General features: G+C 64.4%; 54 protein-coding genes and 1 tRNA gene (1 of these 55 running past the window's edge). 30 read left to right on the top strand and 25 right to left on the bottom strand.

Annotated elements, in window-relative coordinates:
- Positions 1–897, bottom strand: the 5' portion of a protein-coding gene (locus P9217_RS25060; RefSeq protein WP_278088002.1) for an iron ABC transporter permease. The gene continues 675 nt to the left of window position 1, outside the view; the window shows 897 of its 1,572 coding nt (coding positions 1–897); it begins with the start codon at positions 895–897; the stop codon falls past the left edge of the window.
- 161 nt (positions 898–1,058) lie between these two features.
- Complete coding sequence (locus P9217_RS25055; RefSeq protein ID WP_095799910.1) at positions 1,059–2,066, bottom strand: iron ABC transporter substrate-binding protein; 1,008 nt, start codon at positions 2,064–2,066, stop codon at positions 1,059–1,061.
- Between the two features lie 204 nt (positions 2,067–2,270).
- Between P9217_RS25055 and P9217_RS25050 the strand changes: the two genes are divergently transcribed.
- The 3 genes from P9217_RS25050 (at position 2,271) to P9217_RS25040 (ending at position 5,541) form a co-directional block, all read left to right on the top strand.
- Positions 2,271–2,807 (top strand): sigma-70 family RNA polymerase sigma factor, encoded by a 537-nt coding sequence (locus P9217_RS25050; protein ID WP_066990192.1) that lies wholly within the window; start codon positions 2,271–2,273, stop codon positions 2,805–2,807.
- Position 2,808: 1 nt separating this feature from the next.
- Positions 2,809–3,447, top strand: coding sequence for an NrsF family protein (locus P9217_RS25045; RefSeq protein WP_278088003.1), 639 nt, complete (start codon positions 2,809–2,811; stop codon positions 3,445–3,447).
- Between the two features lie 132 nt (positions 3,448–3,579).
- A complete protein-coding gene (locus tag P9217_RS25040) occupies positions 3,580–5,541 on the top strand; it encodes a PAS domain S-box protein (protein WP_245460483.1) in 1,962 nt (653 codons plus the stop codon).
- Between the two features lie 31 nt (positions 5,542–5,572).
- Here P9217_RS25040 and P9217_RS25035 read toward each other — a convergent pair whose 3' ends face one another.
- The 7 genes from P9217_RS25035 to P9217_RS25005 form a co-directional block, all read right to left on the bottom strand.
- Positions 5,573–6,451 (bottom strand): 3-hydroxybutyryl-CoA dehydrogenase, encoded by an 879-nt coding sequence (locus P9217_RS25035; RefSeq protein ID WP_066990182.1) that lies wholly within the window; start codon positions 6,449–6,451, stop codon positions 5,573–5,575.
- 271 nt (positions 6,452–6,722) lie between these two features.
- Positions 6,723–7,652: an electron transfer flavoprotein subunit alpha/FixB family protein gene (locus P9217_RS25030; protein WP_095799913.1), complete on the bottom strand. Its 930-nt coding sequence runs from the start codon at positions 7,650–7,652 to the stop codon at positions 6,723–6,725.
- A 23-nt stretch (positions 7,653–7,675) separates the two neighbouring features.
- Positions 7,676–8,425: an electron transfer flavoprotein subunit beta/FixA family protein gene (locus tag P9217_RS25025; protein ID WP_127216820.1), complete on the bottom strand. Its 750-nt coding sequence runs from the start codon at positions 8,423–8,425 to the stop codon at positions 7,676–7,678.
- A gap of 248 nt (positions 8,426–8,673) precedes the next feature.
- Complete coding sequence (locus P9217_RS25020; protein WP_127240568.1) at positions 8,674–9,483, bottom strand: rhomboid family intramembrane serine protease; 810 nt, start codon at positions 9,481–9,483, stop codon at positions 8,674–8,676.
- A 25-nt stretch (positions 9,484–9,508) separates the two neighbouring features.
- Positions 9,509–10,090, bottom strand: coding sequence for a cob(I)yrinic acid a,c-diamide adenosyltransferase (locus P9217_RS25015; RefSeq protein ID WP_278088004.1), 582 nt, complete (start codon positions 10,088–10,090; stop codon positions 9,509–9,511).
- Positions 10,091–10,108: 18 nt separating this feature from the next.
- Positions 10,109–10,300, bottom strand: coding sequence for a twin transmembrane helix small protein (locus P9217_RS25010; RefSeq protein ID WP_066990167.1), 192 nt, complete (start codon positions 10,298–10,300; stop codon positions 10,109–10,111).
- A 25-nt stretch (positions 10,301–10,325) separates the two neighbouring features.
- On the bottom strand, positions 10,326–11,192 hold the full coding sequence (locus P9217_RS25005) for an SDR family oxidoreductase (protein WP_095779364.1): 867 nt from the start codon (positions 11,190–11,192) through the stop codon (positions 10,326–10,328).
- Positions 11,193–11,250: 58 nt separating this feature from the next.
- On the opposite strand from P9217_RS25005, the gene P9217_RS25000 reads away from it, so the two are divergent.
- Positions 11,251–12,102, top strand: coding sequence for a YihY/virulence factor BrkB family protein (locus P9217_RS25000; RefSeq protein ID WP_127240564.1), 852 nt, complete (start codon positions 11,251–11,253; stop codon positions 12,100–12,102).
- On the opposite strand, the gene P9217_RS24995 is transcribed toward P9217_RS25000, so the two are convergent.
- Entirely contained in the window at positions 12,072–12,974 is a 903-nt protein-coding gene (locus P9217_RS24995) for a DMT family transporter (protein WP_278088005.1), read from the bottom strand. The two genes, P9217_RS25000 and P9217_RS24995, sit on opposite strands and share 31 nt — an antisense overlap.
- Positions 12,975–13,134: 160 nt before the next feature.
- Here P9217_RS24995 and P9217_RS24990 point away from each other — a divergent pair, with 160 nt between their 5' ends.
- Positions 13,135–13,422, top strand: a complete 288-nt coding sequence (locus P9217_RS24990) for a hypothetical protein (protein WP_066990158.1) — start codon at positions 13,135–13,137, stop codon at positions 13,420–13,422.
- Here P9217_RS24990 and gluQRS read toward each other — a convergent pair whose 3' ends face one another.
- Entirely contained in the window at positions 13,423–14,298 is an 876-nt protein-coding gene (gluQRS, locus tag P9217_RS24985) for a tRNA glutamyl-Q(34) synthetase GluQRS (protein WP_278088006.1), read from the bottom strand.
- A 91-nt stretch (positions 14,299–14,389) separates the two neighbouring features.
- Here gluQRS and P9217_RS24980 point away from each other — a divergent pair, with 91 nt between their 5' ends.
- Both P9217_RS24980 and P9217_RS24975 read left to right on the top strand, forming a co-directional pair.
- Positions 14,390–15,049: a DNA-3-methyladenine glycosylase gene (locus tag P9217_RS24980; protein WP_095779366.1), complete on the top strand. Its 660-nt coding sequence runs from the start codon at positions 14,390–14,392 to the stop codon at positions 15,047–15,049.
- 110 nt (positions 15,050–15,159) lie between these two features.
- On the top strand, positions 15,160–15,717 hold the full coding sequence (locus P9217_RS24975) for an HNH endonuclease (protein ID WP_066990153.1): 558 nt from the start codon (positions 15,160–15,162) through the stop codon (positions 15,715–15,717).
- A gap of 199 nt (positions 15,718–15,916) precedes the next feature.
- Here the strand turns inward: P9217_RS24975 and P9217_RS24970 are convergent, their stop codons facing one another.
- Together P9217_RS24970 and P9217_RS24965 are read right to left on the bottom strand one after the other, a co-directional pair.
- Positions 15,917–16,435, bottom strand: a complete 519-nt coding sequence (locus P9217_RS24970; protein WP_278088007.1) for a disulfide bond formation protein B — start codon at positions 16,433–16,435, stop codon at positions 15,917–15,919.
- 127 nt (positions 16,436–16,562) lie between these two features.
- A complete protein-coding gene (locus P9217_RS24965; RefSeq protein ID WP_127216534.1) occupies positions 16,563–17,153 on the bottom strand; it encodes a YqaA family protein in 591 nt (196 codons plus the stop codon).
- Positions 17,154–17,416: 263 nt separating this feature from the next.
- On the opposite strand from P9217_RS24965, the gene P9217_RS24960 reads away from it, so the two are divergent.
- Positions 17,417–17,501 (top strand) — tRNA-Leu (locus P9217_RS24960).
- A gap of 96 nt (positions 17,502–17,597) precedes the next feature.
- Here P9217_RS24960 and P9217_RS24955 read toward each other — a convergent pair.
- The 7 genes from P9217_RS24955 to secA all read right to left on the bottom strand — a co-directional run bounded on the left by P9217_RS24955 (position 17,598) and on the right by secA (position 27,510).
- Positions 17,598–18,797 carry an MFS transporter gene (locus P9217_RS24955; protein ID WP_278088008.1) on the bottom strand — a complete coding sequence of 400 codons (1,200 nt, stop codon included), beginning with the start codon at positions 18,795–18,797 and terminating at the stop codon, positions 17,598–17,600.
- 14 nt (positions 18,798–18,811) lie between these two features.
- A complete protein-coding gene (locus tag P9217_RS24950; protein ID WP_278088029.1) occupies positions 18,812–20,200 on the bottom strand; it encodes an NAD(P)-binding protein in 1,389 nt (462 codons plus the stop codon).
- A 51-nt stretch (positions 20,201–20,251) separates the two neighbouring features.
- Positions 20,252–20,572, bottom strand: coding sequence for a metalloregulator ArsR/SmtB family transcription factor (locus tag P9217_RS24945; protein WP_066990141.1), 321 nt, complete (start codon positions 20,570–20,572; stop codon positions 20,252–20,254).
- A 174-nt stretch (positions 20,573–20,746) separates the two neighbouring features.
- Positions 20,747–21,901 (bottom strand): YncE family protein, encoded by a 1,155-nt coding sequence (locus tag P9217_RS24940; protein ID WP_278088009.1) that lies wholly within the window; start codon positions 21,899–21,901, stop codon positions 20,747–20,749.
- A gap of 70 nt (positions 21,902–21,971) precedes the next feature.
- Positions 21,972–23,252 (bottom strand): GNAT family N-acetyltransferase, encoded by a 1,281-nt coding sequence (locus P9217_RS24935; RefSeq protein WP_278088010.1) that lies wholly within the window; start codon positions 23,250–23,252, stop codon positions 21,972–21,974.
- The gene (locus tag P9217_RS24930) at positions 23,252–24,655 is read right to left on the bottom strand and encodes a lipopolysaccharide biosynthesis protein (RefSeq protein WP_278088011.1); all 1,404 of its coding nucleotides are present in this window, start codon (positions 24,653–24,655) and stop codon (positions 23,252–23,254) included. The genes P9217_RS24935 and P9217_RS24930 overlap by 1 nt, the downstream gene beginning before the upstream one ends.
- A gap of 122 nt (positions 24,656–24,777) precedes the next feature.
- Positions 24,778–27,510 (bottom strand): preprotein translocase subunit SecA, encoded by a 2,733-nt coding sequence (gene secA, locus P9217_RS24925; RefSeq protein ID WP_066990130.1) that lies wholly within the window; start codon positions 27,508–27,510, stop codon positions 24,778–24,780.
- 263 nt (positions 27,511–27,773) lie between these two features.
- On the opposite strand from secA, the gene P9217_RS24920 reads away from it, so the two are divergent.
- From P9217_RS24920 to P9217_RS24895, 6 genes are all read left to right on the top strand, one after another.
- Positions 27,774–28,691: a peptidylprolyl isomerase gene (locus P9217_RS24920; protein WP_127325554.1), complete on the top strand. Its 918-nt coding sequence runs from the start codon at positions 27,774–27,776 to the stop codon at positions 28,689–28,691.
- Positions 28,692–28,868: 177 nt separating this feature from the next.
- The gene (argJ, locus tag P9217_RS24915) at positions 28,869–30,110 is read left to right on the top strand and encodes a bifunctional glutamate N-acetyltransferase/amino-acid acetyltransferase ArgJ (RefSeq protein ID WP_067319074.1); all 1,242 of its coding nucleotides are present in this window, start codon (positions 28,869–28,871) and stop codon (positions 30,108–30,110) included.
- A complete protein-coding gene (locus tag P9217_RS24910) occupies positions 30,110–30,889 on the top strand; it encodes a GNAT family N-acetyltransferase (RefSeq protein ID WP_197507428.1) in 780 nt (259 codons plus the stop codon). Before argJ ends, P9217_RS24910 begins: the two co-directional genes overlap by 1 nt.
- Positions 30,886–31,308: a (deoxy)nucleoside triphosphate pyrophosphohydrolase gene (locus P9217_RS24905; RefSeq protein WP_066990121.1), complete on the top strand. Its 423-nt coding sequence runs from the start codon at positions 30,886–30,888 to the stop codon at positions 31,306–31,308. The genes P9217_RS24910 and P9217_RS24905 overlap by 4 nt, the downstream gene beginning before the upstream one ends.
- A gap of 182 nt (positions 31,309–31,490) precedes the next feature.
- The gene (locus P9217_RS24900; RefSeq protein ID WP_067319072.1) at positions 31,491–31,808 is read left to right on the top strand and encodes a hypothetical protein; all 318 of its coding nucleotides are present in this window, start codon (positions 31,491–31,493) and stop codon (positions 31,806–31,808) included.
- A gap of 105 nt (positions 31,809–31,913) precedes the next feature.
- On the top strand, positions 31,914–32,102 hold the full coding sequence (locus P9217_RS24895) for a Flp family type IVb pilin (RefSeq protein ID WP_095828468.1): 189 nt from the start codon (positions 31,914–31,916) through the stop codon (positions 32,100–32,102).
- Between the two features lie 30 nt (positions 32,103–32,132).
- Here P9217_RS24895 and P9217_RS24890 read toward each other — a convergent pair whose 3' ends face one another.
- A complete protein-coding gene (locus P9217_RS24890; RefSeq protein WP_278088012.1) occupies positions 32,133–33,005 on the bottom strand; it encodes a methyltransferase domain-containing protein in 873 nt (290 codons plus the stop codon).
- A gap of 64 nt (positions 33,006–33,069) precedes the next feature.
- Between P9217_RS24890 and P9217_RS24885 the strand changes: the two genes are divergently transcribed.
- The 4 genes from P9217_RS24885 (at position 33,070) to P9217_RS24870 (ending at position 35,501) form a co-directional block, all read left to right on the top strand.
- A complete protein-coding gene (locus tag P9217_RS24885) occupies positions 33,070–33,870 on the top strand; it encodes a ComF family protein (protein WP_278088030.1) in 801 nt (266 codons plus the stop codon).
- Positions 33,871–33,946: 76 nt separating this feature from the next.
- The gene (gene grxC / locus P9217_RS24880; RefSeq protein WP_066990112.1) at positions 33,947–34,216 is read left to right on the top strand and encodes a glutaredoxin 3; all 270 of its coding nucleotides are present in this window, start codon (positions 33,947–33,949) and stop codon (positions 34,214–34,216) included.
- A gap of 2 nt (positions 34,217–34,218) precedes the next feature.
- Positions 34,219–35,079 (top strand): carbon-nitrogen hydrolase family protein, encoded by an 861-nt coding sequence (locus P9217_RS24875; protein ID WP_278088013.1) that lies wholly within the window; start codon positions 34,219–34,221, stop codon positions 35,077–35,079.
- Complete coding sequence (locus tag P9217_RS24870; protein WP_067319064.1) at positions 35,076–35,501, top strand: DUF1178 family protein; 426 nt, start codon at positions 35,076–35,078, stop codon at positions 35,499–35,501. Before P9217_RS24875 ends, P9217_RS24870 begins: the two co-directional genes overlap by 4 nt.
- Here the strand turns inward: P9217_RS24870 and P9217_RS24865 are convergent.
- Entirely contained in the window at positions 35,464–35,979 is a 516-nt protein-coding gene (locus P9217_RS24865) for a MarR family transcriptional regulator (protein WP_278088014.1), read from the bottom strand. The genes P9217_RS24870 and P9217_RS24865 overlap by 38 nt on opposite strands.
- Positions 35,980–36,081: 102 nt before the next feature.
- Between P9217_RS24865 and P9217_RS24860 the strand changes: the two genes are divergently transcribed.
- A complete protein-coding gene (locus P9217_RS24860) occupies positions 36,082–36,996 on the top strand; it encodes a DMT family transporter (protein ID WP_278088015.1) in 915 nt (304 codons plus the stop codon).
- 17 nt (positions 36,997–37,013) lie between these two features.
- On the opposite strand, the gene ubiG is transcribed toward P9217_RS24860, so the two are convergent.
- On the bottom strand, positions 37,014–37,763 hold the full coding sequence (gene ubiG, locus P9217_RS24855; protein WP_095824176.1) for a bifunctional 2-polyprenyl-6-hydroxyphenol methylase/3-demethylubiquinol 3-O-methyltransferase UbiG: 750 nt from the start codon (positions 37,761–37,763) through the stop codon (positions 37,014–37,016).
- Positions 37,764–37,890: 127 nt separating this feature from the next.
- Positions 37,891–38,187 carry an antibiotic biosynthesis monooxygenase gene (locus P9217_RS24850; RefSeq protein WP_278088016.1) on the bottom strand — a complete coding sequence of 99 codons (297 nt, stop codon included), beginning with the start codon at positions 38,185–38,187 and terminating at the stop codon, positions 37,891–37,893.
- Positions 38,188–38,404: 217 nt separating this feature from the next.
- On the opposite strand from P9217_RS24850, the gene P9217_RS24845 reads away from it, so the two are divergent.
- The 11 genes from P9217_RS24845 (at position 38,405) to P9217_RS24795 (ending at position 53,272) form a co-directional block, all read left to right on the top strand.
- The gene (locus P9217_RS24845; protein ID WP_278088017.1) at positions 38,405–39,658 is read left to right on the top strand and encodes an aspartate kinase; all 1,254 of its coding nucleotides are present in this window, start codon (positions 38,405–38,407) and stop codon (positions 39,656–39,658) included.
- Between the two features lie 83 nt (positions 39,659–39,741).
- A complete protein-coding gene (gene ptsP / locus P9217_RS24840; RefSeq protein ID WP_095823951.1) occupies positions 39,742–42,012 on the top strand; it encodes a phosphoenolpyruvate--protein phosphotransferase in 2,271 nt (756 codons plus the stop codon).
- Between the two features lie 139 nt (positions 42,013–42,151).
- Positions 42,152–43,231, top strand: coding sequence for a peptide chain release factor 1 (gene prfA / locus P9217_RS24835; protein WP_127325524.1), 1,080 nt, complete (start codon positions 42,152–42,154; stop codon positions 43,229–43,231).
- Positions 43,224–44,093: a peptide chain release factor N(5)-glutamine methyltransferase gene (prmC, locus tag P9217_RS24830; RefSeq protein ID WP_278088018.1), complete on the top strand. Its 870-nt coding sequence runs from the start codon at positions 43,224–43,226 to the stop codon at positions 44,091–44,093. The genes prfA and prmC overlap by 8 nt, the downstream gene beginning before the upstream one ends.
- 337 nt (positions 44,094–44,430) lie before the next feature.
- Positions 44,431–45,396: a DUF4167 domain-containing protein gene (locus P9217_RS24825; protein WP_082953662.1), complete on the top strand. Its 966-nt coding sequence runs from the start codon at positions 44,431–44,433 to the stop codon at positions 45,394–45,396.
- A 153-nt stretch (positions 45,397–45,549) separates the two neighbouring features.
- A complete protein-coding gene (locus P9217_RS24820) occupies positions 45,550–45,915 on the top strand; it encodes a metalloregulator ArsR/SmtB family transcription factor (RefSeq protein WP_278088019.1) in 366 nt (121 codons plus the stop codon).
- Positions 45,893–46,414 (top strand): SRPBCC family protein, encoded by a 522-nt coding sequence (locus P9217_RS24815; protein WP_245307350.1) that lies wholly within the window; start codon positions 45,893–45,895, stop codon positions 46,412–46,414. The genes P9217_RS24820 and P9217_RS24815 overlap by 23 nt, the downstream gene beginning before the upstream one ends.
- A gap of 255 nt (positions 46,415–46,669) precedes the next feature.
- Positions 46,670–49,276, top strand: coding sequence for an ATP-dependent chaperone ClpB (gene clpB / locus P9217_RS24810; protein ID WP_278088020.1), 2,607 nt, complete (start codon positions 46,670–46,672; stop codon positions 49,274–49,276).
- Between the two features lie 181 nt (positions 49,277–49,457).
- A complete protein-coding gene (locus P9217_RS24805) occupies positions 49,458–49,817 on the top strand; it encodes an MmcQ/YjbR family DNA-binding protein (protein WP_066990072.1) in 360 nt (119 codons plus the stop codon).
- A 141-nt stretch (positions 49,818–49,958) separates the two neighbouring features.
- Entirely contained in the window at positions 49,959–51,473 is a 1,515-nt protein-coding gene (locus P9217_RS24800; RefSeq protein ID WP_067319043.1) for a L,D-transpeptidase family protein, read from the top strand.
- A 242-nt stretch (positions 51,474–51,715) separates the two neighbouring features.
- On the top strand, positions 51,716–53,272 hold the full coding sequence (locus tag P9217_RS24795) for an MFS transporter (RefSeq protein WP_278088021.1): 1,557 nt from the start codon (positions 51,716–51,718) through the stop codon (positions 53,270–53,272).
- On the opposite strand, the gene P9217_RS24790 is transcribed toward P9217_RS24795, so the two are convergent.
- A complete protein-coding gene (locus P9217_RS24790) occupies positions 53,269–55,248 on the bottom strand; it encodes a M23 family metallopeptidase (RefSeq protein ID WP_067319637.1) in 1,980 nt (659 codons plus the stop codon). The genes P9217_RS24795 and P9217_RS24790 overlap by 4 nt on opposite strands.
- Positions 55,249–55,679 lie beyond the last annotated feature (431 nt).

Here is a 55,679-nt window from a genome sequence, read left to right as displayed (position 1 = left end):
AAAGGGCACGCCGAGCGTGAGCAGCGCAGTCCCGGCGGGCAGCAGCAAGCAAGGCAGCGTGGCGCGGCCGAGGGCGACACGCTGCTGCTGGCGCGCCGCCCCGGAGCCGACGCGGGCATAACGCTCCTCACCACGCACGATCACCTCCACGCCAAGCAGCACGAAGCAGCAGGCGACCAGCACGGCGGCGAGCATGTTCGCCGCCGCGCCGTTGAAGGTCGACTGGAACTGGTCGACGATCGCGGTGGTGAAGGTATCGAAGCGGATGAAGACATAAAGCCCGTATTCGGCAAGCAGGTGCAGGCCAACCAGCAGCGAACCGCCGCAGATGGCCAGCCTCAACTGCGGCAGCACGACACGCGCGAAGACGCGCCAGGGTCCGAGGCCCAGCGCTGCGGCGGCATCTTCCAGCGCAGGGTCAAGCCGGCGCAGCGCCGCTGCGATCGGCAGATAGAGGAACGGGAAATAGGCGATGACGGAGACGAGCACGCCGGCCCAGAGCCCGTGCAGGTCGGGGATCAGGCTGATCCAGGCGTAACTGTGGACGAAGGCGGGAATTGCCAAGGGCGCCACCGACAGCCACGACCACCAACGGTTTCCGGGAAGGTCGCTGCGCTCGGTCAGCCAGGCAAGCGCCACCGACAGCGCGATGGCGATCGGGACGGCCAGGACGACAAGCAGGATGGTGTTGACCAGGAGCGCGCCGACGCGAGGCCGAAAGATCAGCGCCACCACCGTGTCCCATCCCGTCTGGATGCCCACCCAGACGATGAAGGCAAGCGGCAGGAGAGCGATCAGCGAGACGATGGCGGCCGCAAGCGTAATCCACGACGTGGACCGCCGGCTCTGCCTTGCGGCAGCCGGCGGCCCCGAATGCGTGAGGTCGATCGCGGACATCAGCCGGAATGCACCGCCTGGAGACGATCTGATGAACCGCGAACGCGGTCGGAAACGCAGATGATCGTCATCGACGAGGCCATCTCCAAAACAAAAGCGCTCCCGCGGAAAGCGAATTCCGGCGGGAGCACGGTCGGTTGTCCTTTTAGGACGAACGCGGACTAAAGCAAGCCGGCTTGCGTCATCAGGTCGATGACCTTCTTCGAGTTCAGGTGCGTCGGATCGATCTTGGGCGCCTGCAGATCGGCCAGCGGCACGAGCTTCGGGTTCGACATGGCATTCTTGCCGACCGCGTATTCATAAGAGGTCCCGGTTTTCAAAACCTCCTGGCCGGCCTTGCCGGTGACCCACTTCAAGAAAGCCTGGGCTTCCTTCGGATGCTTGCTCGAGGCCAGCACGCCGCCGCCAGAGATCGACACGAACGCGCCCGGGTCCTGGTTCTTGAAATAATGCAGGCCGACATTCTTGCTGTTCTCGCCGGTCTTCGCCTGGTCGCCGAAATAGTAGTAGTGGTAGATCACGCCGCCATCGATCTCCCCGGCATTGACCGCCTTCATCACCGTATTGTTGCCCTTGTAGGCGGTGAAGTTCTGCTTCATGGCCTTCAGCCAGTCGGAAGTCGCGGCTTCACCTTTGAGCTCGAGCATCGCGCTGACGATGGCCTGGAAATCGGCGCCGGACGGCGAGGCGGCCCACCGGCCCTTCCAGCTCGGATCGGCAAGGTCGAGCAGCGACTTGGGCAGCTGGCCTTCCTTGAGCTTGTCCTTGTTGTAGGCAAAGACGGTGCTGCGCGCGGCGACGCCCACCCATTTGCCGCTCGAAGGCTGGTATTCCTGCGGAACCTGAGCGAGGGTGTCGGCATCCACCGGCGCGAACATGCCGGCCGCCTCGACCAGCGCCATTGCAGGCGAATTCTCTGTCAGGAACACGTCGGCCGGCGAGGCAGCACCCTCGGCGACGATCTGGTTGGAGAAATCGCTGTCGCCGCCGTTGCGCAGCGTGACCTTGATGCCGGTTTCCTTGGTGAAGCCCTTCGCCCATTCCTTGGCCAGGCTTTCATGCTGGGCGTTGTAGACGATGATGCCTGCATCCTCCGCCATGGCCGGTCCGGCGATCAGGCCGAGCGCCAGCGCGGCGGCGCCGGCAAGAGTGGAAAAGGCAGTTTTCATGGGCATCGTCCTCAAATCTGGAGACAGGGGTTCGGGCTCAGGCGCACCTATAAATACCTGATTACAATAGTCAACATTCCGGCCTGCTTCAATCGGTCGCCGTGCCGCAAACTTTCGTGATTTTCCGGTACTTTGGCTTGGACATTATTTCGCCGGACACGTAACAAACCAGGGCCGAGACGCGAACATCGGGGGTAAACTCTTGTGACCGGCAAGGACGAGGCCGAGCTTTCCCGGCTGCTCAGGGCCGCGATCGCGGGAGACGAAAGGGCTTACGCCGACTTTCTTCACCGGATAGCCGCTCTCGTTCGCGGCTTCGTCCGGCGCAAGATCGTCCAGGGCGGGGTCGACCCCGAGGATGTCGTGCAGGAAACCTTGCTGGCCATTCACGTCAAACGGCACACGTGGCGAGAAGACGCGCCGGTGCTGCCATGGGTCTATGCGATCGCCCGCTTCAAGCTGATCGATGCATTCCGCAGGCGCGGCCGTCGCATCGAGGTCGAGATCGACGAGATCGCAGAGACGTTCGCCGAGCCGGAAGCGGAGACGGTGAGCGAGCGCGACATAAACCGGGCCCTGGACGGCTTGCCGCCCTCGCAGCGTTCCGTGGTTTCCTCGATCTCGGTCGACGGCCATTCGATCGGCGAAACGGCGGTCAAGCTCGGCATCAGCGAGACGGCGGTGCGCGTGTCGCTGCATCGCGGCCTTGCCGCGATCGCCAAAAGGTTCGGACGACGGTGACATGAGAACCGAGGACCTCATAAAGGCGCTCGACGCCGATGCCCGCAACAAGGCGATGCCGCTTGGCCTCGCCTGGTGGCTGGCCGTCGGCGTGGCGGTTGTGGTCGCGGCGGTGGTCTTTTTCATGACCATCGGTCCGCGCCCGGACATCATGCCGGCCATGCATACGATGCGCTTCATATCGAAGTTCGTCTTCACCTTGGCGCTCACGACCAGCGCATTCGCTCTGATCCGAGCGCTGTCGGCGCCCGGTGCGGCGAGCAGGCGAGCGAAACTATGGATGCTCGCCGCGCCCGCGCTCGTCGTGATCGCGGTCATCCTGGAGCTTTTCGTCGTGCCCGAGGCGGACTGGGGCAGGCGGCTCGTGGGTACCAACATGATGATCTGCATGAGCTTCATCCCGTTGATCGGCATCGGTCCCCTGGCGATCTTCCTCGGCATGCTGCGCTATGGCGCGCCGACGCGGCCGGTGCTGGCCGGCGCGGTCGCGGGCCTGCTCGCGGGGGGCGTGGCGGCGACCTTCTATGCCGCACATTGCTTCGACGATTCGCCGCTGTTCGTCGCCACCTGGTACACGATCGCGATCGCTTTCCTCACCGCACTCGGCGCGCTTGGCGGACGGTTTTTCGTCCGCTGGTAGGATTACACACCGATCCTTAATCATGCCGGCAATTGCTTTGCCGGTTAGCGGCGTGGCCGCCGCAGCTTACAACCATTCCTTAAAATCGATCCGCCAGGGTTGTGGCAGTTGCGCATGGGGTGGGATCGCATTGTGGCGTGGTTGAGTTGGAAAGGTCCGCGGGCCGGCAAGCGCGCTGTGCTCGCCTTGATGGCGGCAGGGCTTATCACCCTGATGGCGTCGGTCCTGTTGCCGGCGCTGGAGCTCGGTGCGGACGCGCTGAAGTTCTGCCTGCAGATATCGGTCGCCGTCACCGCCGTGACGCTCTTTGTCTCGGCGCTGTTCATCCGCAGGATCATCGACGACCGCCGGCAGATTGCCGAGAGCGAGCAGCGCTTTCGCCGCGCGATGGAAGATTCGGCGATCGGCGTCGCCATCGTCGGCCTCGACGGCCGCATCCTTCAGACCAATCCCGCCTTCGCGGCGATGCTCGGCTACAGCCGGGCGGAAATCGAGGCGCTGACCTTCTTCCAGATCACGCATCCCGACGATCTGCAGATCGGCCGTGAGACGATGATCGCGCTGAAAGAGGGAAAGATCGATTCCTTTCATTTCGAGAAGCGCTACCTCAAGAAGGACGGCACTCCGGTCTGGGCGCAGCTCGCGGGCTCGGTCATTCGCGAAGACGAGACCGGCAAGCCGCTCTATCTTGTGTCGCAGATCGAGGACATCGATGCGCGCAAGCAGGCCGAAGCGCGCATCGCCGAAGCCGAGACGCGTTGGAATTTCGCGCTGACCAGCGCCGGACAAGGCGTCTGGAGCCTCGACATGCGCAAGGGCGGCACGACTTACTCCGAAACCTGGGTCAGAATGCTGGGCTATGACGATGGCGAGCTGGACGGCGACCCCGACCGCTGGCTGACGATGATCCACCCGGACGACCGCCAAATCGTCGCCGAGGCGGACCGGGCGCATCTTGACGGCGAGACGGCCTTCTTCGAGGCCGAGTTCCGGATGCGCCACAAGGACGGCCATTGGGTCTGGATCCTCGACCGCGGCAAGGCGATCGAACGCGACCGCGAGGGCCGGCTGATCCGGGCGATCGGCAGCTTGACCGATATCACGGAGCGCAAGGAGGCCGAAGAACGGCGCAAGGTCTCGGCGGCGATGCTCGCCGACGAAAAGGAGCGGCTCAGGGTGACGCTGCAGTCGATCGGCGACGCGGTGATCTGCACCGATGCCGCGAACCGCGTCACCTTCATGAATCCGGTCGCCGAAAAGCTCACCGGCATTGCCAGCGGCGAGGCGCTCGGCAAGGTGCTCGGCGATGTCTACTGGGCGGTCGACGAGGAAACCGGGCAGAGGATCGGCCTGACACGATCTTCGGCCGCCGACCGCCATCATTGCGATCAGAACGCCCGCGCCGTGCTCATCAGGCGCGACGACACGCGCTGCAGCATCCGCCAAATGGTGTCGCCGATCATGAACGACCGCGACGAGTTCTGCGGGCTCGTCATCGTCTTCCAGGATTTCACCGACGCGCGCGCCCTGCAGCGCCAGCTCGCTTATGCCGCGGCGCATGACGCGCTGACCGGGCTCGCCAACCGCCCAAGCTTCATCCGCACGATGGAGGAGTTGGTCGATCGGTGCCGGTTGAATGGCGGCGAGCATCAGTTCATGTTCGTCGACCTCGACCACTTCAAGGCGGTCAACGACACTGGCGGCCACGCGGCGGGCGATGCGCTGCTGAAGCGCGTCGCCGACGCCATCCGCAACGTGCTCGGGCCGGAAGATATCGTCGCCCGCCTGGGCGGCGACGAGTTCGCGGTCATACTGAAATCGGGCGCGCCGGCGCGAGCGACGGTCGCGGCGCGTTGCATCATCGAAGCCATCCGCAACCTGGGCTTCAGCTGGGACGGTCGTCCGCATTCGATCGCCGCCAGCATCGGGCTTGCGCCGATCCGCGCCGGCTGCGGCGAGGTGGACGAGATCATCGCCCGCGCCGATGCCGCCTGCTATGCCGCCAAGGCGGCCGGCCGCGGCTGCGTTTCGGCAGCACCCGATGAAGTTTCGAAGGACGAGGCGGCGCCCCTGCCGCTTGCCGCGGCATCCTGAACGCCGCGCAGTGAGCGTTCAGTCGCGGGGCTCAGCGCGTCGGCACCGGATGGTCACCGCGATAGTCGTAGAAGCCGCGGCCGGTCTTGCGGCCGAGCCAGCCGGCCTCGACATATTTCACCAGCAGCGGGCAGGGGCGATACTTGGAGTCCGACAGGCCCTCATGCAGCACCTGCATGATCGACAGGCAGGTGTCGAGACCGATGAAGTCGGCCAGTTGTAGCGGCCCCATCGGATGGTTGGCGCCGAGCCGCATGGCGGTGTCGATGGCGTCCACCGTGCCGACGCCCTCATAGAGCGTGTAGATCGCCTCGTTGATCATGGGCAACAGGATGCGGTTGACGATGAAGGCCGGGAAATCCTCCGAAACGGTGATCGTCTTGTCGAGCCTGTTCACGAAGGTCTTGGCGGCCTCGAACGTCTGGTCCTCGGTGGCGATGCCGCGCACCAGCTCGACCAGCTTCATCACCGGCACCGGGTTCATGAAATGTATGCCGATGAAGCGCTCAGGCCGGTCGGTCTGCGCGGCGAGCCGGGTGATCGAGATCGAGGAGGTGTTGGTCGCGAGAATCGCCTCCGGATTGAGCTGCGGGCAGAGTTGGGCGTAGATCTTGCGCTTGACCGTCTCATCCTCGGTCGCCGCCTCGATGACGAGGTCGGCGGCGGCAAGATCGGCCATGGCGGACGCCGATGAGATGCGGGCCATCGCCTCGTTGCGCGCCTTCTCCTCGAGCTTTCCCGAACCGACCTGACGGGCCATGTTGCCGCTGATCGTGGCGATGCCCTTCTCGACCCGGTCGGGCGAGATGTCGTGGATCAGGACCTTGTAGCCGGCCAGCGCCGAGACGTGGGCGATACCGCCCCCCATTTGACCTGCGCCGACAATGCCGATCGTCTCGATCTTGCTCATTACCCCAATCCCGTCTGGAGCATTTCCGCTTCTGCGAGGCACGGAAGCGCTCCCTTCTCTTTGTTTCCCGCAATTCCGGACGCAAAGTGGCTCGGCACTTTCCTGGAATTGCCTTTTTTGTTTATCGCAATTCCGGAGGGAAAACCGTACGGACTTTTCCTGGAATTGCGCAAGCCTTTACCGGCCTGCTTTTTGTGCAGTGCAAACTAAAAGGGCGGGGCGACTTCGTCTACCCCACCCTTCCGATTTTAATATGCCAGAGCAGAAAGCGTCAAAGCGCCTTTTGCAGCTCCGGCAGGATGACGAAGAGATCGCCGACGAGACCGTAGTCGGCAACCTGGAAGATCGGCGCTTCCTCGTCCTTGTTGATGGCGACGATGACCTTGGAATCCTTCATGCCGGCAAGATGCTGGATGGCGCCCGAGATGCCGACGGCAATGTAGAGATCGGGGGCGACCACCTTGCCGGTCTGGCCGACCTGCCAGTCATTGGGGGCATAGCCCGCATCGACCGCTGCGCGAGAGGCACCGACAGCGGCGCCGAGCTTGTCGGCGACCGGCAGGATGACTTCCTGGAACTTCTCCGACGAGCCGAGAGCACGGCCACCCGAAATGATGATCTTGGCCGAGGTCAACTCGGGACGGTCGTTTTCGGAGAGCTTGTTCTCGACGAAGGAGGAGAGGCCGGGATTGGCGGCGGCGTTCACCGTCTCGACCGGGGCCGAGCCGCCCTCGGGCGCCCCTTGGAAGGAGGCGGTGCGCACCGTGATCACCTTCTTGGCGTCGGTCGACTGCACGGTCTGGATGGCGTTGCCGGCATAGATCGGCCGCTTGAAGGTGTCGGGCGTGACCACCTCGATGATCTCGGAGACCTGCGCGACGTCGAGCAGGGCCGCCACGCGCGGCGCGACGTTCTTGCCCGCTGAGGTCGCGGGGGCGACGATCGCGTCATAGGAGCCGGCGAGCGAGACGACGAGTGCGGCCAGCGGCTCCGCCAGGCGTTCGGAGAGCTCGTCGGCCTCGGCCAGCAGGACTTTGCGAACACCCTTCAGCTTGGCGGCCGCGTCGCTTGCCGCCTTGGCGCCTTTGCCGGCGACCAGCACATCGACATCCGAGCCGATCTGCAGGGCCGCCGCGAGCGCCTTGGCGGTCTGGTCGGAAAGGCTTGCGTTGTCGTGTTCGGCGATGAGGAGAATTGCCATTTTCTGTTCCTTTCCTGACCGCTTTAGAGCACGCCGGCTTCGTTCTTGAGCTTCTCGACCAGCTCGGCGACGCTGTTGACCTTGACGCCCGCCTTGCGGCCGCCGGGCTCCTCGGTCTTGATCACCTTCAGGCGCGGCTTGACGTCGGCGCCGTAGTCGGCCGGGCTCTTCTCGTCGAGCGGCTTCTTCTTGGCCTTCATGATGTTGGGGAGCGATGCATAGCGCGGCTGGTTCAAGCGAAGGTCGGCGGTCACGATCGCCGGCATTTTCAGCTCAACCGTCTGCAGGCCGCCGTCGACCTCACGCGTTACCTTGGCATGATCGCCGGCGAGCTCGATCCTGGAGGCGAAGGTGCCTTGCGCCCAGCCAAGCAGCGCCGCCAGCATCTGGCCGGTCTGGTTGCTGTCGTCGTCGATCGCCTGCTTGCCGAGGATGACGAGGCCGGGCTTCTCGGCCTCGACGACGCCCTTCAACACCTTGGCGACACCCAGCGGCTCGGTCTGCTCGTCGGTCTTGACCAGGATGGCGCGATCGGCGCCCATGGCGAGCGCGGTGCGCAGCGTCTCCTGCGCCTGCTGCGGGCCGATCGAGACGACGATGATCTCCTCGGCCTTGCCGGCTTCCTTGATCCGGATCGCTTCCTCGACCGCGATCTCGTCGAACGGGTTCATCGCCATCTTGACGTTGGCAAGCTCGACGCCCAGTCCGTCGGCCTTAACGCGGACCTTGACGTTCGCGTCCACAACCCGCTTCACGGGCACAAGGATCTTCATTTTCCTGTCACCTCTCCTGAGATAGTCGGGCGCGCTATAGCAGTGTGCGCCTTGTCAGAGTTGTCGAAAGCCGACATTCCGGGCGGAATTCTGGTCTCCAACGGCCAAGAAGCAGTTCCACCCCGATGTTTCGGTTGAGCATGATCATTCCGAAAAGCGGTTCCCACTTTTCGGGATCATGCTCTGCGGTGGCGTTCCGTAGTGGCGGCAGTCCGGCGCGTCAATATGCACGTCGCACTCAAATCGGTTCAGTCTGGCGGCGACGCCGCGCCGCGGCCCCATCGAGGCGCCGTCTGTGCCGGTGCCTCGGGCGTTGGTCCGGGCTCGATCGGGAGAGGGACCTCCTGGACCTTCGGCGTCGGGTCCGGCTCGCCGTCTGCGCCGGCAAGCAGCGGCACGCCGCGACTGCGCAACACCAGGACGAGAACGGCGCCGGCAATGATGCCGCCGATGTGGCAGGCCCAGGAAATCTGATCCTCTCCGCCGGCGGCAAACATCACGAGCTGGAACAGGATCCAAAGGACGAGCGGGATGAAGGCGGGGATGCGCAGGGGAATGCGCGCAAAGGCCAATACCCACACCTTAACTCTTGGATAGAGGATCAGATAGGCCGCAACCACGCCGGCGATGGCGCCGGAGGCGCCGATCAGCGGCACCTGGGAATCCCAGCCGACCAAACCTTGAAAGAAAGCGCCCGCCGCCGCGCAGGCGAGGTAGAAGATCAGGTAGCGGATATGGCCGAGCGCGTCCTCGACATTGTCGCCGAACACCCACAGGAACAGCATATTGCCGCCGAGATGAAAGATGTCGGCATGCAGGAAGGAATAGGTGAGATAGCTGAGGCTTTCGGGAATGACGACGAATTCGGGCGACAGCTCCACCTTGTCATGGACGACAGAGGGGATGAAGCCGAGGCCAAGCACTGCGGCATTGGTGAAGCTCTCGCCGCCAAGCGTGGTCGCGAGATAGACCAAGGCATTCGCGGCGATCAGGCCGATCGTCACATATTGCAGGCGGATGTGGCGGAGCCTGTTGGTGTCATAGAGCGGGATGAACATCGGACCCTCCCGCCATACCCGATTGTCAGCGGTTCTTGCCGGGAACCCATAGCACGTCGCCATTTCCGTTGTCATTGACCGCCCGCGCGGCGACGAACAGGAAGTCGGAGACGCGATTGATGTATTTCAGTGCTTCGCGGTTGACGTGCTCGGCCGGGTCCTGCGCCAGCGCCACCATGAGGCGTTCGGCGCGCCGTGTTACGGTGCGCGCAAGATGCAGGGCTGCCGCGGCAGGCGTGCCGCCGTTCAGCACGAAGGATTTCAGCGGCTGCAGCTCGTTGTTGAGAGCATCGATGTCCTTTTCGACGCGCCCGGTCTGCGCGGCGACGATGCGCAGCGGCTCGTAGTCGAGCGGTTTGCCGTCGTCCGGGACCGCAAGGTCGGCGCCGAGGTCGAAAAGATCGTTCTGGATGCGGGAGAGCATGGCGTCGAGCGCCGGATGATCGGTTGCGGTGTGGACGCGCGCCATGCCGACGCAGGCATTTGCTTCGTCCACCGTGCCGTAGGCTTCGACGCGCAGATCTGACTTCAGGCGCCGCTCGCCGCTGCCCAGACCGGTAGTGCCGTCGTCGCCGGTACGGGTATAGATCTTGTTGAGCTTGACCACCTTCTCCTCCCCGGCCCGTTACTTGCGGGTGAAGTAGACGGTCAGCATGATCAGCACCAGAGCTATGAACTGCAGCAGTACGCGGGCCTGCATCAGCTTGTTGGAGGTGAAGCCTGAGCCGCCGCGCATCATGTTGACGAGGCCGCGGATCAGCACGACCACGACGGCAGCCATGACGACAATGGCGAGGATGTTGAAGACGGTTGCCATGGTGCTGGCTCCAGTTGGGTTTCGGTCAGGCCCGCCTGGCGAGCACGCGGTAGAGCATCGAGGCCGGCAGGATGCGCTTGAGCGCCACGCCGATTCTGGCCGGCACCGTTACCACATAATGCGGGTGCGGGCGCTGTGACAGAAGCGCGTGGCGCAAGGCGGCATGGACCACCTCAGGTCCGGGCTTCAGACGCGAGACGCTGCCGCCGGCCTTGAGCCGCGCGAGCTGCGCCTGGTAGTCGGCGCGGTGAACGGAGTTCTCGACGTCGATGTTCTTCAAGAACCATACCAGGCCGTTGCTGGCGATCTTCGAGGTCACCGGCCCCGGCTCGATCAACGAGACATGAATGCCGCTGCCTTCGAGCTCCTGGCGCAGGCAAAGCATAAGGCCTTCGACGGCATGTTTCGACGCCGAATAGGCGCCGCGAAAACGGACCGGGGCGAGCCCCAGGATCGAGGAGCAGTGGACGAGGCGACCGTGCCCCTGGCGGCGCATGACCGGCACGACGCGGCGGGTCAGGTCGTGCCAGCCGAAGAAATTGGCTTCGAACTGCTCGCGCAGCGCTTCGACCGGCAGGTCCTCGACGGCACCGGGTTGCGCGTAGGCGCCATTGTTGAACAGCGCGTCGAGCGTGCCGCCCGTGCGCTCCAGCACGGCCTCGGCCAGGGCGGCGATGGACTCGGGCTCGCGATAGTCGAGATAGAAGGCTTCGATGCCCTCCGCCTCGAGCGCGGCGATGTCGGCCGGTGCGCGAGCCGTGGCGAACACGCGCCAGCCTTCCGCCTTCAATGCCCGCGCGCAATAGGCGCCTATGCCGGAGGAGGTGCCGGTGACGATGATGCTGCGCAACTGTTCAGCGGTGGGCAACGTTGTGGGACCTGGGGTTGCCATTTGCCGCAATCCCTTCCCATATTCGCGGCGTCGACACAATCGAGCGGAGCGCGGGTCCTTGCTCAGGAATATCGTCGCGGTCAAGCGCGTGCTCTACGATGCGATCGGCCATTTCACCACCGACGACGGCTGGGCAATGGCCAGCCATCTGGCGATCACCTCGCTGATGGCGCTGTTTCCGTTCCTGATCTTCGCAACGACGCTGGCCAGCTTTCTCGGCGCGCGCGCCTTCGCCGACACGGCCGTGCATCTGGTCTTCGACACCTGGCCGGAGCAGATTGCCAAGCCGATCGCGCGCGAGGTGCAGAATGTGCTTACCGTGCGGCGCAGCGACCTCCTGACCTACGGCGTGCTCTTAGCCGCCTACTTCGCCTCGAACGGCATCGAGGCGCTGCGCACCTCGCTCAACCGCGCCTATCGCGTTACCGAGACGCGCGGCATCATCCATCGGAGGGTGCAGAGCATCGTCTTCGTGCTGATCGCAACGGCCTGTTTTCTCGCCGTCAGCGTGCTTCTGGTGTTCGCGCCCCTGCTCGCGCGGCTGGCCGAGGCGCATCTGGAATGGATCAAGCCCTATATGGGCACGATCACCATATGGCGTTACGTGATCGCCTCGACGGTCATCGTCATCGGCCTGTTCGCGGTGCATATCTGGCTGCCGGCCGGCAAGCGCCGCTTCGTTTCCATCGTTCCGGGCATCGTCTTCACGCTGGTCGCGTGGCTGGCCGGCTCGACCATCTTCGCCACCTATCTCGACCATTTCTCGTCTTATGTGACGACCTATGCGGGGTTGGCCTCGATCATGATCGCGGTGGTGTTCCTCTACATCATCTCGGCCATTTTCATCCTTGGCGGCGAGCTCAATGCCGCGATCAGCCGCTATCTCGAGGCGCGCGCCCGCGTGGGTTGAGCTCTGTCCTGACGGGCGGTCGCGAGCCCGACGCCCAAAGTGGCGATCGCCATGCCGGCGATCTGCAGCAGAGTGAGCTCTTCGCCGAACAGAGCCCACGCGATGACGGCGGTTACGGCGGGCACAAGATAGAACAGCGATGCGACCTTCGACATCTCGCCGTCCCTGATCATCACCATCAACAGGAAGATGGCGCCGAGAGACAGCACCAGGACCAGCCATGCCATGGCAAAGATGAGCTCGCCGTTGACGGTGATGGTGCGCGTCTCGAAGGCGAGCGACCCCAGGATCGTGACGACCGAGCCGCCGACATACTGCCACATGGTCGCCGAGACGAGGTCGCCGCCGGAGGCGAAGCGCTTTTGCCAGATCGTACCAGCGGCCATGCCGAGCACCGAGACCAGCGAGGCCGTCAGCGTTGCCGCGGTAACGCCGCCGCCAATCATGCCGAGCTTCGGCCACAGCACGATGACGACGCCCAGAAGCCCGACGGCAAGGCCCGCCCAATGGCGCGGCAGGATCGTCTCGCCGAGAAATTTGCCGGCGAGCACCGCCGTGATTAGCGGCTGCAGGCCGACGATCAGCGCCGAAAGCCCGGCCGGCATGCCTCTGTGGATCGCCCAGAAGACGCCGCCCAGATAGACGCCGTGCATTAGGACGCCGGCCACCGTCGCATGAAGCGCCTCCTCGCGGGTGGCCCGTCGCGAGCCGATAAGGACGGTCAGTCCCGCAAACAGGATCGCCGCCAGCACGAAGCGGATGGCAAGGAAGGTGAACGGCTCCGCCCATGGCATTGCATAGCGCGCGCCGATGAAGCCGGTCGCCCACAGAACGACGAAAGAGGCGGGGATGAACCGCTTGATGCTGTGCATTGGAAGGAGGGCTCTGGCTGCGCGTGAAAAGTTGATGTCGGCAATTGCTCTAATGCCGATCAATTCGGCAAGCAAAACGAAACGGTTGATCCATAAGCTCATCCGAATTCAACAAACGGTGCCAAGAGGGGCATGGCGTTAAGGCACGCCATGAGCAGGCATGCTTTTGCATCTCGGGACGACATGGCTGCTGTTCGCGGTCGCCACCGTCGCGGTCTTCGGATTCTTCTTCGGCACCGCGCTCGATGCCATCATGAAGGATGACGGCTTCGGCTCGACCGGCAACACGCTGCTCTTCACGCTGGGCTTTTTCGTTGCGGTGATGATCGCCAACGAGCACGGCATCACCTTCCGGGATATCAAGCTAGCTGTGGCATGGGGATTGAGCGGCGCCTTCGTCTTCATCAGCGTGATGGCGCTGATCAAGGCCGGACTGGCTCGCTTGTAGTCAAAGCCCAACCAGCCGCATGACATCCTGCGGCGACACGCCTGCCTGCCTGAGTGCGGCAAGGCCGGTGTCCTTGAAACTCTTGGACAGCTTGCGGCCGTCTGAGCCGAGGATCAGCCGATGGTGGAAGTAGCGCGGTGCGGGCAGACCGAGCAGGTCCTGCAACAGGCGCTGCACGCTGGTCGCCGCGTAAAGGTCCTGACCACGCACGACATGGCTGACGCCCTGCAGCGCGTCGTCGACGACGACTGCGAGATGGTAGCTGGTCGGGATATCGCGGCGCGCCACGATGACGTCGCCCCAGGCCTGCGGCGTTGCGTCGACCGTGTGCGTCGCGGCCATAGCCTCGTCAGTGAACTCGACCCATGACAAGGCGCCCGGCACGCGTGCCATTGCTGCCTCGATGTCGAGCCGCCAGGCAAAAGGCGTGTTCTCGGCAATGCGCCGCCTGCGCTCCTTAGACGGAAGTGCCTTGTCGAGCGGCGGGTAAAGCGGCACGCCGTCGGGGTCGCGCGGCCAGTCGCGGCCGCGTTTCTCGGTCTCGGCAATGAAGGCGCCGATCTCGCCGCGGCTCATGAAGGCGGGATAGACGAGTTCCTCGGCGATCAGCCGGTCGAGCACGGCCCTGTATTCGGAAAAATGTTCGGACTGGCGCCGCACGGGCTCTTCCCATTCGAACCCCAGCCATTCCAGGTCGCGGAATATGCCGGCCTCGAATTCCGGCGTGCAGCGGATGACATCGATGTCCTCGATGCGCAGCAACAGCCGTCCTCCCGCCCGCGCCGCCATTTGCCGGTTCAGCAGGGCCGAATAGGCATGGCCGAGATGCAGCTCGCCATTGGGGCTCGGCGCGAAGCGGAATGTCAGGAGCGTCATGTCTCGGACGGCATTCGGGTTGAAAGGCGCTTCCGCCGGTTGATAGTTAGCATCAATTGCCACTTCATGAGCGCCCTGGGAACAAGCAAACGTGCAACGCATCGCCTCGCTCGACGACATTGCGGCAGGACTCGACGCGCTCTGCCTGCTCGATCCACGGCTGGAGAAGGTACGCGGCATGGCCGGCGAGGTGCCGCTGAGGCTCTCCGAGCCGGGATTCGGCAGCCTCGCGTCGATCATCGTCTCGCAGCAAGTGTCCCGCGCCAGCGCCGATGCCATTTTCGGCCGGCTGATCAGGCTGGTCGATCCGCTGACGCCGGAAGGCATCCTTTGCGCCGGCGAGGATATTTTCCGCGAGGCCGGCCTGTCGCGGCCGAAGCAGCGCGGGCTGATCGCCATCGCACGAGCCGTGGCCGGCGGGCTTGACCTCCACCATCTCTGCTCGCTCGACGCCGACGAGGCGATCGCGGCGATGACGGCGGTGCCGGGCATCGGACCGTGGACGGCGGAGTGCTACCTGCTGTTCGCCGCCGGCCACCCCGATGTGTTTCCCGCGCGCGACGTCGCGCTGCAGACGGCGGTCGGCCATGCCCTGGGCATCGACCCTCGTCCGCCGGAGAAAACTCTGATTCGACTGGCCGAATCATGGAGCCCGTGGCGAGGGGTCGCGTCGCGGCTTTTCTGGGCCTACTATCGGGAATTGAAGGGCAGGGACGCGGCGCCACCTGTCGAGATGGCCGAAAAAGCATGAAAATCATGCGTTTTTGAACGTTTCGCCGAACGACAATCCGCTTCACATCCCTGTCATGTCGGGCTTACAGTATCCGTGGCGTTCGGTTTGGAACGAAGGAGGCCAACTACGTGACGGTTGCCGTATCTCCGGATGGGCTTCCCGCGCTGGTGCTGAATGCGGATTACCGTCCGCTCAGCTATTACCCCCTGTCGCTCTGGTCGTGGCAGGACGCCATCAAGGCTGTCTTCCTCGACCGGGTCAATATCGTCGCCGAATACGAACACGCCGTCTCCTCGCCGACCTTCTCGATGAAGCTGCCGAGCGTGGTGAGTCTGAAGGCCTATGTGAGGCCGTCGCGGCATCCCGCCTTCACCCGCTTCAACGTCTTTCTGCGCGACCGCTTCCAGTGCCAGTATTGCGGCACGACCGACGATCTCACCTTCGACCATGTCATCCCGCGCCATCGCGGCGGGGCGACGACCTGGGAGAACGTCGTGGCCGCCTGCTCGCCCTGCAATCTCAGGAAAGGCGGCATGATGCCGGCGCAGGCCAAGATGTGGCCGCTGCAAAAACCCTATCAGCCGACCGTGCACGATCTGCACAATAACGGCCGCCTGTTCCCGCCCAACCATCTGCATGAAAGCTGGATGGATTATCTCTACTGGGATGTCGAATTGGAGCCGTAGAGTTCGGCACAATCGACCGGCCATGCAACGACAAATTGCCGATCTTCGGCGTTGCCCTCATCCGGCTGGCGCCACCTTCTCTCCGTTTAGTTACGGGGAGAAGGAATTGTGCGCCGCGACGTCGCCCATTCTGCACGTCGATCATTGGCGAAGCCATTGATGACGGCCTCTTTTCTCCCCGTCACTACGGCTGTGTAGCTCAGTCGCGCGCGAGCGCGCAGCGTAAGGCGACGGCGGCCAGGATGAGGCTAGCGATGGCGTTCCAGCCGGCGAGCGACAGGCCGAGAATGCGAAGCGCGGCCTTGTCGCAGGAGGGCGGCACGAACTTGTCCAGCGCATCGAGCACGCCCTTGCCGCCGGTGTCGACCGGACCGGCGCTGGCCGTGCAGTCGGCGGGGCCAGGCCACCACGCCCACTCGACGCCCGAGTGGTAGACGCCGAGATAGAGGCCATAGAGCATCAACAGGCCACCGATCGCCAGCAGGCCGCGCGTCAACCAGGCCGGCGCGCGCAGCATTGAGGCAGCGGCCGCGACCAGCATCAGCGGCGCGCCGATATAATAGGGCGTGCGCTGCTCCAGGCACAGATGGCAGGGAATGTAGCCGCCGATATACTGGAAGGCGAGCGCCGAGCCGACCGTCGCCGTCATGGCGACGGCCAGGAACAGCGCGGCACGCGTCCGCTGGCGTCCAGTGTCGGCGGTCATGGTCGCTGTCATCGGTCGTGATCCGTTCGCTTGGCACCTAAAGCGCGTCGCGCAGAAATGAATTCAGGCGCCGCGCTTGAGTCTTGTTTCGATGCATGTCGTTCTCCCAAAACCGCTGCGCACTTTTGGCCGACATGCATTATCCGTGGGCGTATCTGACCGCGATATAGAGCAAAATAAGGGCAGCGGCGCCGGCGCTGACGATCATGCCCAGCCGTTTCTCGATGAACTCCCTGATCGACTCGCCGTAGCGGCGCAGCAGCCAGGCAAGCAGCAGAAAACGGGCGCCGCGCGCAACGATCGCCAGCCCGATGAACAGCAGGAGGTTGACGCCGATGACGCCCGACAGGATCGTCACGACCTTGATCGGCGGCAAATGCGCCGCGCCCGAGGTGATCAGCATCAGGACGATGAAGCCGACGCCGGATGAGGTGCGCAGCTGCTCGAACTCGTCATACTTGCCGTAGAATTCCAGAATCGGCTTGGCGACCGCCTCGTAGGCGTAGTGGCCGATGAACCAGCCGGCGACGCCGCCGAGCACCGAGGCCACCGTTGCTACCAGCGCGTAGCGATACGCGCGCTCCGGCTTGGACAGCGCCATCGGCAGATAGAGCACGTCGGCCGGCACCAGAAAGACCGAGCTTTCCACGAAGGCGATGAAGGCCAGCCACCATTCGGCCGATTTCCTTGCCGCCAGGGACATCGTCCAGTTGTAAAGTCCGCGAAGCATCGGCTCTCCTGAAAAGCGCGCAGTGGTTTTGGACACCGGGTGGCAGGAAGACAAGGTCCCAAAGCGCCGCATCCACCCTTTGGGATCCGAGGCGCTTCAACGCATCCCCTGTCTAGAAAGATTTTCCGCGCCGCACAATGGCGGCACCTTCACGAGACTGAAAGGCATGGCCGGGTGCAGAGCGCCTGCAAATCGGCAACAGGCCAGTTGACGAAAGCCTGTCCGCCCGTATAGTCCGCGCCCATCCAGGCTGCCCGGCCTGAGCCCCTATGGCGGAATTGGTAGACGCGCTCGACTCAAAATCGAGTTCCGCAAGGAGTGCTGGTTCGATCCCGGCTAGGGGCACCAATTGGTCTCTTTGACATCAACCAGGCAGTTGCCGAAGTGACGGAGGTTCATGGGCTGGCCAACCACTTCACAGGGCTACCGGCCGGTTACAAAGCATCACTGCGCCTGTACCTCTAAGGTTCGACGACGGAAGATCAGCCAGCCAAGGCTACACGCCAGTCCGACGTTCAGCAGCGCCAAGCCAGCGAGAGCTGCTAGAGTGCCGTGAGCGCCCACATGCTCCAACAATAGCGCTCCGACAGACGGCGCTGCTGCTTGAGCGATCAAGCTGGGCATGGCAAGTCGCCCCATCAGTCTCGCGTATCCCGACGGACCGAACAGAGCGAGCGGCAGCGTGCCTCGCGCTATCGTTTCGAGGCCGATGCCTGCACCGTAGAACGCCAGCGCCACAGGCACCACCGGAACCCCGGCCCAGAGCGCACCAATGCCGATGGCGACGAAGCTCACCGACGCGAACTTGGTCCAGATGGGATGATGGTAGCGGGCGATGATCATCTCGACGGCACGCGCCGACACCTGAGCGGGGCCGACCAGTGCCCCGAGCCCAACGGCAGCGGCGAGCGCCATGCCGCTGGCCTGCAAGATGGTGAGGAGATGAACTGACACAGTCGACGAAATGACCGCCGCCAAGGTCAGCGTGGCAGCCAGGACGACCATGATCGGAACTGAGGCCGGCTGAACTGGGGTGCCAACCTGCTCCTTTCCCGGCCGATCTGTGACGCTCGGCAGCGGTATCCCACGCGGCAACATTCCGAGATACAGAGGCAGGGCGAAGAACAACTGGACCGAAGCATAGACGAGGCATGTGCCGCGCCAGCCCGTCTCGCCCATCAGGAAGGCCGAGATCGGCCAACAGAACGTGCTGGCGAAGCCGCCGAACAGCGAAAGGGTTGTGATGGCCGAGCGCGCGCTATGTCCGTAGAGCCGGCCGAGGGTCGCGAAGGCGGCATCGTACAAGCCCGCCCCCATTCCAAGCCCAACAACGAGCCACGCTGCGATGTAGGCGGCAAGATTCGGCGAGGCAGCGAGCCCGATCTGGCCGACGCCGATGCAGCCGGCGCTGAACGCAAGAACGTTCCGGCCGCCGTGGCGCTCAATGGACGAGCCGACCCGAGGTGAGATCAGCCCGGCGACGAGCAGGCCGAGCGACAATCCACCCACGACCCAAGGCAGCGGCCAGCCGGTGTCGGCGGCGACCGTCGGCGCAATCACCGCCGGCAGGTAATAGGTGGACCCCCAGGCCATGATTTGGGTCAGGCCGAGGACGGTGATGATCGTTCGGCGACTGCGTTCCATCGGGCGTGATGCGATTAGGCTGCCACCCCGCACCCGCAGCCACCCTTGCCAGCGGCCTTCGCTTCAGCATCGGCGAGACAACAGGCGGCAGCCTCTGAAGAAGCGGGACCACCACAGCATCCGCCAGCGGTCGCGCGTATGGTCGACTGGGGAACCGTGCAGACGCCGGTTTCGGGTAGCACCAGTTGCACCGCATCCGCAGCCGCCATGTCGCCAGCGAGGGCTGCCGCGACCGATCGCACCTGTTCATACCCGGTCAGCAGCAAGAAGGTCGGGGCGCGGCCGTAGCTCTTAACGCCGACAGTGTAGAAGTCGGGCTCGGGGTGGCTCAGTTCGCGATAACCGTGCGGGGGAACATCGCCGCAGGAGTGCTCGTTGGGGTCGATCAGAGGCCCCAGCGCCTTTACGCCCTCAAGCCATGGGTCAAGATCAAGCCTAAGCTCGCGCGTAAGGGACAGATCGGGCCGCTGGCCGGTCGCCGCGATGATGCAGTCGAAAGGCCCGAGAGTTTGTAGGCCATCCTTCGTTTGACCTTCGACTGCCAGGCGGCCGTTTGAGCTGCGGATGGCCAGCGTTGCGAACCCAGTGACGAGCTTTGTGCGCCCGCTCTCCGCAAGTTCGCGAACGTCAGAACCAAGCTCGCCACGGGCAGGCAGTTGATCCAAGTCTCCGCCGCTGTAAATGCGAACCAGATCGGTCCCGCGTGTCGCCCAGACAAAAGTGGTTCCCGGCTCAACCGCAGCCAGCCTATCGAGATCGAGCAGGGCATTGGCGGCCGAATGACCCGAACCGACAACAAGCGTGGCGCGGCCGGCATAAAGGGTGCGGTCGCGGCCGAGAATGTCGGGAATGCCATAGGCAATCTTGTCTGCGAACTCCGCTTCGCCCTCCGCCGGGACACCACCGGCCCCAAGTGGATTTGGCGTCTGCCACGTGCCTGAGGCGTCAATGACGGCTCGTGCACTGTCGCGCCTGATGCCTTCCCTGGTTTCGACCACCAGCATGAACGGTCGCGCCTTTCGATCTTTGCTCAAGACCTTGTCTGCGCCCCAGCGCGAAACAGCAATCACGCGTGCACTGGTTTCGATGGACGAGGAGAGTTCAGGGAGCCTTGCTAGCGGCTCGAGGTAGCGGGCAATCAGTTCATCAGCGGTGGGGAACGCCTCGGGCTTGGGCATCGTCCAGCCGCTCTCCTCAAGACGCTTTCGGGACGCCTGATCAACACAGTAGCGCCAAGGCGTGAACACCCGGACATGGCCCCAGTCCTTGAGATTTGTGCCGATGCCAACGCCGGCCTCATAGACCTTCACCGGGAGCCCCCTTTGGATGAGCTGGACGGCAGCCGCCAAGCCGACCGGGCCGGCTCCGATGACGGCGACAGGGAGGGCGTCAGGGTCATTCATCGACATTTTTCCATCCTTCCGGGATCATCGAAATACGATGCAAAAAAGAGGCTATGCCGCCGCGTCGCTCTCCGTCGCGCCGCAAGCTGCGTCAGCACAGCACTCGTCAGCCAGGAAGCCGATCAAGTCGCGCATGATAGGATAGTTGGCCCGGCAGATGAGGGTCGTCGCCTGACGCTCCTGCGTCACGAGGCCGGTCAGAATGAGGCGATGCAGGTGATGGGACAGCGTCGAGGCCGCGATGCCAAGGGTGTCCTGCAAGTACCCCACCGGCCGGCCAGCTTCGCCGGCTCTGACCAGTGTGCGATAGAGCTTGAGCCGTGTCGGGTTGCCGATGGCTTCGAGCTGTTTTGCGGCTTGTTCGAGTTTCATGGAAATAGACTGCACCCTCCGCCGCCGCCGGTCAACTCCTATTTCGAAAATGATCGAAATAAGGTCTGATGAATTCCAAGTGCATCGGCAGCGAGCCGTCGCGGAAGGTCAGCGGACATGGTGACAAGGCTCCATTGAGATTGAGGTCGTCAGCATTTGCAGGTCACCGACACCCTACCGCATATTCCCCGTATGCCCCAGGGAGTAGCGCCCCGGCTGCGGCCACACTGTCAGGCCGTGCGGCTCGACACCGACGCGGATCTTCATCACGGCGCCCGACGTCGTGTCGATCATATAGACCTCGCTGTCGAAGCGGCCGGAGAGCCAGAGCTGCTTGCCGTCGGCGCTGACATTGCCCATGTCGGGGCTGCCGCCGCCGGGGATCGGCCATTGGGCGACGACCGAGCGGGTCGCGAAGTCGATCACCGTCACGCTGCCAGGCCCGTCGGCGCGGCCCTGTTCCATTTTGTGCGAGCCGCGGTTCGAGACATAGAGGCGCTTGCCGTCGCGGCTGACGACGAAGCCGTGCGCGCCAATGCCCGTCGGAATGAAGCCGATCTCCTTGAAGCTGTCGCCATCGATCAGGAAGACGCCGTCATTCATCATGTCGGCGACGTAGAAGACCTTGCCGTCGGGCGAGAGCCTTATGTCCTGCGGCATGCCCATCTTCGACAGGTCGAGATGGCCGAGCACCTTGCGGTTCTTCAGGTCGATCTTGGCCAGTCCGCCGTCGCCATATTCGCAGGTGAAGATCGCATAGGAATTGTCGGCCGCGAAATCGGCATGGTTGATGCCGGGGCAGGCCGGCGTCGGGATGACGGCTTGCAGCGCCATGATCCGCGGATCGCGCAGATCGAGCCGCCTCAGGGCCTCGTCGACGATGATGGCGGCGCTGCCGTCCGGCATGAAATACATGTTGTAAGGGTCGTCGACCGGCACCTGCTTGCCGGGCTTTCCGGTCGTCGGGTCGATCGGCGTCAGGCTGCCGTTCTTGCCGGTGCCGTTATTGGCCACCCAAAGCGTCTTCAGGTCCCAGGAAGGAACGACGTGCTGCGGCTTGCTGCCGACCGCAAACATGTCGACCTCCTTCAGCGTCGCCGGGTCGATGACGGAAACGCTGTTCGAGGAACGGTTGGGCACATAGACGCGCGGCAACGCAGCTGCCGCGGCTGGAGCCATATGGCCGGCGGTGGTGTGGCTGTAGATGTCGACGGGCGCGGGCTCGGAGCAATCCTCGGGGCAGGACTCGGCGAAGGCTCGCGCCGCGAGCATGGCGAGCAGGACAAGCGGCGCACTGAGGCGGGCGAAGCGCAGGAAGGTTTCGAACATCTGGATTGCTTTGTGAAGAAGGCATGGCGGCTCGGCCGCCGGATGCCATAGCCGGTATGCGGCCTTTCATCTAGCGCCTTTTCAAGAGGCTCCGCATGCGATTGCGCAGGAGCCGCGCCATGTTGCGGGTCTCGCGGTAGAGATGGAGCTGCGAGGCCGCCTGGCGGGCCGGCCGGTCGGCGTCGGGCGTCAGGCCGACCACCAGCGTGCCCATCGGCTTGCGCTCCGTCCAAAGGCGACTCATCACCGGATGGTCGGGCACCGCGCAGGAATCGGTCGTGGCGACATTGGGATCATCGAGATGCTGCTTGGTCACCTCGATCATCAGCAGCGTGCCCGGCGAATAGGCCGAGAGCGTCTCGTCATAAGCCGTCTTCCAGGTGTAGGCGACGCCCGCTTCGACGAAGACGACGAGAGAAGCGATCGTACGGCCGTCGAGCGTCAGTGTGTGGATGCGGCACATGTCGTGCTCGGCGAGCCTGTGCACCGCCTCGCGGGCGAAGGCGGCGCGGTAGCGGTCGATCGCCATGGCCGTGCGCTCGCGGCCCTTCCAGCCGGCCGCCTCCAGTGTCAGGAAGCTTTCGATGGCGTGGCGGATCTCGTCCGGTCCGCGCGCCACCACATGGTCCAGCTTGCCAAGGCCGTCGAGGCGCCGCTTCAGCCGGCGGAATTCGCGATAGTGATGCGCGCGCAGCGAGGCCTTGAGGTAGTCGTCGCCGTCGGCATCGCTTTCCAGCACCGGGCGCTCGGCCTTGCCGGTGACGACCAGGGTCAGGCCGCGGCTGTCGGCAAAGGAGGTGAGGAGGCTCGCCACCGGGCCGTCCAGCTTGATGTCGGGCAGCACGAAGACCTTCGGCAATTTGAGATGCGGCCTGGACAGCATCGAGAAGAAATCCTCGATGACGCCGACCGGATCGTCACGATCGACCAGCGGCGTACCGAGCGGGCCGAACGGGCTCGACCATGTGCGCATGACCGGGACGCCGAGCGGAATTGCGGGGCGCTCGACCGAGAACGGCACAAGGAGGCGCAGCCGGTTGCGGAACTCGTCGCCGTCGCGGATCACCGCCAGCCGCACTTCGCGGTCCTCGAGCCTCGGCATGGCCGGCGCCAGGAAGCGCGGGTTGAAGAAGACGTTGGGCTCGATCGTGCGTGCGCTAAGATAGTCGAGCTCCTCGACCAGGTCGAAGCCGGCCGAGGCGGGATAGATCGCGAGCTTGCGCTCCGGCCGGTTGTTGGCGAACAGCTCGATATGGGCGGGATCGGCCTCCCTGACGAGGCCGGCAAGGCCCGACACCATGGCGCCGGCGGGCCCGCCGCTGGTCTCTTCAAGCAGCGGAATGGCGGCCATCAGGCGACTTCCTTGTTTGCGGGCACGAAAATCGCCATGACGATGCCGAGCTTGCGCCAGACGGTGAAGGACAGCGCGCCGGCCTCGAAGACCATGGCGAGGCTGGTGGCGATCGCCGCGCCCCAGAGGCCGAAGAGCGGGATCAGAACCACATTGAGAGCGATATTCAGCGCGAGCGTCATGGCATAGGCGGCGGCGCAGATGTTCTGGTTGTCGCTCATGGTGAGCAGGCTTTCGCAGGGGCCGACGGCGCCGCGCGCGACGACGCCAAAGACCAGCAGGAAAAGCAGCGGATAGCCGGCGGTGAATTCGGGGCCGAACAGCACCAGCATCGGCTCGCCGAGCGCCAGCACCAGCAGCGCCATCGCAAGCGAGGGCCAGAAGGTCCAGGAGACGGTCTCGCGGGCGAAGGCGGCGAGCCTTTCCGGCTCGCCATGGGTGAATTGCGCATAGCGCTGGGCAACGCCCGCCTTGACGGCGAAATAGACGAAATGCACCAGAGCCAGCGTTTTCACGGTGGCGAAATAGACGGCGACGTCATTGGGCTCGAGATAGGCGCCGACCATCAGCACGTCGGCATTGGTGAGCAGGAAGAAAAAACTCTCGACCAGGAAGATCGGCAGCGAGACCAGGAACCACCGGCCGAAATGCACGGTCATCGGCCCGGCCGGGATCTGCTTGTCCATGCGCGAGGTGACGCCCATCAGCTGGCCGAGCGTCGTGGCATAGGTGGCGGCGATCGAGGCGAAGATCGCGGTCTTGGCATCCGGCACGTAGTGCATGGCGAGCATAAGCGCCATGAACACCAGGATCAGCACCGGCCGCACCAGATAGGTCGGCGACAGCGCGAACAGCGCCCATGAGTTCGCCCGCGCCAGTCCCTGCAGGAGGTCGCCCATCGCGATCATCGGCAGGCAGATGACGCCGAGGATGAAGGGAATGACGTAGTAGTTCTCGATCCAGGGCGAGGCGAGCCACACGCCGAGCGCACCCAGCCCCGCGATCACCGTCGAGGCGACAAGCACGAACAGCCGGCTCGCCAGCACGATGCCGCGCAGCTCGGCGAGCATGCCGCGCTCGCGATATTCGGGAATGAAACGGATGACCGAGGTGTGGAAGCCGAGGCAGGCGAGATTGCCGACGATGACCATCGTTACCCAGACCAGCACGAAGATGCCGTATTCGAAGGAGCCCATCCAGCGTGCCATCAGCACCTGGCTGACGAAGGCGATGACCGCGCTGACGATGCGGATGGTGAATGCGATCAGCGACATGCGGCCGGCTTCGCCGCGTTCGTCGGCGCTGAACAGCACGGCGTCGATGCGGCCAAGCAGCGGCCCCATGCGCAGCGCCCAGCGCTGCGGCAAGAACCGCCCGGCAGTCGTCGCCGCGGAAAAGCGCACCCCGAATACTCTCCGTTTTCCGCCTGTTTCCAAGGTTTCGGTGTATGCGAAACACATTAAGAAACGGTTGGGTGGAGGGCTTCCTTCTCCCCGTCATATCCGGGAAGAAGAAGTGAAGGGGATCAGGCGAAGGCGCCGTGGCAGTGCTTGTATTTCTTGCCGGAGCCGCACGGGCAGGCCTCGTTGCGGCCGACCTTGCCCCAAGTCGCGGGATTCTTCGGATCGCGATTTTCGGGTGCCACCATGGCATGGGATTCCTGGCGGACCAACAACGCCGTCTCGCCGCCCTGGAAGTCGTCCTCGCCGGTGGTGCCGTCGATATGGCTGCCGAACATATCCGGCGCCGACGGCGGCGGCGCTTCAGCCGCCTGGCGGACTAGCTCGACGCGCATCAGCTGCGCGGTCACGGCCTGGCGCAGATTGCCGAGCATGCCCTGGAACAGCTCGAAGGCCTCGCCCTTGTATTCCTGCAGCGGATCGCGCTGGGCATAGCCGCGGAAGCCCACGACCGAACGCAGATGGTCGAGGTTGACGATGTGCTCGCGCCACAGATGGTCGAGCGTCTGCAGCACGACCGAACGCTCGACATAGCTCATGACGTCGGGGCCGAAGCGCTCGGCGCGTTCCTTGGCGGCTGCCTCGGCGGCGGCCGAGATGCGCTCGCGGATGTCGTCCTCGGCGATGCCCTCCTCCTTGACCCAGTCGTCAATCGGCAGGTCGAGATTGAGGTACTGCGCCACTTCCTCCTTCAGACCTGCGACGTTCCACTGCTCGGCATAGGCGTTTTCCGGGATGTTCTTGGCGACGATTTCTTCGATGACGCCCTCGCGCATCTCGGCCACCGTCTCGGACAGGCCTTCGCCATCCATCAGCTCGATGCGCTGCTCGAAAACCACCTTGCGCTGGTCGTTGGAGACGTCATCGTATTTCAGCAGGTTCTTGCGGATGTCGAAGTTGCGCGCCTCGACCTTCTTCTGCGCCTTCTCCAGCGCCTTGTTGATCCACGGGTGGATGATGGCCTCGTCTTCCTTGAGGCCGAGCTTCTGCAGCATGCCGTCCATGCGCTCGGAGCCGAAGATGCGCATCAGATCGTCCTGAAGCGACAGGAAGAATTTCGAACGGCCGGGATCGCCCTGGCGGCCGGAACGTCCGCGCAGCTGGTTGTCGATGCGGCGCGATTCATGGCGCTCGGTGGCCAAGACGTAGAGTCCGCCGGCGGCCAGCGCCTTTTCCTTCAGTTGCGCGACGTCGTCGCGGATCTGCTGTTCGCGCGCTTCGCGCTCCGGGCCGGCGGGCATATCCGCCAGTTCTTCGGCGATGCGCATGTCGGCATTGCCGCCGAGCTGGATGTCGGTACCGCGTCCAGCCATGTTCGTGGCGATGGTGATGGCGCCGGGCTTGCCGGCCTGGGCGACGATAGCCGCCTCGCGCTCGTGGTGGCGGGCGTTGAGCACCTCGAAATTCTTGACGCCTTCCTTGCGCAGGCGCTCGGCCAGCTGCTCGGATTTCTCGATCGAGGTGGTGCCGACCAGGATCGGCTGACCGCGCTCTCGGGCGTCGCGGATCTCCTTGACGATGGCCTTGTACTTCTCTTCCACCGTCCGGTAGACCTCGTCGTCCTCGTCCCTGCGGGCGACCGGCAGGTTGGTCGGGATCTCGGTGACTTCGAGATTGTAGATGTTGGCGAATTCCTCCGCCTCGGTCAGCGCCGTGCCGGTCATGCCGGCGAGCTTCTTGTAAAGGCGGAAATAGTTCTGGAAGGTGACGGAGGCCAGCGTCTGGTTCTCCGGCTGAATCTGCACATGCTCCTTGGCCTCGAGGGCCTGGTGCAGGCCTTCCGAATAGCGGCGGCCGGGCATCATGCGGCCGGTGAACTCGTCGATGATGACGATCTCGCCGTTGCGCACGATGTAGTCCCTGTCCTTCTGGAACAGCAGGTGCGCCTTCAGCGCATTGTTGACGTGGTGGACGATCGCGACGTTCTCGACGTCGTAGAGCGACTCGCCCTTCAACAGGCCGGCATCGCGCAGCATGTTTTCCAGCTTCTCGGTGCCGTCCTCGGTGAAGATCGTGGTTTTCTGTTTTTCATCGACCTCGTAGTCGGCCGGGCCGAGCTTCAGCATGAAGGCGTCGATGGTGTTGTACATTTCCGAGCGGTCCTCGAGCGGACCGGAAATGATCAGCGGCGTGCGCGCCTCGTCGACAAGGATCGAGTCGACTTCGTCGACGATGGCGTAGGCATGGCCGCGCTGGACCATCTGCGAGCGCTCATACTTCATGTTGTCGCGCAGATAGTCGAAGCCGAGCTCGTTGTTGGTGGCGTAGGTAACGTCGGCGGCGTAGGCCTCGCGGCGCTCGTCGTCGGAGAGGCCGTGTACGATGATGCCGACGGTGAGGCCGAGGAACTTGTAGACGCGGCCCATCCATTCGGCGTCGCGCTTGGCAAGATAGTCGTTGACCGTGACGACATGGACGCCCTTGCCGGCGAGCGCGTTGAGATAGACCGGCAAGGTGGCGACCAGCGTCTTGCCCTCACCGGTGCGCATCTCGGCGATGCCGCCATTGTGCAGCACCATGCCGCCGATCAATTGGACATCGAAGGGACGCATGCCGAGAACGCGGCGGGCCGCCTCTCGCACTGTTGCGAAGGCCGGTATCAGCAGGTCGTCGAGCGAGGCGCCATTGGCGAAGTCCTGGCGGAATTTCTCGGTGCGGCCGGCAAGCTCGGCATCGGAGAGCGCCCGCATCTCGTTTTCCAACCCATTGATGGCCTCGACCCGGGGCCTTGTCGCCTTGACTCGGCGGTCGTTGGAAGAGCCGAAAACCTTACGCGCGAGAGCGCCGAGACTGACCATCCAATGGTCCTTTCGATAGCAATTTTAGCCGTTTGCGACAGGCGCCTGGCGGGCCCATCAAATCCGCGTGAATGCGGACAAACGCAAAAAGCGCCCGGAAAACGGTTCTGGACGCCAAGTCGTTGGACAGATAAGAGGGGGCTCAACTGATGTCAACGCCGCGTTAGCCCTATGGGCAGCGCCAAATTCCGCCACAATCGGACTGATCTGGAACCTTCCCGTTCAAGCGATCCTTATCGGCAATCCCCATTGGAGTTATCTTGATGTCTCTGTCGTTCCGCCGCGCGTCGCTCGCCAGCCTTGGCTTGGCCTTCGGGCTCTCGGCTCTTTCGCTGTCGCCGCTGATGGCGCAGGAAACCAAGCCCGCCCAGCCGGGCGCGGCGGCTCGCGCAGCCGCTCCCGTGGATCCCAACGCCGTGGTCGCCACCATCAACGGCGAGAAGCTGACCGAGGCCGATCTCGCGCTGGCCGAAGGCGAGCTGTCGCAGCAGTTCGCGCAGCTGCCGCCGGAACAGCGCCGCGCCGCTGCTCTTTCGGCGGCCATTGAAATCCGCGTCATGGCCAAGAAAGCGGTCGACAGCGGCCTCGACAAGGATGCCGATTTCCTGCGTCGGATGGCCTTCCTGCAGCAGCGCGCCCTGCACGGCGAGGTCGTCGAGAAGGAAGTCGTCGACAAGGTGACGGATGCAGATATCCGCGCCCGCTACGACCAGGAAATTGCCAACACGCCGCCGGTCAATGAGATTCACGCCCGTCACATCCTCGTGAAGACGAAGGAAGAAGCCGAGGCGATCATCAAGCAGCTCGACGGCGGCGCCGATTTCCAGAAGCTCGCCAACGAGCACACGAGCGACCCGAGCGGCAAGTCGAATGGCGGCGACCTCGGCTGGTTCGGTCCCGGGCAGATGGTGCCGGAGTTCGACAAGGCCGCGTTTGCGCTTGATGTCGGCAAGTACAGCAAGGAGCCGGTGCAGTCGCAGTTCGGCTGGCATGTCATCAAGGTCGAGGACAAGCGCGCCAAGCAGCCGCCGGCCTTCGACGACGTCAAGGACCAGGCCAAGCAGGCCGTCATCCGCGACAAGTATTTCGCCATGGTCAAGGAATTGCGCGGCGCCGCCAAGATCGAGATCCCGGACGCGAAGCTGAAGTCGGCGGTCGACACGCTGGAGAGCGGCAAGTAAGCCGGCCAGCCTGAAAGATGCTGCTAAGGGCGCCTTCGGGCGCCCTTTCGCATTTCAGGCGCGCGCTATGCCGCGCACCCCGAGAGAGCCCATCAAGCGCGGCCAGAACGCTCTTGCGCCAGCGCGCGCTATCGGGCAAACCGGCCTCCTATTTGCGTTCTGCCGCTCCGGGGTCACATGTCCGCAACGATTTCGCCGCTCGCACCGAAGAAATATCCCAAGATGCCGGTCATCGAGGGCGTGCGCATCGCTACCGCCGAGGCCGGGATCAAATATCGCAATCGCACCGATCTGCTTGCCATGGTCTTCGATCCCGGAACGGCGGTCGCCGGTGTCTTCACCAAGTCGAAATGCCCCTCGGCGCCGGTCGACTACTGCCGCCAGAACCTGTCCGCCGGCAAGGCGCGTGTGCTGGTGGTGAATTCCGGCAATGCCAACGCCTTCACCGGCAAGAAGGGCCGCGCTTCGACGGCTTTGACCGGCGAGGCGGCGGCGAAGGCCGCCGGATGCTCCGAGAGCGAAGTGTTCCTGGCCTCGACCGGCGTCATCGGCGAGCCGCTCGACACCAACAAATTCAGCCATCTGCTCGCCGGCCTGGTGAAGGACGGCAAGCCGGACCTGTGGACCGAGGCGGCGAAGGCCATCATGACCACGGACACCTATCCGAAGGTGGCGTCCCAGACGGTGAAGCTCGGCGACGCCGACGTCACCATCAACGGCATCGCCAAGGGCGCCGGCATGATCGCGCCCGATATGGCCACGATGCTCTCCTTTATCGCCACCGACGCGCCGATCGCAGCCCCGGTGCTGCAGGATCTGTTGTCGCGCGGCACGGCAAAGACCTTCAACGCGGTCACCGTCGACAGCGACACCTCGACTAGCGACACGCTGCTCTTCTTCGCCACCGGCAAGGCTGGTTCGCGTGGCGCGCCCAAGATCAGCGACCCGAAAGATGCGCGGCTCGGCGCCTTCCGCCGCGCACTCGGCAAGGTGCTGAAGTCGCTGGCGCTGCAGGTGGTGCGCGACGGCGAAGGCGCGCGCAAGCAGGTCGAGGTCACCGTCACCGGCGCCAAATCCGCGCGTTCGGCCAAGCGCGTCGCGCTTTCGATCGCCAACTCGCCGCTGGTCAAGACGGCGGTCGCCGGCGAGGACGCCAATTGGGGCCGCGTCGTCATGGCCGTCGGCAAGGCCGGCGAGCCGGCCGACCGCGACCGGCTGTCGATCTGGTTCGGCGACAACCGGCTGGCGCATGAGGGCGAGCGCGATCCGGCTTACTCGGAAGAAGCGACCTCGGCCTATATGAAGCGCGACGACATCCGCATCCGCGCCGACCTCGGCATCGGCCGCGGCAAGGCGACGGTGTGGACCTGCGACCTCACCAAGGAATATGTCGCCATCAATGGCGACTACCGGAGCTGATGGCACCGGTGTCGACGCATCCGGCAAGCGTGCTCGCGATCGTGCGCCGCTACGAGGCGGCGGGCTTTCGCGCCTGGCCGGCGGCGGCCGTTCACTATGACGGGACATGGTTGGTGCGGCTGACGGCGGGCCATCCGGCGAAGCGCCTGAATTCGGTCAATCCGCTCGATCCCGGCGACACGCATGCCATTGCCGAACGCATCGTGCGCGCCAGCCGTCGCTTCGAGGCTTACGGCCGGCCGCTGACCTTTCGTATGTCGCCGCTTTCGGGGCAGGTGCTGTCGACGCATCTCGACGATGCAGGCTGGAGCCGGTTCGACGAATCGGTGGTGATGCGTCTGCCGCTCAAGGAGGCGCAACTCGACGCCGCGATGGACCAGATTCCGCTGAAAGACATCAGCCGCTTCATCGGCGCGGCGATCAGGACGAACGGCTCGGACGCCTCGCTGCGAGCCGGCCTCTCGGAAGTCATCGGCGCAATCCAGCCTGAGGCGGGGCTGTTTGCGCTCGAGGACGGCAATGAGCCGCTGGCAACGCTGATCTGCGTCCACGACGGCGATCTCGCCGGCGTGTTCGAGGTCGCCACCGAAAAATCGGCGCGCAAAAAGGGCCACGGCCGCAACCTCATCCTGTCGGCGCTGAAATGGGCCAGGCTGCGCGGCGCGCGCGAAGCATGGCTGCAGGTAGAAGCCGGCAATGTTGCGGCGCTGTCGCTCTACCGGTCGCTCGGCTTCGAGGAAGTCTATCGCTACCATTATCGCCGGCGGCCGGACGCATGAGCGAGATCACGCCAGCTGGAAAGCGCCTGCTTCTTGTCGCGGCCTGCGCGCTGGTGGACGCCGACCGACGCGTGCTTCTGGCGCAGCGTCCCGAGGGCAAGCAGCTCGCCGGCCTTTGGGAGTTTCCGGGCGGCAAGGTCGAGCCAGGCGAGACGCCCGAGGAATGCCTGGTGCGCGAGCTGCATGAGGAGCTCGGTATCGAGACCGAGATCCCCTGCCTGGCGCCGCTCACCTTCGCCAGCCACAGCTATGACCATTTCCACCTGCTGATGCCGCTCTACATCTGCCGGCGCTTCCGCGGCATTGCGCAGCCGAGGGAAGGGCAGGGGCTGAAATGGGTCAGGCCGCGCCAGATGCGCGACTACCCGATGCCGCCGGCGGACGCGCCGCTGATCCAGTTCCTCATCGATCTCTTGTGATCGTCACAGCCGCTTCAGCGTTTCCACCAAAATGCTGATTTGGCGACCTGCGGCCGGAATTGCTCCAAGCTGCCGTTTGCTCCGTCTGCTTTAGGCAGCGTTAATGGAAGATTTATCTCGACATGGAAAATTGAGGCAAATCGTCCGCGCGGCGGCATGCCGATTTTGATTGGAGCCAATCCATGAGCCTCGACAGAGAATGGGACTCGATCCGGCCCGACCGCGCTTTCCGCGCCGCCGATGCCGGCATGGGTATCTTGCGGATCACCCTGCTTTTCGGGTCGGCCGCGGTGGCGCTGGCTCTGATCGCGACGCCTTTCCTGGACAGCCAGTTGCGTCCGCAGGGCGCGCGCGAGAGTTTGACCGGCGGACTCGACCTGAGCAGCACCGGGTCGATCGGTCGCCGCGATACCTACACCCTGCGGCGAAGCGTGCTGCAGCCGCTGCCAAGTTCCGTTTGCGTAATCCGCAACGATGGCAGCCGCTACGGCGAGTGCTAATTGGTTAATAAATTCAGCAGGAAACTGCTATTTCACCGCCCGTTAAGCTTTTGCCGTTAACCTTTCTTAACGGGTAGGCGCTATGGTTCCCGGCAAGAGGGATCGATGACCATGAAAAACCTGCTGCAGCGTTTCATAGAAGATGAATCGGGCGCCACGGCCATCGAATATGGCCTGATCGTTGCCGTGCTGTCGCTTGCAATCGTCGGCGGCGTCGGCAAGGCCGCCGACGCGATCCAGTGGCTGTTCTCCGACAATAACAGCAGACTTGCCAACGCCTTTGCCCAGCACTGACCGCATCGGTCAGACCGCGGCGCGCATCGGTCAGTGCCCCCTCGGCTTCTCGAGGATCGTCTTCAGCGAGACCTGGGCCGAGCCAGGCTTCAGCGGCTTCTGCTGTGAGGCATCGGGCGCCCAGCCGGACATCCACACAATCGAAAAGCTTGCCCGGATGCGGCCGTCCGGGTCGGAAAACCGATCGGCATAAATTTCGGCGGCGCGGGCGAATAGCCGCCGGGTGGCGGGACGCCGGCTGCGGTCCAAAAGCGGGCTGGTCTCGCCCATGGCGCGCAGGTCGGCGGCAAGCCCGAACAGCGAATCGTAGCGCACCGTGACCGTCTCCACGTCGGCGACCGGCAGCGCCAGGCCGGCACGCTGCAGCAGCGCGCCGGCGTCGCGCACATCGGTGAACGGCAGGACGCGAGGGCTCGCGCCACCGTAAAGCTCGGTCTCGGCGGCAAGCAGGCTCTCGCGCAACTCGGAAAGCGTGCCGGCACCGGCCAAAGCGCCGAGGAACAGTCCGTCGGGCTTCAGCGCGCGGCGGATCTGCGCCAGCACGCCGGGGATGTCGTTCATCGCCTGCAGCGACAGCAGCGAGACGACAAGATCGAGGCTCTCTGCTTCGAACGGCACGGTCTCCGCCGGGGCGACGATGCCGGCTTCTCCGGCAAGGAAGGCACCGTCTGTTTCCACGCGCACTGTGTCGGCCACCTTGCCGCTGCCGGCGAGCAGCCTGGTCGCGGCCGATGTCTGGCAAAACAGCGCCGCCGCCTGGCCGAATTTGCGCTCGACGGCGCCCAGCCGGTCGGCAAGGTCCTCCGCTGCCCGCCGCATCAGGAAATCGGCTCCGTCGACGGGGTGCATCAGCGCCCGGCGTTTGTGCGCAAGCCAGAGCTCCGTGTCGATCAAAGGCTGCAATGGGTTATTCCTGTTGTCGGTGCGTGCCGGACCGATGCTATGGTGGCGCGGGGTTTCGCTTCACGTGGCCGATCCGGTGCGCAAGATCAAGACCATTGCGATGAAGGACATGGCGCGGCAGGCTCTGGGCTGGCCGGCGCGCCTGTTGTTTCCGCCGGTCTGTGCCGGCTGCCGCCGCCACGTCTCGCAGCCTGGCGTGCTGTGCGGCGCCTGCTGGCCGAAGCTTCGGCTGCTGGAGAAGCCTTGGTGTCCGGTTATGGGCACGCCGTTCACGCATGACATGGGCGACGGTTTTCTTTCCGCCGAAGCGATCGCCGATCCGCCGCCTTTCGAGCGGGCGCGGGCGGCGGTCGTCTATTCAGGGGTCGCGCGCCAGATGGTGCAAGGGCTGAAATACCAGGATCGCACCGATCTCGCGCCCTGGATGGCGCGCTGGATGATGCGCGCCGGCGCCGAACTGATCGCTGAAGCCGATGTTGTGGTGCCGGTGCCGCTGCATTGGCGGCGCTTCTTCCGGCGGCAGTTCAACCAGTCGGCGGAGCTGGCACGGGCGGTTTCGAAGCTGAGCGGCCTGCCTTTCGCGCCGGCTGCGGTGAGTCGCGTAAAACTCACCCGCCAGCAGGTCGGGCTGGAGCGGCACGAACGCGAGGAGAATGTGCGCGCCGCCTTCCGCGTCCCGCCCGATGCCGAAATCGAGATCGCCGGCCGAAGGGTGCTCGTCATCGACGACGTCTTCACCACCGGCGCCACCGTGCGGTCGGTGGCCAAGGCGCTGAAGAAAGGCGGCGCCGGAGCGATCGACGTGCTGACCTTTGCCCGCGTCCTGCCGGGGGACTTCCGGGCCGATGAGTCTGCAACTATATAGGGCTTAAGTTGTTGTTTTGGTGCATGTCGCTTTCGCATAACCGTTGGGCGATGGGCACAGGCAGGATTGCTGATCGATGGTTGATGTGACGATCTATACCCGGATGATGTGCGGCTATTGCACCGCCGCCAAGCGGTTGCTCGAGCGCAAGGGTGTAGCCTATACCGAGCATGACGCGTCGTTCTCGCCGGAATTGCGCCAGGAAATGATTTCGCGGGCGCATGGGCGCACCACTTTTCCGCAGATTTTCATCGGCGACACGCATGTCGGCGGCTGCGACGACCTCCATGAATTGGAGTCCGAGGGCCGGCTGGACGTGTTGCTTGCCAACGGGGCGAGGGTTTGATCATGAGCGTTTTCAAGGCGGCGGCGGTGCAGATGCGTTCGGGCACCAGCCCGGAGCGCAACGCGGCCGACATGGAAAAGCTGGTCCGCGAGGCGGCACAGCAGGGCGCCACCTACGTGCAGACGCCGGAAATGACCGGCGCGCTCATCCGCGACAAGCAGGCGGGTGCCGCCGCTTTCACCAGCCAAGACAAGGACGTCGTCGTTTTGACGGCGCGGAAACTTGCGCAGGAACTTGGCATTTTCCTGCATGTCGGTTCGACGGCCATCCTGCGCGCCGACGGCAAGCTCGCCAACCGGGCGTTCCTGTTCGCGCCCGACGGCGCCATGATCGCCAATTACGACAAGATCCACATGTTCGATGTCGACCTCGACAACGGCGAGAGCTGGCGCGAATCCGCCTCTTACGAGCCGGGGACGGAGGGCGTCGTCACCGATGTCAACGGCGTGAAGCTGGGCTTCGCCGTCTGCTACGACCTGCGCTTCCCGCAGCTATTCCGTGCCGAAGCGCTGGCGGGGGCTCAGGTGCTTTCGGTGCCTGCAGCCTTCACCCGCCAGACCGGCGAGGCGCACTGGCACGTGCTGCTCAGGGCACGCGCGATCGAGAACGGCGCCTATCTCATCGCGGCCGCGCAGGGCGGCCTGCACGAGGACGGCCGCGAGACTTACGGCCATTCGCTGATCGTCGATCCGTGGGGACGCATCATCGCCGAGGCCGCGCATGACGAGCCCGGCGTGATCGTCGCCGAGATTGACCCGGCGCAGTCGGCTGCGGCGCGTCGCAAGATTCCCAATCTCAAGAACGCGCGGGATTTCACCGTCAATGCCGGCGAGGCGCCGCGTCTCAGGGGTGCAGCCTCTTGATCCGCTTTTCGCTCATCTGCGAACACGAGCACGAATTCGAAGCCTGGTTCCGCAGCAATGACGACTTCGGCACGCAGAAGAAACGCGGCTTCATCGATTGCCCGATCTGCGGCTCGCACAAGGTCGAGAAGGCGCTGATGGCGCCGGCGGTCTCCACCTCACGCAAGCAGGAGAAGATGGCGCTGGCCATGGGCGACGCGCAGAAACAGGCGCTGGCACAGCTCAAGGCGCTCGCCGACAAGGTGCGGGAGAATGCCGACTATGTCGGCGACAAGTTCGCCGAGGAAGCGCGCAAGATCCATTTCGGCGAGACCGATCCGCGCGGCATTTATGGCGAGGCTACGCCGGACGAGGCGAAAAGCCTCGCCGAGGACGGCGTCGAATTCATGCCGATCCCGAGCTTTCCGGAGGACCGGAACTAAGAGTTCCGATCAGCTTTTTCAGCAGTGTGGCGAGCATTTTCCGGTCCTCTGGCGCCAACCCGGCGAGGATTTCATGCTCGTTCGCGACGTGGGCGGTAAGGGCCTCATCGATGAGTTCGAGGCCTTTCGCGGTGAGTTGCACCACAACGCCGCGGCGATCGCTGGGATGCGGCGCGCGCTGGATCAGGCCCGCCTTTTCCAGCCGGTCGAGCCGGGCGGTCATTGCTCCGGAGGTCACCATCGTCGCCTCGTAGAGCTCGGTCGGCGTCAGCGCGTGAGGCGCGCCGGAGCGGCGAAGCGTGGCCAACACGTCGAATTCGCCCTGCTGCAGGCCGGAACGGGCAAACACTGGCGCGAGGTGGTCACGGGCGATCAGCGAAGATGCTTCATTCAACCGCCCGATCACTCCCATCGGCGAGACGTCGAGGTCCGGCCGTTCCTTGCGCCATTGCTCCATCGCTCTTGCCGCACGGTCCATGTGCCTCACCGTAAAGTATCTTGATATTGAGAATCTTTACGCTATATTATCCCAAGTTGGAGCGGCCGCCAAGCTTGGCCGCGTAGCCACAGGATCACGCAGATGAAATTGCTCTGGGACTCCGCACTGGGTCTTCTGATCGTCACCGGCGGATTGCTCGGCATGACGCTCCCCTTCGGCAAGCTGGCAACGGCGGCCGGTGCCCCGGCAATGGTCTGGGCTTTCGTGATCTCGTTCGGCGCCGGCGGCGTGTTGCTCACAACGCTTCTGCTGCTCGATCAGCGCATCCGGCTCACGGCGCACAAGCTGCGTTACTTCTTCATCACCGCAGCCATCTCCTACGCTCTTCCTAACTTGCTGATGTTCTCGGCCATCCCGCATCTCGGCGCGGGTTACACGGGCATCATGTTCACGCTGTCGCCGGTCATCACGCTGGTGTTCTCGATCCTGCTTGGGGTGCGGCGACCGAACCTGCTCGGCGTCATCGGCATTATCGTTGGTTTTGTCGGCGCGGTGATGGTCGCGCTTACGCGTGGGGAGGCCGGCCAGCCGGCCGAATATTTCTGGGTGGCGGTCGGCCTTCTCATCCCCGTCAGCCTCGCCGCCGGCAACATCTACCGCACCATCGACTGGCCCGAGAACACCGGTCCGATCGAGCTCGCCGTTGGCAGCCATCTGGGGTCGGCAACCTTGCTTCTCATCGGCATCCTGACGCTGCTCGGCTGGCAGGCATTTGCTCCGCTCGGCGGCGTGCCGCTGGTGGTCGCCGCACAGGTGGCGTCGGCTTCGGCGATGTTTGCCTTCTTCTTCCGGCTGCAGGCGGTCGGCGGGCCGGTCTATCTCAGCCAGATCGGCTATGTGGCGGCGGCGGTCGGGCTCTTTGCCGGCACGATCTTCCTCGGCGAGCATTATCAGCTTCTGACCTGGCTGGGCGCGGCCATCATCACCGCCGGCGTGCTCATCACCACCAAGGCGCAGAGCCAGCCAAGCCCGAAGCTGCAAAGCCAGGCGGCGTAAACGCTTCAGTTGGCCGCTTAGACCGAGGCTTTTTCGGCCAGCACCATGTAGTTGACGTCCATGTCCCTGGATTTCTGCCAGCGGTCGGCCAACGGATGATAGATCACGCCGGTCCGGTCGACGATGGTCAGCCCCGCCGCGCCAAGCGCCTTTGCCAACTCCTCCGGCCGCACCAGCTTGCCGAACTGATGCGTGCCGCGCGGCAGCCAGCGCAGAACATATTCGGCGCCGATGATGGCAAGACCAAGCGCCTTCAGCGTGCGGTTGATGGTGGCGACGAACATGATGCCGCCGGGCCGGACCATCTCACTGCATTTGGCGACGAAGAGATCGACATCGGCGACATGCTCGACCACCTCCATGTTGAGGATGACGTCGAATGTCTCGCCGGCGTCGGCCAGCGCCTCGGCCGTGGTGGCGCGATAGTCGACATTTACGCCGGCTTCGGCCGCGTGCAGCTTAGCGACCTCGATGTTGGTGGCCGAGGCGTCGGCACCGACCACTTCCGCGCCAAGCCGCGCCATCGGTTCGCATAAGAGCCCGCCGCCGCAGCCGATGTCGAGGAAGCGCAGCCCCTCGAATGGCCTTGCCGCGCGCGGATCGCGGCCGAAGCGCGCCGCCACCTGGTCGCGGATATAGGCAAGCCGCACAGGGTTGAACTTGTGCAGCGGCCGGAACTTGCCGTTCGGGTTCCACCATTCGGCGGCAAGGGCGGAGAAGCGTTCGACTTCTCCGGCATCTATGGTCGATCGGCGGGGCTCAGGCATGGGGCGGGTCTCCTCGAACGCCAGCAAGTCGGGGAACGCTAGGAAGTCGGGTCCCCGGCAGCGAAAGTCAAGGCAGGTTTTTTCCGTTGCCGCCAATCAGCCGCAGCGGGACGAGGGACAGTCGAGCCTAGGCCGACAGCGCGACCGCGGCATGACCCATGGCCACGCTGGCCGGCTCGATCGCCCGCATGGCCTCGCAACCGCCGATCTCAGCCATGATGCGCTGTGCCGCCGCCTGGGCCTGCTCGAGGCTCTGCCAGCGCACGACGTCGACCCAGCTCCCGTCGTCTCGCTCGCCAAGATGGCGGCTGAGAAAACCGGGCTGGTGCGCCAGCCAGTCGGTGACGACGCCATTTTGGGCAACAAAACCAGCCGCAGCATCCGGCTTGAGGCGGAAGGTCACGATCTCCAGCGTCTCGGTCATGAATTCCTCCATCCGATTTTCCAAGTTTATCGCATTGCGCGGCAGGAATCCGCCAGGAGACTTCAAAATCGCGCCAAGGCCGCTTCTCCTGCGCCCTCGCTTGCGAAGCCTTGCTGTTTTAGCTAAGGAGGCCGCGCATTTCCGCGGCTCGGCTGGTCCGGGCGCATTTTCCGTTTTCCGGCCCCAAGCCGGCTTCAGTCAAAGGCATCTCGCTTCCATGGCGCGCATTGTGATGAAATTCGGCGGAACTTCGGTCGCCGACATCGCCCGCATCCGCAATGTGGCGCGCCATGTCAAACGCGAGGTCGATGCCGGCCATGAGGTCGCCGTGGTGGTTTCGGCCATGGCCGGCAAGACCAACGAGCTGGTCGGCTGGACGCGCGAGGCCTCGCCCATGCACGACGCGCGCGAATATGACGCCGTTGTCGCCTCCGGTGAGCAGGTCACGGCCGGCCTGTTGGCGATAACCCTGCAGAACATGGGTGTCCATGCCCGTTCCTGGCAGGGCTGGCAGATCCCGATCAAGACCGACAACGCCCATGGCGCGGCGCGCATCCTCGACATCGACGGCGCGTTCCTGATCAAGCGCTTCGGCGAGAGCCAGGTGGCGGTCATCGCCGGTTTCCAGGGCATCGGCCCGGACAACCGCATCTCGACCCTCGGCCGCGGCGGCTCCGACACCAGCGCCGTGGCGATCGCGGCAGCGGTCAAGGCCGACCGTTGCGACATCTACACCGATGTCGACGGCGTCTACACGACTGATCCGCGCATCGAGCCGAAAGCCCGGCGGTTGGCCAAGATTTCGTTCGAGGAAATGCTCGAAATGGCCTCGCTCGGCGCCAAGGTGCTGCAGGTGCGGTCGGTGGAGCTTGCCATGGTGCACAGGGTGCGTACCTTTGTGCGGTCGTCCTTCGACGATCCCGACGCGCCCGGAATGGGGGATTTGCTAAATCCGCCCGGAACGCTTATTTGCGACGAGGAAGAGATCGTGGAACAGCAGGTCGTCACCGGAATTGCCTATGCCAAGGACGAAGCGCAGATCTCGCTGCGCCGCGTCGGCGACCGCCCAGGCGTCGCCGCCGGCATCTTTGGCCCGCTGGCCGTGGCCAACATCAATGTCGATATGATCGTCCAGAACATCTCCGAGGACGGCAAATTCACCGACATGACCTTCACGGTACCGTCGGGCGACATCGACAAGGCGCTGGCAGTGCTCGAGCGGCTGAAGGCCGATGTCGGCTACGACGTCGTGCAGTCGGAAGCCGGCATGTCGAAGGTCTCGGTCATCGGTATCGGCATGCGAAGCCATGCCGGCGTCGCGGCCACCGCCTTCAAGGCGCTGGCCGATAAAGCGATCAATATCCGGGCGATCACCACCTCCGAGATCAAAATCTCGATACTGATCGACGGTCCCTATACGGAACTTGCAGTTCGTACTTTGCATTCCGTCTACGGGCTCGATAAGCAATAGCAAGAACTGAGTCCGTTATTGCGTGAGCGCCGGCCGTGGCGGAAGCTACGGCGGGCAACGTGCCCATTGGAGAAGAAGCCGCGATGCGTGACATGGCCGGTGGCCCGCGCGTTCTGCTGAGACGGCTCCGCGAGCTCATGCAGGAGCCGCTGGAGCCGCAGGAGCGGCTCGACCGTATCGTGCGCGACATCGCCTCCAACATGGTCGCCGAGGTATGCTCGCTCTATGTGCTGCGCGCCGATTCGGTGCTGGAGCTCTACGCCACCGAAGGTCTGAACCCCACCGCCGTCCATTTGGCGCAGTTGAGGCTCGGGCAAGGCCTGGTCGGCACCATCGCCGCCAGCGCGCGGCCGCTCAATCTCTCCAACGCGCAGGAGCATCCGGCCTTCGCCTACCTGCCGGAGACGGGCGAAGAGATCTACAATTCCTTCCTCGGCGTGCCGGTGCTGCGGGCAGGGCGCACGCTGGGCGTCCTGGTGGTGCAGAACAAGACCATGCGCCACTATCGCGACGACGAGGTCGAGGCGCTGGAAACGACGGCGATGGTGATCGCCGAGATGGTCGCCACCGGCGATCTTGCCCGCCTCACCCGGCCGGGGCTCGAACTTGACCTGCGCCGTCCGGCAAGCTTCACCGGTCTTGCCTTCAACGAAGGCGTCGGGCTTGGCCATGTCGTGCTGCACGAGCCGCGCATCGTCGTCACCAACCTGTTCAACGAGGACAGCGAGGAGGAGGTGCGTCGCCTCGACCGCTCGCTCGGCTCGCTGAGGCTGTCGATCGACGACATGCTCGAGCGCCGGGACGTCGCTTTCGAGGGTGAGCATCGAGAGGTGCTCGAGGCGTATCGCATGTTCGCCAACGACCGCGGCTGGGTACGCCGGCTGGAAGAGGCGATCCGCAACGGCCTGACTGCGGAAGCGGCCGTCGAGAAGGTGCAGAGCGACATGCGCGCACGCATGCTGCACATGACGGACCCCTATCTGCGCGAGCGCATGAGCGATTTCGACGATCTCGCCAACCGGCTCTTGCGCCAGCTGATGGGGCGCGGTCCGGAGGATGTCGCGGCCTCGCTGCCAAAGGATGCCATCATCGTCGCCCGCTCGATGGGTGCGGCCGAACTGCTCGACTATCCCAGGGACAAGCTGCGCGGCCTGGTGTTGGAGGACGGCGCGGCCACCAGCCATGTCGTCATTGTCGCGCGCGCGATGGGCATTCCGGTCGCAGGCCAGGTCAAGGGCGCCGTCTCCATGGCGGAAAACGGCGATGCCATCATCGTCGACGGCGAGGAAGGCACCATTCACCTGCGGCCGCAGTCCGACCTCGAGGCCGCCTATGCCGAAAAGGTCCGCTTCCGAGCTCGGCGGCAGGAAATCTATCGCGAGCTGCGCAAGAAGCCGTCGCTGACCAAGGACGGCGTCCCGGTCGATCTCCTGATGAATGCCGGCCTTGCGGTCGACCTGCCGCAGCTTTCAGAATCGGGAGCGGCCGGCATCGGCCTGTTCCGCACCGAATTGCAGTTCATGGTGGCCTCGACCTTTCCGCGCGCCGAGGCGCAGGAGCGGCTCTATCGCGATGTGCTCGAGGCGGCGCGTGGCAAGCCGGTCACCTTCCGTACCATCGACATCGGCGGCGACAAGGTGCTGCCCTATTTCAAGGGCGCGGTGCAAGAGGAAAACCCGGCACTCGGCTGGCGGGCGATCCGGCTCACCCTCGACCGCCCCGGCCTCCTCAGGACACAGATCCGCGCGCTGCTCAAGGCTTGCGGCGGGCGTGAGTTGAAGCTGATGCTGCCAATGGTGACGGAACTGTCGGAAATCGCGCAGGCGCGCGAGATCATCGACCGCGAAGTCCGGCACCTGTCGCGTTTTGCGCATCACTTGCCGACGAGCCTCAAGCTCGGCGCGATGCTGGAGGTGCCGTCGCTGCTGTTCCAACTCGACGAGTTGATGAAGGCGGTCGATTTCGTCTCGGTCGGTTCCAACGACCTCTTCCAGTTCGTCATGGCGGTGGACCGCGGCAACACGCAGCTTGCCGACCGTTTCGACACGCTGTCGGCGCCGTTCCTGCGCGTGCTGAAGCAGATCGCCGACGCCGGCGCGCGCAACCATACGCCGGTCACGCTGTGCGGCGAGTTGGCGGGCAAGCCGATCTCGGCGATGGCGCTGATCGGCGTCGGCTTCCGCTCGATCTCGATGTCGCCAGCCTCGATCGGCCCGGTCAAGGCGATGCTGACCGAACTGCCGCTGCAGGAGCTGGAAGCCTTCTTCAGCGACAATCTGATGGCCCCCGCCCAAGGAACGCCAATGCGGGCGCTGCTGCAAGCCTTTGCCGACGACCGCTCCATTCCGCTCTAGATTCACGTGAGGGCGGTCTGCAAATGTCGATTTTCTGCGCTTCCGGTGCTCATGTACCTAAATGTACATTCCGCTCCGGTTCAAGAAATTCGCCAGTTTCGACTCGTCCTGACGTGAAGTCCACCGAAGTCCCAAGCCCATGATCAACCTGCCCCGCGACCGCATGGACCAAGTCGTCAAGCGTTTCGACATGCTCGAAGCGCAGATGTCGGCAGGGCCGACGGCCGATGCCTATGTCAAAATGGCTTCCGAATATGCCGATATCCAGGAGATGGTGGGCAAGATCCGGGCGCTGCGCGCCGCCGAGCAGGAACAGGCCGACCTCGAGGCGATGCTCGCCGACAAGAACATCGACGCCGAGATGCGGGCGCTGGCCGAGGCCGACCTGCCGGAGGTTAAGGAGCGCATCGAGGTGCTGCAGAAGGATATCCAGATTCTGCTCCTCCCCAAGGATGCCGCCGACGACAGGAACGCCATCCTCGAAATCCGCGCCGGCACCGGCGGCGACGAGGCGGCCCTGTTCGCCGGCGATCTGTTTCGCATGTATGAGCGCTACGCCGCCTCGCGCGGCTGGCGTTTCGAGGTCGTTTCGGCAAGCGAAGGCGAAGTCGGCGGCTACAAGGAAATCATCGCCTCGGTGTCGGGCAAGGGCGTGTTCGCGCAGCTGAAATTCGAATCCGGCGTGCATCGCGTGCAGCGCGTGCCGGAAACCGAGGCCGGCGGGCGGATCCATACCTCGGCGGCGACGGTCGCCGTACTGCCCGAGGCCGAGGAGGTCGATATAGATATCCGGGCAGAGGACATCCGCATCGACACCATGCGCGCGTCCGGCTCCGGCGGGCAGCACGTCAACACCACCGATTCGGCGGTGCGCATCACGCATCTGCCGACCGGCATCATGGTGGTGCAGGCGGAAAAGTCGCAGCACCAGAACCGGGCGCGGGCCATGCAGATTTTACGGGCGCGGCTCTATGACCTGGAGCGCAGCCGCGCGGACGAGGAGCGCTCGTCGTCGCGAAAATCGCAGGTCGGCTCGGGCGACCGCTCGGAGCGCATCCGCACCTATAATTTCCCGCAGGGACGCGTCACCGACCACCGCATCAACCTCACCCTTTACAAGCTCGACCGGGTGATGATGGGCGAGCTCGACGAGGTGATCGACGCGCTGGTCGCCGACCATCAGTCAAAGCTGCTCGCCGACATGGGTATTGATGGCTGATCCTTTGCCCTCGGCACTTCGACCGCTGCTGCGCGCGGCGAGGGAGCGGCTCGCTGCCGCCGGCATTGCCGATCCGGCGCTCGATTCCAGGCTGATCGTCGAGCATTTTTCCGAAACCACGCGCACCCAGGCTATCGCGGAGCCGGGCCGAACGGTGGATTCTGCGGCTCTTGTGGCAATCGAGGCGGCCCTGAGGCGTCGCGTCGCAGGTGAGCCGGTGCATCGCATTCTCGGCTATCGCGAGTTCTATGGGCTGCGGCTGTCGCTGTCGCCGGACACGCTGGAGCCGCGCCCCGATACCGAGACGCTGGTCGACGCGATCCTGCCCTTCGCCAAGTCGACGGCCGAAAGGCTTGGCCAGTGCCGTCTTCTCGATCTCGGCACCGGAACCGGCGCAATCGCGCTGGCGGTGCTCAGCGCGATTCCGGCGGCGACCGCGACCGGCGTTGATATTTCGCCCGGCGCGCTGGCGACCGCCACGCGAAACGCCGCGGATCTGGGGCTCGGCGGGCGCTTCAAGGCCTTGCGTTCCAACTGGTTCGAAAAAGTTTCGGGCCGATACCATTTAATTACCGCGAATCCACCCTATATACCCAGTCGAGACATTGGAAATCTGCAGGACGAGGTCCGCGATTTCGATCCACGCCAGGCCCTCGATGGCGGTGTGGACGGGCTGATCCCCTACAGGATCATCGCCGGAGAGGCGGAAGGATTTCTGGAAGCGCAGGGCAAGGTAGCGGTCGAGATCGGCCATACGCAGCAAAGCGAGGTGACCGCAATCTTCGCGGCAGCCGGCTACAGGCTGTCGGAGGCGCGACGCGATCTTGGCGGAAACGACAGGGTTCTGGTGTTTGAGCGTTGAAAGCCCTGATGCAGTGCGAAAAAACGCTTGGCAATATTAGGGAATGCAGCTAGGTTCCGGCTTAACCGGATGAGACGAAGCAGGCAGTGCTCTTAGCGATTCGGTTTTCCTTGGAAATAGCTGCCTCCTTGCGCAAACGACGCCCATGCTTCGTGCGGGAATCGTCCGGCAAGTGATGTAACCGGAACAGGATGGCACGTGGCGCCAACGCAATCGATGCGGGCGAACGCCGGTGAAAAAACGAAACGGTCGGCTGCATGAGTGCCACCGTTCGCGACGAGTTTTAGAAAATTCACATGAAGAGAGTCGAATGAGGCCACAACAGCAGAACAGGCGCATGCGCGGTCGCAACAACAATGGCGGCGGTGGCAACAACAACCGCAAGGGGCCCAATCCCCTGACGCGCAACTATGAGAGCAACGGTCCGGACGTGAAGATCCGCGGATCGGCTCAGCAGATCGCCGAAAAATATGCCGCACTCGCCCGTGACGCGCAAAGCTCCGGCGACCGGGTGATGGCGGAGAACTATCTCCAGCACGCCGAGCACTACAATCGCATCATCGCGGCCGCGCAGGCGCAGATGCCCATCCAGAACGCCCAGCAGAACCGCGACGACTTCGATGACGACGTCGATGAGGATCGCGACGAGTTCGACACGGTCGGCAACGCAAATGCCGGCGAGTCGCAGGCCGCCGCGAACGGTTCCGGGCCGCAGCCGGTGATCGAAGGCACGCCGGCGGAACTCGCCTACAACCAGGAAAACGGCCGCGACAACAACCGGCGCGACAATAATGGTCGTGATAGGCACCGCGACCGCCGCAATGGCGGCTATGGCCAGTACGGTCAGAATGGTCAGCGCGGCGACAATGGTCAGCGAGAGCGCAGCGAACATGGCGGCCAGCAGATCGATCAGAGCCGCCGCAATGAGGCGCAGGCCAAGCCGGAGGGCTCCGCCGAAGACGGCGTTGCGGCCGAGCAGGCTCCGCTGTTCGACAGCTTCTCGCCTGCGGGCCTTGCTGCCCAGGCCGAGCGCAACGAAGCCGGCACGGACAATGGCGGTGGGCGTCGGCAGAGACGTCCACGTCGCGGTCGCGGCAATGCCGAGCAGGGCCATAGCGCCGAGCAGGGCAATGGCGATGAAAGCAATGCCGGCCGGGCGGACAGCGCCGCCGATGGCGGCAACGTCGCGGACAGCGGCAGCGCGACTGCCGCCAAAGAGGCAAATGCAGCGCCGAGCGAGAACGGCGCCGGTGAGCCGGCAGGCGGCGCCGGCGAGCCGGCAGTCGCCGACGCAGATAGCTGACCGCAGGTCTATTTCCAGGCAATTCGAACGGCGGAGAGGTTTCTCCGCCGTTTCTCGTTGTGCGTGCCTAAAGCACGTCGCCTGAATCCGTTTCAGCGCGACGCGCTTTCGTTTCCTTGCATGGCGGTAATTTGTGCGCTAATACTGAACCATATGGTTCGGTATATCAAGACCCGCCTCGATGCTTCATTCGCCGCGCTCTCGGATGCGACCCGACGCGGCGTGCTGGAGCAGCTCGGCCGTGCGGACGCTTCGATCACGGAACTGGCCGAGCAGTTCCACATGACCCTTACGGGCATGAAGAAGCACGTCGGTGTCTTGGAGCAAGCGGGGCTCGTCAGCACGGAAAAGGTCGGGCGTGTGCGGACCTGCAAGCTCGGCCTGCGCGGGCTGGAGCAAGAGGCGGCATGGATCGAGAGGTACAGCCAGCTCTGGGACGCACGCTTCGACGGGTTGGACAAGGTGGTCGAGGAACTGAAACGAAAGGAGAAGGTCGATGGACGCAAGCAAAGCGAGTGAGGCCACACCGATGCAGAACCGCACGACTGTGGAACGGACGTCGGACCGCGAGCTCGTCGTCACGCGAACCTTCAACGCTCCGGCGCGCATCGTGTTCGAGGCGTGGACCAAGCCTGAGCTGTTCAAGCAGTGGTGGGCGCCGAAGTCGATGGGAATGGTGCTGCGTTCCTGCGAGATGGATGTCCGTGTCGGGGGCAGGTACCGTTTGGCGTTCGGCCACGATGGCTCAAACCTTGACGAGTTCTTCGGCAGGTACATCGAAGTGACACCGCAGTCGCGCCTCGTCTGGACCAATGAGGAAGGCGGTGAGGGTGGACCCGTCACGACGGTGACCTTCGAGGAAAAAGGTGGCAAGACGCTGCTGGTCCTGCACGAGCTCTATCCCTCGAAGGAGGCTCTCGACGCTGCCGGCACCGGTGCGGCGGAGGCGATGGGCGAGACGTTCGGGCAACTGGACGAGCTTCTCGTCACCCTGGGCGCGAGCGGTGGACGATCATGAAGCCGTCGATGTCGCGCGTCACGCAGCCGCAGCATTTAAGCCCTTGTTTTAATGCCTAATATTCGCCCAAAACCGCTGCGCGCTTCGGGCGACCAGGCCCTAGAATATTCTGCGCTGACCGAGATCAGGGCGTCTTGAGAGACCTGAGCTGATACACCATATCTCGGCTGAACAGGACTCGGCTCGAATGAGCGGGTCCGTCACCGCAATCTGATCCGGTGCCGCAAAGCGGGCCGGTGATGGAAGGAGACATACATGAATACGGAGAAATATTCCGAGCGCGTGCGCGGTTTCATCCAGTCCGCGCAGACCATGGCGCTCTCGCGCAACCACCAGCAATTCACTCCCGAACATATGCTCAAGGTGCTCGTCGATGATGACGAGGGCCTTGCCGCGTCTCTGATCGAGCGCGCCGGCGGCAGCATTCGCGACGTGAAGCTCGGCGTCGAGGCGGCGTTGGAGGCTATGCCCAAGGTCGAAGGCGGCAACGGCCAGCTCTATCTCGCCCAGCCGCTTGCCAAGGTGTTTTCGACCGCAGAGGAACTGGCCAAGAAGGCCGGCGACAGCTTCGTTACCGTGGAGCGGCTGCTGCAGGCGCTCGCCATGGAGAAGTCGGCGAAGACCGCCGACATCCTGGCCAAGGCCGGTGTCACCGCGCAGGCGCTGAACCAGGTTATCAACGATGTCCGCAAGGGCCGCACCGCCGATTCGGCCAGTGCCGAGCAGGGCTACGACGCGCTGAAGAAATACGCCCGCGACCTGACCGCGGATGCGCGGGCGGGCAAGCTCGACCCGGTCATCGGCCGCGACGACGAGATCCGCCGCACCATCCAGGTGCTGTCGCGCCGCACCAAGAACAATCCCGTGCTGATCGGCGAGCCCGGCGTCGGCAAGACGGCGATCGCCGAAGGCCTGGCGCTGCGCATCGTCAATGGCGACGTGCCGGAATCGCTGAAGGACAAGCGGCTGATGGCGCTCGACATGGGCGCGCTGATTGCCGGCGCCAAGTATCGCGGCGAGTTCGAGGAGCGGCTGAAGGCCGTGCTGTCGGAAGTCACTTCCGCCGCAGGCGGCATCATTCTGTTCATCGACGAGATGCACACACTGGTCGGTGCCGGCAAGGCCGATGGCGCGATGGACGCCTCGAACCTTTTGAAGCCTGCGCTGGCGCGCGGCGAGCTGCACTGCGTCGGTGCGACTACGCTCGACGAATACCGCAAGCATGTCGAGAAGGACGCGGCGCTCGCCCGCCGCTTCCAGCCCGTTTTCGTCGACGAGCCGACGGTCGAGGACACTGTCTCGATCCTGCGCGGCTTGAAGGAGAAATACGAGCAGCACCACAAGGTGCGCATCTCCGATTCGGCGCTGGTTTCGGCCGCGACGCTTTCCAACCGCTACATCGCTGACCGTTTCCTGCCGGACAAGGCGATCGACCTGGTGGACGAAGCCGCATCGCGGTTGAGGATGCAGGTCGATTCCAAGCCCGAGGCGCTGGATGAGATCGACCGCCGCATCATGCAGCTCAAGATCGAACGCGAGGCGCTGAAGGTCGAGACGGATGACGCCTCTAAGGACCGGCTGACCAAGCTGGAGAAGGATCTGGCCGACCTCGAGGAGCAGTCGACCGAGCTGACCGCCAAGTGGCAGGCCGAAAAGCACAAGCTCGGCCTTGCCGCCGACCTGAAGAAGCAGCTCGACGAGATGCGCAACGAGCTGGCGATTGCCCAGCGCAAGGGCGAGTTCCAGCGCGCCGGCGAGCTTGCCTACGGCAAGATCCCGGAGCTGGAGAAGAAGCTCAAGGAAGCCGAAGCCCAGGACGGTAAGGCCGGCATGGTGGAAGAGGTGGTCACGCCTGACCACGTCGCCCATGTCGTGTCACGCTGGACCGGCATTCCGGTCGACAAGATGCTTGAGGGACAGCGCGAGAAGCTGTTGCGTATGGAGGACGAGATCGGCAAGCGCGTCGTCGGCCAGGGCGAGGCGGTGCAGGCGGTCTCCAAGGCCGTGCGGCGCGCCCGTGCGGGTCTGCAGGATCCGAACCGGCCGATCGGCTCGTTCATGTTCCTGGGTCCGACCGGCGTCGGCAAGACGGAGCTCACCAAGGCGCTCGCCGCCTTCCTGTTTGACGACGAGAGCGCCATGGTGCGCATCGACATGTCGGAGTTCATGGAGAAGCACTCGGTCGCCCGGCTGATCGGCGCGCCTCCCGGCTATGTCGGCTATGAGGAGGGCGGCGCGCTCACCGAAGCGGTGCGGCGCCGGCCCTACCAGGTCGTGCTGTTCGACGAGATCGAGAAGGCGCATCCGGACGTGTTCAACGTGCTGCTCCAGGTGCTCGACGACGGCCGGTTGACCGACGGTCAGGGCCGCACGGTCGACTTCCGCAACACGCTGATCATCATGACGTCGAATCTCGGCGCCGAATATCTGGTCAATCTCCGCGACGACCAGGACGTCGATGCCGTGCGCGACGAGGTGATGGGCGTGGTGAGAGCCTCGTTCCGTCCGGAGTTCCTCAACCGCGTCGACGAGGTGATCCTGTTCCACCGGCTGCGCCGCCAGGATATGGACCGCATCGTCGAGATTCAGCTCAAGCGGCTGGAGAACCTGCTTGTCGATCGCAAGATCACGCTGTCGCTCGATCACGATGCGATCGAGTGGCTGGCCGGCAAGGGCTACGATCCGGCCTATGGCGCCAGGCCGCTGAAGCGGGTGATGCAGAAGGAACTGCAGGATCCACTGGCGGAGAAGATCCTGCTCGGCGAAATCCTCGACGGCTCGACCGTCAAGGTCACCGCCGGTTCCGATCGCCTGAACTTCCGTTCGAAGCCGACGGTGGTGGCGGCTGAAGCCGCCGCCTGAGTCGAGCCGGGGCATGTGACCGGAGCCATTCCAGGAAAAGCGCTTGGCGGTTTTCCGTCCGAATTGCGCAAACAAGGATACGAGGAGCGCGTCGCATCCGGCAGGGGCGGCGCGCTCTTGCTTTTCCACAGCGCCCTGCTGCAGAACCGGGCTTGATTGCGGTTCCCGGAGGCCGATTCCAATGAAGCTCGAGGACTATAACGGCTTCTGCGCCACGCTGCCCGCCACGACCCATGTCGTGCAGTGGGGCGGGGCTCACGTCTGGAAGGTCGGCGGCAAGGTGTTCGCGATCGGCGGCCATGACCGGGAAGGCGAGGTCTTCGTTACCTTCAAATGCTCCGACATGGCCTTTGACGTGCTGAAGGAACAGCCGGGCTGTCGGCCCGCGCCCTATCTCGCGTCGCGCGGCATGAAATGGATCCAGCGCCAGACAAGCCAAAGCGTGGATGATGCCGCGCTGAAGGACTACCTGCGCGAAAGCCACCGCCTGGTCGTGCTGAAGCTGACGAAACTGGCGCGCAGCGAATTGGGGCTGCACTGACATTCGGTTGGGGACCATGGTGAAACGCCGGAAATCCGCCATCTTCATGCCCGGTTCATATTGGAACCTTAGTTTTGGTAACTGGTTTGCTGGCGAAGGGTTCGCCCAGCAAGACCGAGCCGACCGGAGAGCCTGACCCACATGCTGCGCACGATCTTTTCCCTTTCGGCACTCGCGGCCGGGCTGGCGGCTTCCGGCGCGCTCGCAGCGCCGAGTCTGGAAGGCGCGCAGAAGACGGTTCGGTCCGCTCAGCACGGCGCGCTCCTGCTCGCCCAGGACGGCAATATCGACATCTACTACGATGCCAGGGGCAACCGGGTGCTTGTCGATGCCGATACCGGAAAGGTGATCGCCATCCAGCCGCCGCAGACCCGGCTCGATCGCCGGGCGCTGCGCCGTCAGCTGCGGATGCAGGAGCTCGGGCGTGCGCCCGTCGAGGACGACGACCGTTATTATCTCGACGATCCCGACGACATGGCCCGCTTCCGCCGCAGGCAGCTGGACGAGAACGGCCGGTATATCCCGCCGCCGGTCGACGACTACGATTCCAACAGCGGCAATTCCGTCGAGGCCTATCCGCCGGCGCCGAGCGACGAAGGGTATGCCACAACCTATCCGGAGGCGCCAAGGTCGGACACCATCAAGCGCGAGCCGCTGAACGAAGCATCGATCGAACCGCACCCTGGGCAGGGGGACGTGCTGCAAGTCAATCCGGAGACCCAGGCCGCGCTGCCGCCGGACACGGGCGGCAAGGCGACCGTCGATCCGTCGCTTTCGCTCGGCGTGCGCCAGGACGTGGCCGAACTCCAAGTGCTGCTCGACCGCGCCGGCGCCTCGCCGGGAGTCATCGACGGCCGCTTCGGCTCGAATGTCGACAAGGCCCTGGCCGCCTACAACCAGATCACCGGCAGCAATCTGAAATCGACCGACTCGGCCGCCATCAAGGCGGCGCTCGCCCAGTCGGGGGGCGACGCCTTCGCCTCCTACACGATCACGCCCGAGGACGTGGCCGGACCCTATGTCGCCTCGATTCCGGAAGATTACAGCCAGAAGGCCAAGCTCGACCGCATGGGTTACACCTCGGTCACCGAGGCGCTCGCCGAGCGCTTCCACATGGACGAAGGCTATCTGAAGTCGATCAACAAAGGCCTTGACTTCAACCGTCCCGGGACCATCGTCAAGGTCGCCAATTTCGGCCAGCTTGTGTCGACGCCGGTTGCCCGCATCGTCGCCGACAAGGACAAGAAGGAAGTTTTCGCTTATGACGCGGCCGGCAAGCTGGTCGCGGCCTATCCGGCCACCATCGGTTCGGCCGACACACCGTCGCCCACCGGCATCCACACCGTGTCGCGCATCGCGCTCGATCCCAATTACACCTATAATCCCAGCATCAATTTCAAGCAGGGCCAGAACGACAAGATCCTGACCATCCCGCCGGGGCCGAACGGTCCGGTCGGCTCGGTCTGGATCGCGCTGGACAAGCCGACCTACGGCATCCACGGCACGCCCGATCCTTCCAAGATCGGCAAGACCGAAAGCCACGGTTGCGTGCGCCTGACCAACTGGGATGCGCGAGAGCTCGCCAAGCTGGTGTCGCCTGGCGTGACGGTCGAGTTCGTCGGCGGGTCTTCAGTCGATGATTTTGCGCAGCAATGAGCCGCGCAGGGCGGTTGCATAGATCCGCTGCATCGCCAGGATGAACCCGCGCTGAGCAGCGGGTGATGAGGCATAGGCTGGCTCTTCCCCTTCTGGAATGACGGGCCGGAACCTACCACGCGACGGCTCGTTTGCATTTACGATGGCTACCTTCCTGGCCATGCCGTCAGACCAAACTGGTTTCAGAACTGCAATCTTCTGGCTCGTTGTTACCGATACGCCGGAGAGCTAAGCAGGTTTTCATGCCTTCCTCGAGTGAAGCCACAGCCGATTCGCTTTCGGCCGCGACGCGCGCGAACGGCACCTTTTGCCCGCAGACGCAGCGCAAGTTCGTGCTGGTCGCGGCAATTCTGGCCTCGGCGCTCGGCTTCATCGACGGTTCGATCCTGGCGATCGCCATGCCGGCCTTGCGCGTCGATCTCGGCGCCAGCCTGGCGCAAGCGCAATGGATCTCCAACGCCTATGCGCTGACGCTTTCGGCGCTGATTCTGGCCGGTGGCGCCGCCGGCGACCGATTCGGCCTCAGGCGCGCATTCGTGACCGGCATAGCGGTCTTCATCGCGGCGTCGCTCGCCTGCGCGCTGGCGCCCAATCCGGCAATGCTGATCGTGTTCCGCGCCATCCAAGGCGTCGGCGCCGCCATCATGGTGCCGGGCAGCCTCGCCATCATCGCCAAGGCCTACCCCAAAAAGGAGCGTGGCCGGGCGATCGGCATCTGGGCCGCGGCCTCGGCGCTTACCACGGCGCTCGGGCCGGTGCTCGGCGGCTTCGTGCTATCGACTTTCGGCAACGGCGTCTGGCGCACGATCTTTGCCGTCAACCTGCCGCTCGGACTGGTTTCGATCTATCTGCTGCTCGCCAAGATACCGGCGGACCAGCCGACCGAAAAGCGCAGCCTCGACCTCGGGGGCGCCGCGCTCGCCACGCTCGCCTTCGGGGCGCTGGCCTATGGGCTGACGGCGATGAACGCCGAGGGCGGCGGGATAATGGCCGGGCCGGCGATCGTCGCCGGCGTCGTCCTGCTTTTCATTTTCATTCTCTATGAGCGCTGGCAGCGCGAGCCGATGATCGATCTCGGCCTGTTTCGCATCGGGGCCTTCGCCGGCGCCAATCTCGCGACCTTCTTCCTCTATTTCGCGCTGTCGGCGAACCTGTTCTACCTGCCCATGGTTCTGATCGCGGGCTGGGGCCTGAGTTCGGCCGAGGTCGGCTTCATCTTCCTGCCGCTGTCGGCATTGATCGCGCTGCTGTCGGGGCCGGTCGGCCAGTGGTCCGACAAGATCGGCCCGCGCCTGCCGATCGCCGCCGGCAGCTTGGTCGTCGCCATCGCCTTTGCCGGCATGGCCCTGCTCGCCCATGCCGGGATCCACAATTTCTGGACCGGGACCTTTCCGCTGATGGCGGTGATGGGGCTCGGCATGGCGCTCGTCGTGTCGCCGCTGTCGACGGCGATCATGACCTCCGTCGAGGACAAGGACACGGGCGCGGCATCCGGCATCAACAATGCCGTCTCGCGCATCGGCGGCCTGATCGCGGTGGCGGCGATGGGCTCGCTCGCGGCTTTCGTCTATGCGCGATCGACCGGCAGCCCTGCCGGCATGCCCGGTTTCGGCGAACCGCCGGCGTCCGGGCTCGCGGCCAATCTCGACGCGTTGAGGATTGCGGCAAGCGATTCGGCCTTTGCCGCGGTCGCCGCCGTCACGACGCTGCTTTGCCTGCTATCGTCGATCCTCGCCTGGCTCACCGTGCCCGGACAGGCGCTGCCCTGGCCACGGCAGACGGGCGATTCGCCGGATTAGTTGGGAAGCTGCGAATCGGTCTTGGCGCTGGCGACCTTCAGCGAATTTCCGTCTTCCTGCTTGAGCAGGTCGTCGATACGCTCGCGCTCGCGCTTGAAGGCAACGAGATCGTCGCCCTTCAGCACCTTGCCGACCGGCAGGCGGACGCGCATTGGGTCGACCTTGGTGCCGTTGACGATCAGCTCGTAGTGGAGGTGCGGGCCGGTGGCGAGGCCGGTCTGGCCGAGATAGCCGATGACCTGGCCCTGACGCACGCGCACGCCCGGCTCGATCCCTTTGGCGAAAGCGCTCTGGTGATTGTAGGAAGTTTCGTAGCCATTGGCGTGGCGGATGATGATCTGCTTGCCGTAGCCGCCGGCCCAGCCGACCTTTTCGACGACACCGTTACCGGCGGCGATGATCGGCGTGCCGATGGGCGCGGCCCAATCGACGCCGGTGTGCATGCGCACATATCCCAGAATCGGGTGCCGGCGCGCGCCGAAACCGGAGCGGAACTTGCCGGCGGGCAGCGGATTGCGCAGCAGGAATTGCTCGGCGCTCGACCCGTTCTCGTCGAAATAGTCGGTGCCGCCGTCCTGCATCTGGAAGCGGTAGAAATTGCGCGTCTGGCCGCCGAAGGTGGCTGAGACGTAGAGAAGCTCAGAACTGTCGGAGGTCTGGTCGTCGCCGTCGGGCTGCGAAAACAGGACCTCGAGACGGTCCGACGGCGAAAGCCGCGACTGGAAGTCGACGTCCGAGGCAAGAAGCTTGATCAGCTTCTGGGTCATCGATTTCGACATGCCGTAGGAATAGGCGGCTCGATAGATGCCGTCATAGACGTTGGGCAGATTGCCGCGCACCACCACCGGCTGCGAATCATCGAACGCCGTCAGCAACTCGGGATTGGGCTCCGGCTCCTGCGCCGGCACGAACTGTCCGCGATCGTCGAGCGCGATGGTCACGATATGCGTGGTGCGGTCGTAAACGCTGGTGCGGACCACCTTGGCAACGTCGCCTCGCACCTCCAGGCCGACGCGCAGCACCGTTCCGGCCTTGAGCGCCGTCGCGTTCAAGAGCTTGCCGATCGCTTCCGACATGCCGGTGGCGTCATCGCCGGTGTAGCCCGAATCAGCGAAGGCCTCGGTGATATCGGTGTCCTCGGTGAAAGGGATGATTTCCTCGGCGAAGGCCGGCGTCTGGTCGTCCGGCGTGGCGCGCGGCGCCACCGAGACGTTCTCCGGCGTGATCTTGACGTCGTAGGAACCCGCCATGCTCTCGGCGAAGGCGTCGCCGAAGCGCTGCGGGTCGACATAATGAAGCGCCGCAACCTGGACGGCGCCGTCGCTCAGGCCGTTGCCGGCTTCGCGCACTACCTTTTCCACCTCGTCGGCGGAGAGGTCGCTCTTTTCGTCAAAAGATGCCGTCTCGATCGGGAAGTCGAGCGTCTTCAGGCTCATCTCGCTTTCGACCTTGGCGCCATAGATCTGGCCCGCGACCGCCGTGGCGGAAGCCGGCTGAGCGTTGTCGTCGCCGTCGTCGCCGAAGACCTGCATCGGGTCGAATGGCGGGTAAGGACGGCTGGTGGTGTGGCCGGCCGCGAGCGCCATCTTGATCTGCACGAACGGCATGGTGTGGATGACGTCGCGGTCGCCGACCTTGGTGACCATCGACACTTCCATGCGCCGGCGGTCCTTGGCCCTGGCGATCTGGCGCGGCGCGACCAGCCTTGTCGTCTTGGCCTGCTCGCCGGAATCGTCGCCGCCGCTGGCGAGGTTGATGAGCTCGGCGATTTCAGGCGGTGTCGCCAACTGCTGGCGACCATCAAGGGCCGCGAACAAGGCCACGCCCATCAGCACGCTCGAGGTCACCCCGGTCAGGAACGTGCCCGAAAGCCAACGTGCCGAAACCTCGCGGCGGTCAGGCGGACCGCTGCGGCCGTCCGCGATCAGCGGCGGCTCGTTGCCGAGTTCGGCTATGACATCTTCCGTGTCTGGCATCCAGAAAGGCTGCTTCTTCCCCGGGCGAAACGGCTTGTCGTTGTTCGTTGCGGCCATGACATTTGCCTGTCGCAGCCAGTGAAGTCAAACGAAGCGGCAAGCCAGGGCCGATATCCCCAATCACACGTCTCTTAGAAACGCGGCTCTTGTCGTCTGCAGTCGAGGCTCTCACGCGTACGCGGGCGCCTTGCTTGTATGTCCGGTGTCCGACCGCAATGCGGCGGCAATAGGGCTTGGTGCGGACGGCTGCGGACGTGCCGCAGGGGCGGTTGGCTGGCGAAACATAGCCGTCGAAAAATTTGTCGCAAAAAATTCAAAAAAGTTCGAAATCGGTGTTGACGGTTCGAGTAACCCCCGACTATATACGCCTCACCAACGAGGGCGGCGCGCCGCTGGCGGCCGAGAAGTTCGCTTCTGAATCTGCCCTCTGT

This window comes from Mesorhizobium sp. WSM4989, assembly GCF_029625795.1.
GTDB lineage: Bacteria > Pseudomonadota > Alphaproteobacteria > Rhizobiales > Rhizobiaceae > Mesorhizobium.
This window is presented reverse-complemented; position numbering and strand designations above follow the sequence as displayed.

What these genes read in the sequence shown, in the direction of transcription:
- P9217_RS24910 (WP_197507428.1), top strand. Translation starts at nt 30,110, where the DNA reads ATGGCACCGGTGTCGACGCATCCGGCAAGCGTGCTCGCGATCGTGCGC.
- prmC (WP_278088018.1), top strand. Translation starts at nt 43,224, where the DNA reads ATGGCTGATCCTTTGCCCTCGGCACTTCGACCGCTGCTGCGCGCGGCG.
- P9217_RS24805 (WP_066990072.1), top strand. Translation starts at nt 49,458, where the DNA reads ATGAAGCTCGAGGACTATAACGGCTTCTGCGCCACGCTGCCCGCCACG.
- prfA (WP_127325524.1), top strand. Translation starts at nt 42,152, where the DNA reads ATGATCAACCTGCCCCGCGACCGCATGGACCAAGTCGTCAAGCGTTTC.
- P9217_RS24990 (WP_066990158.1), top strand. Translation starts at nt 13,135, where the DNA reads ATGCTTTTGCATCTCGGGACGACATGGCTGCTGTTCGCGGTCGCCACC.
- P9217_RS25010 (WP_066990167.1), bottom strand. Translation starts at nt 10,300, where the DNA reads ATGGCAACCGTCTTCAACATCCTCGCCATTGTCGTCATGGCTGCCGTC.
- P9217_RS24860 (WP_278088015.1), top strand. Translation starts at nt 36,082, where the DNA reads ATGAAATTGCTCTGGGACTCCGCACTGGGTCTTCTGATCGTCACCGGC.
- P9217_RS25030 (WP_095799913.1), bottom strand. Translation starts at nt 7,652, where the DNA reads ATGGCAATTCTCCTCATCGCCGAACACGACAACGCAAGCCTTTCCGAC.
- P9217_RS24940 (WP_278088009.1), bottom strand. Translation starts at nt 21,901, where the DNA reads ATGTTCGAAACCTTCCTGCGCTTCGCCCGCCTCAGTGCGCCGCTTGTC.
- P9217_RS24895 (WP_095828468.1), top strand. Translation starts at nt 31,914, where the DNA reads ATGACCATGAAAAACCTGCTGCAGCGTTTCATAGAAGATGAATCGGGC.
- P9217_RS24875 (WP_278088013.1), top strand. Translation starts at nt 34,219, where the DNA reads ATGAGCGTTTTCAAGGCGGCGGCGGTGCAGATGCGTTCGGGCACCAGC.
- P9217_RS24965 (WP_127216534.1), bottom strand. Translation starts at nt 17,153, where the DNA reads ATGCTTCGCGGACTTTACAACTGGACGATGTCCCTGGCGGCAAGGAAA.
- P9217_RS24825 (WP_082953662.1), top strand. Translation starts at nt 44,431, where the DNA reads ATGCGCGGTCGCAACAACAATGGCGGCGGTGGCAACAACAACCGCAAG.
- P9217_RS24970 (WP_278088007.1), bottom strand. Translation starts at nt 16,435, where the DNA reads ATGACAGCGACCATGACCGCCGACACTGGACGCCAGCGGACGCGTGCC.
- P9217_RS25055 (WP_095799910.1), bottom strand. Translation starts at nt 2,066, where the DNA reads ATGAAAACTGCCTTTTCCACTCTTGCCGGCGCCGCCGCGCTGGCGCTC.
- P9217_RS24920 (WP_127325554.1), top strand. Translation starts at nt 27,774, where the DNA reads ATGTCTCTGTCGTTCCGCCGCGCGTCGCTCGCCAGCCTTGGCTTGGCC.
- P9217_RS24815 (WP_245307350.1), top strand. Translation starts at nt 45,893, where the DNA reads ATGGACGCAAGCAAAGCGAGTGAGGCCACACCGATGCAGAACCGCACG.
- P9217_RS24845 (WP_278088017.1), top strand. Translation starts at nt 38,405, where the DNA reads ATGGCGCGCATTGTGATGAAATTCGGCGGAACTTCGGTCGCCGACATC.
- gluQRS (WP_278088006.1), bottom strand. Translation starts at nt 14,298, where the DNA reads ATGACGCTCCTGACATTCCGCTTCGCGCCGAGCCCCAATGGCGAGCTG.
- P9217_RS24800 (WP_067319043.1), top strand. Translation starts at nt 49,959, where the DNA reads ATGCTGCGCACGATCTTTTCCCTTTCGGCACTCGCGGCCGGGCTGGCG.
- P9217_RS24850 (WP_278088016.1), bottom strand. Translation starts at nt 38,187, where the DNA reads ATGACCGAGACGCTGGAGATCGTGACCTTCCGCCTCAAGCCGGATGCT.
- secA (WP_066990130.1), bottom strand. Translation starts at nt 27,510, where the DNA reads ATGGTCAGTCTCGGCGCTCTCGCGCGTAAGGTTTTCGGCTCTTCCAAC.
- P9217_RS24950 (WP_278088029.1), bottom strand. Translation starts at nt 20,200, where the DNA reads ATGAATGACCCTGACGCCCTCCCTGTCGCCGTCATCGGAGCCGGCCCG.
- ubiG (WP_095824176.1), bottom strand. Translation starts at nt 37,763, where the DNA reads ATGCCTGAGCCCCGCCGATCGACCATAGATGCCGGAGAAGTCGAACGC.
- ptsP (WP_095823951.1), top strand. Translation starts at nt 39,742, where the DNA reads ATGCGTGACATGGCCGGTGGCCCGCGCGTTCTGCTGAGACGGCTCCGC.
- grxC (WP_066990112.1), top strand. Translation starts at nt 33,947, where the DNA reads ATGGTTGATGTGACGATCTATACCCGGATGATGTGCGGCTATTGCACC.
- clpB (WP_278088020.1), top strand. Translation starts at nt 46,670, where the DNA reads ATGAATACGGAGAAATATTCCGAGCGCGTGCGCGGTTTCATCCAGTCC.
- P9217_RS25025 (WP_127216820.1), bottom strand. Translation starts at nt 8,425, where the DNA reads ATGAAGATCCTTGTGCCCGTGAAGCGGGTTGTGGACGCGAACGTCAAG.
- P9217_RS24865 (WP_278088014.1), bottom strand. Translation starts at nt 35,979, where the DNA reads ATGGACCGTGCGGCAAGAGCGATGGAGCAATGGCGCAAGGAACGGCCG.
- P9217_RS25045 (WP_278088003.1), top strand. Translation starts at nt 2,809, where the DNA reads ATGAGAACCGAGGACCTCATAAAGGCGCTCGACGCCGATGCCCGCAAC.
- P9217_RS24790 (WP_067319637.1), bottom strand. Translation starts at nt 55,248, where the DNA reads ATGCCAGACACGGAAGATGTCATAGCCGAACTCGGCAACGAGCCGCCG.
- P9217_RS24955 (WP_278088008.1), bottom strand. Translation starts at nt 18,797, where the DNA reads ATGGAACGCAGTCGCCGAACGATCATCACCGTCCTCGGCCTGACCCAA.
- P9217_RS25020 (WP_127240568.1), bottom strand. Translation starts at nt 9,483, where the DNA reads ATGTTCATCCCGCTCTATGACACCAACAGGCTCCGCCACATCCGCCTG.
- P9217_RS24945 (WP_066990141.1), bottom strand. Translation starts at nt 20,572, where the DNA reads ATGAAACTCGAACAAGCCGCAAAACAGCTCGAAGCCATCGGCAACCCG.
- P9217_RS25035 (WP_066990182.1), bottom strand. Translation starts at nt 6,451, where the DNA reads ATGAGCAAGATCGAGACGATCGGCATTGTCGGCGCAGGTCAAATGGGG.
- P9217_RS24905 (WP_066990121.1), top strand. Translation starts at nt 30,886, where the DNA reads ATGAGCGAGATCACGCCAGCTGGAAAGCGCCTGCTTCTTGTCGCGGCC.
- argJ (WP_067319074.1), top strand. Translation starts at nt 28,869, where the DNA reads ATGTCCGCAACGATTTCGCCGCTCGCACCGAAGAAATATCCCAAGATG.
- P9217_RS24935 (WP_278088010.1), bottom strand. Translation starts at nt 23,252, where the DNA reads ATGGCCGCCATTCCGCTGCTTGAAGAGACCAGCGGCGGGCCCGCCGGC.
- P9217_RS24900 (WP_067319072.1), top strand. Translation starts at nt 31,491, where the DNA reads ATGAGCCTCGACAGAGAATGGGACTCGATCCGGCCCGACCGCGCTTTC.
- P9217_RS24795 (WP_278088021.1), top strand. Translation starts at nt 51,716, where the DNA reads ATGCCTTCCTCGAGTGAAGCCACAGCCGATTCGCTTTCGGCCGCGACG.
- P9217_RS24995 (WP_278088005.1), bottom strand. Translation starts at nt 12,974, where the DNA reads ATGCACAGCATCAAGCGGTTCATCCCCGCCTCTTTCGTCGTTCTGTGG.
- P9217_RS25005 (WP_095779364.1), bottom strand. Translation starts at nt 11,192, where the DNA reads ATGGCAACCCCAGGTCCCACAACGTTGCCCACCGCTGAACAGTTGCGC.
- P9217_RS24820 (WP_278088019.1), top strand. Translation starts at nt 45,550, where the DNA reads ATGGTTCGGTATATCAAGACCCGCCTCGATGCTTCATTCGCCGCGCTC.